The sequence below is a fragment of the Rhodococcus sp. YH1 genome, assembly GCF_009939605.1.
Taxonomy (GTDB): domain Bacteria; phylum Actinomycetota; class Actinomycetes; order Mycobacteriales; family Mycobacteriaceae; genus Rhodococcus; species Rhodococcus aetherivorans.
The window spans coordinates 1-49,773 of record NZ_WVTE01000220.1 but is presented as its reverse complement, the minus strand read 5'-3'; the positions used below and the strand labels follow the sequence as shown (position 1 = coordinate 49,773).

46 protein-coding genes and 1 pseudogene are annotated in these 49,773 nt (G+C 71.8%); 21 read left to right on the top strand and 26 right to left on the bottom strand.

Features of this window, described 5'->3' with window-relative positions; genetic code table 11:
• Positions 1-1,500 (top strand): molybdopterin dinucleotide binding domain-containing protein (locus tag AIIKEEIJ_RS17845; RefSeq protein WP_161996272.1); only part of this gene is annotated, 1,500 nt, incomplete at its 5' end.
• A gap of 7 nt (positions 1,501-1,507) precedes the next feature.
• Here the strand turns inward: AIIKEEIJ_RS17845 and AIIKEEIJ_RS17840 are convergent.
• Positions 1,508-2,494, bottom strand: coding sequence for a GlxA family transcriptional regulator (locus tag AIIKEEIJ_RS17840; protein ID WP_185713297.1), 987 nt, complete (start codon positions 2,492-2,494; stop codon positions 1,508-1,510).
• 153 nt (positions 2,495-2,647) lie between these two features.
• On the opposite strand from AIIKEEIJ_RS17840, the gene AIIKEEIJ_RS17835 reads away from it, so the two are divergent.
• Positions 2,648-3,226 (top strand): hypothetical protein, encoded by a 579-nt coding sequence (locus tag AIIKEEIJ_RS17835; RefSeq protein WP_050036131.1) that lies wholly within the window; start codon positions 2,648-2,650, stop codon positions 3,224-3,226.
• A gap of 16 nt (positions 3,227-3,242) precedes the next feature.
• Here the strand turns inward: AIIKEEIJ_RS17835 and AIIKEEIJ_RS17830 are convergent, their stop codons facing one another.
• Entirely contained in the window at positions 3,243-5,561 is a 2,319-nt protein-coding gene (locus AIIKEEIJ_RS17830; protein WP_161996271.1) for an FHA domain-containing protein, read from the bottom strand.
• A gap of 287 nt (positions 5,562-5,848) precedes the next feature.
• Here AIIKEEIJ_RS17830 and AIIKEEIJ_RS17825 point away from each other — a divergent pair, with 287 nt between their 5' ends.
• The 6 genes from AIIKEEIJ_RS17825 (at position 5,849) to AIIKEEIJ_RS17805 (ending at position 12,661) form a co-directional block, all read left to right on the top strand.
• The gene (locus AIIKEEIJ_RS17825) at positions 5,849-7,516 is read left to right on the top strand and encodes an AMP-binding protein (RefSeq protein WP_161996270.1); all 1,668 of its coding nucleotides are present in this window, start codon (positions 5,849-5,851) and stop codon (positions 7,514-7,516) included.
• A gap of 101 nt (positions 7,517-7,617) precedes the next feature.
• Positions 7,618-8,919 carry an MFS transporter gene (locus AIIKEEIJ_RS17820; protein WP_029546660.1) on the top strand — a complete coding sequence of 434 codons (1,302 nt, stop codon included), beginning with the start codon at positions 7,618-7,620 and terminating at the stop codon, positions 8,917-8,919.
• A gap of 181 nt (positions 8,920-9,100) precedes the next feature.
• Positions 9,101-11,686 carry an HAD-IC family P-type ATPase gene (locus tag AIIKEEIJ_RS17815; RefSeq protein WP_161996269.1) on the top strand — a complete coding sequence of 862 codons (2,586 nt, stop codon included), beginning with the start codon at positions 9,101-9,103 and terminating at the stop codon, positions 11,684-11,686.
• Positions 11,687-11,755: 69 nt separating this feature from the next.
• The gene (locus AIIKEEIJ_RS33690) at positions 11,756-11,887 is read left to right on the top strand and encodes a hypothetical protein (protein WP_274387010.1); all 132 of its coding nucleotides are present in this window, start codon (positions 11,756-11,758) and stop codon (positions 11,885-11,887) included.
• A 16-nt stretch (positions 11,888-11,903) separates the two neighbouring features.
• Positions 11,904-12,134: a hypothetical protein gene (locus AIIKEEIJ_RS17810; protein ID WP_029546658.1), complete on the top strand. Its 231-nt coding sequence runs from the start codon at positions 11,904-11,906 to the stop codon at positions 12,132-12,134.
• A 35-nt stretch (positions 12,135-12,169) separates the two neighbouring features.
• Positions 12,170-12,661 (top strand): TspO/MBR family protein, encoded by a 492-nt coding sequence (locus AIIKEEIJ_RS17805; protein WP_006943512.1) that lies wholly within the window; start codon positions 12,170-12,172, stop codon positions 12,659-12,661.
• A 13-nt stretch (positions 12,662-12,674) separates the two neighbouring features.
• On the opposite strand, the gene AIIKEEIJ_RS17800 is transcribed toward AIIKEEIJ_RS17805, so the two are convergent.
• The 4 genes from AIIKEEIJ_RS17800 to AIIKEEIJ_RS17785 form a co-directional block, all read right to left on the bottom strand.
• Positions 12,675-13,844, bottom strand: coding sequence for a globin domain-containing protein (locus tag AIIKEEIJ_RS17800; protein ID WP_043796911.1), 1,170 nt, complete (start codon positions 13,842-13,844; stop codon positions 12,675-12,677).
• Positions 13,845-14,244: 400 nt separating this feature from the next.
• Positions 14,245-14,736, bottom strand: coding sequence for a DUF6069 family protein (locus AIIKEEIJ_RS17795; RefSeq protein WP_082120296.1), 492 nt, complete (start codon positions 14,734-14,736; stop codon positions 14,245-14,247).
• 45 nt (positions 14,737-14,781) lie between these two features.
• Positions 14,782-15,228, bottom strand: a complete 447-nt coding sequence (locus AIIKEEIJ_RS17790) for a hypothetical protein (protein WP_202917192.1) — start codon at positions 15,226-15,228, stop codon at positions 14,782-14,784.
• The gene (locus tag AIIKEEIJ_RS17785; protein ID WP_161996268.1) at positions 15,180-15,530 is read right to left on the bottom strand and encodes a sigma factor-like helix-turn-helix DNA-binding protein; all 351 of its coding nucleotides are present in this window, start codon (positions 15,528-15,530) and stop codon (positions 15,180-15,182) included. Before AIIKEEIJ_RS17785 ends, AIIKEEIJ_RS17790 begins: the two co-directional genes overlap by 49 nt.
• Positions 15,531-15,668: 138 nt before the next feature.
• On the opposite strand from AIIKEEIJ_RS17785, the gene AIIKEEIJ_RS17780 reads away from it, so the two are divergent.
• Complete coding sequence (locus tag AIIKEEIJ_RS17780; protein ID WP_006932499.1) at positions 15,669-16,652, top strand: DUF389 domain-containing protein; 984 nt, start codon at positions 15,669-15,671, stop codon at positions 16,650-16,652.
• 9 nt (positions 16,653-16,661) lie between these two features.
• Here the strand turns inward: AIIKEEIJ_RS17780 and AIIKEEIJ_RS17775 are convergent, their stop codons facing one another.
• Both AIIKEEIJ_RS17775 and AIIKEEIJ_RS17770 read right to left on the bottom strand, forming a co-directional pair.
• Entirely contained in the window at positions 16,662-17,501 is an 840-nt protein-coding gene (locus tag AIIKEEIJ_RS17775) for an alpha/beta fold hydrolase (RefSeq protein ID WP_161996267.1), read from the bottom strand.
• Positions 17,502-17,548: 47 nt separating this feature from the next.
• Positions 17,549-18,229 carry a methyltransferase domain-containing protein gene (locus tag AIIKEEIJ_RS17770; RefSeq protein ID WP_161996266.1) on the bottom strand — a complete coding sequence of 227 codons (681 nt, stop codon included), beginning with the start codon at positions 18,227-18,229 and terminating at the stop codon, positions 17,549-17,551.
• A 257-nt stretch (positions 18,230-18,486) separates the two neighbouring features.
• On the opposite strand from AIIKEEIJ_RS17770, the pseudogene AIIKEEIJ_RS34345 reads away from it, so the two are divergent.
• The 3 genes and pseudogenes from AIIKEEIJ_RS34345 to AIIKEEIJ_RS17760 all read left to right on the top strand — a co-directional run.
• Positions 18,487-18,618 (top strand): annotated as a pseudogene (locus AIIKEEIJ_RS34345) (oxygenase MpaB family protein); the annotation flags it as partial.
• Between the two features lie 74 nt (positions 18,619-18,692).
• Positions 18,693-19,838, top strand: a complete 1,146-nt coding sequence (locus tag AIIKEEIJ_RS17765) for a CE1758 family FMN-dependent luciferase-like monooxygenase (RefSeq protein ID WP_161996265.1) — start codon at positions 18,693-18,695, stop codon at positions 19,836-19,838.
• A complete protein-coding gene (locus AIIKEEIJ_RS17760; protein ID WP_161996264.1) occupies positions 19,835-20,500 on the top strand; it encodes a CE1759 family FMN reductase in 666 nt (221 codons plus the stop codon). The genes AIIKEEIJ_RS17765 and AIIKEEIJ_RS17760 overlap by 4 nt, the downstream gene beginning before the upstream one ends.
• A 65-nt stretch (positions 20,501-20,565) precedes the next feature.
• On the opposite strand, the gene AIIKEEIJ_RS17755 is transcribed toward AIIKEEIJ_RS17760, so the two are convergent.
• Positions 20,566-21,213, bottom strand: coding sequence for a maleylpyruvate isomerase family mycothiol-dependent enzyme (locus AIIKEEIJ_RS17755; protein WP_161996263.1), 648 nt, complete (start codon positions 21,211-21,213; stop codon positions 20,566-20,568).
• 241 nt (positions 21,214-21,454) lie between these two features.
• On the opposite strand from AIIKEEIJ_RS17755, the gene AIIKEEIJ_RS17750 reads away from it, so the two are divergent.
• Entirely contained in the window at positions 21,455-21,901 is a 447-nt protein-coding gene (locus AIIKEEIJ_RS17750; RefSeq protein WP_080688420.1) for a MarR family winged helix-turn-helix transcriptional regulator, read from the top strand.
• A gap of 46 nt (positions 21,902-21,947) precedes the next feature.
• Here the strand turns inward: AIIKEEIJ_RS17750 and AIIKEEIJ_RS17745 are convergent, their stop codons facing one another.
• The 5 genes from AIIKEEIJ_RS17745 to AIIKEEIJ_RS17725 form a co-directional block, all read right to left on the bottom strand.
• Positions 21,948-23,351 carry an FAD-binding protein gene (locus tag AIIKEEIJ_RS17745; protein ID WP_161996262.1) on the bottom strand — a complete coding sequence of 468 codons (1,404 nt, stop codon included), beginning with the start codon at positions 23,349-23,351 and terminating at the stop codon, positions 21,948-21,950.
• On the bottom strand, positions 23,348-23,989 hold the full coding sequence (locus AIIKEEIJ_RS17740) for a hypothetical protein (RefSeq protein WP_161996261.1): 642 nt from the start codon (positions 23,987-23,989) through the stop codon (positions 23,348-23,350). Before AIIKEEIJ_RS17740 ends, AIIKEEIJ_RS17745 begins: the two co-directional genes overlap by 4 nt.
• Before the next feature lie 52 nt (positions 23,990-24,041).
• Positions 24,042-25,868 carry a glycoside hydrolase family 15 protein gene (locus tag AIIKEEIJ_RS17735; protein ID WP_238406456.1) on the bottom strand — a complete coding sequence of 609 codons (1,827 nt, stop codon included), beginning with the start codon at positions 25,866-25,868 and terminating at the stop codon, positions 24,042-24,044.
• A 13-nt stretch (positions 25,869-25,881) separates the two neighbouring features.
• Complete coding sequence (locus AIIKEEIJ_RS17730) at positions 25,882-26,358, bottom strand: hypothetical protein (RefSeq protein ID WP_006944153.1); 477 nt, start codon at positions 26,356-26,358, stop codon at positions 25,882-25,884.
• A gap of 81 nt (positions 26,359-26,439) precedes the next feature.
• A complete protein-coding gene (locus tag AIIKEEIJ_RS17725; protein WP_161996259.1) occupies positions 26,440-26,889 on the bottom strand; it encodes a hypothetical protein in 450 nt (149 codons plus the stop codon).
• Positions 26,890-26,981: 92 nt separating this feature from the next.
• On the opposite strand from AIIKEEIJ_RS17725, the gene AIIKEEIJ_RS17720 reads away from it, so the two are divergent.
• The gene (locus tag AIIKEEIJ_RS17720) at positions 26,982-27,710 is read left to right on the top strand and encodes a helix-turn-helix transcriptional regulator (RefSeq protein ID WP_050036124.1); all 729 of its coding nucleotides are present in this window, start codon (positions 26,982-26,984) and stop codon (positions 27,708-27,710) included.
• Between the two features lie 19 nt (positions 27,711-27,729).
• Here AIIKEEIJ_RS17720 and AIIKEEIJ_RS17715 read toward each other — a convergent pair whose 3' ends face one another.
• The gene (locus tag AIIKEEIJ_RS17715; protein WP_044476362.1) at positions 27,730-28,632 is read right to left on the bottom strand and encodes an LLM class F420-dependent oxidoreductase; all 903 of its coding nucleotides are present in this window, start codon (positions 28,630-28,632) and stop codon (positions 27,730-27,732) included.
• Between the two features lie 155 nt (positions 28,633-28,787).
• Here AIIKEEIJ_RS17715 and uraD point away from each other — a divergent pair, with 155 nt between their 5' ends.
• From uraD to pucL, 3 genes are read left to right on the top strand one after another with little or no spacing between them, the layout of a single operon-like run.
• On the top strand, positions 28,788-29,309 hold the full coding sequence (gene uraD / locus AIIKEEIJ_RS17710) for a 2-oxo-4-hydroxy-4-carboxy-5-ureidoimidazoline decarboxylase (protein WP_161996258.1): 522 nt from the start codon (positions 28,788-28,790) through the stop codon (positions 29,307-29,309).
• Entirely contained in the window at positions 29,306-29,632 is a 327-nt protein-coding gene (gene uraH, locus AIIKEEIJ_RS17705) for a hydroxyisourate hydrolase (protein ID WP_006944145.1), read from the top strand. The genes uraD and uraH overlap by 4 nt, the downstream gene beginning before the upstream one ends.
• Positions 29,633-29,636: 4 nt before the next feature.
• Positions 29,637-30,551: a factor-independent urate hydroxylase gene (gene pucL / locus AIIKEEIJ_RS17700; RefSeq protein WP_161996257.1), complete on the top strand. Its 915-nt coding sequence runs from the start codon at positions 29,637-29,639 to the stop codon at positions 30,549-30,551.
• Positions 30,552-30,561: 10 nt separating this feature from the next.
• On the opposite strand, the gene AIIKEEIJ_RS17695 is transcribed toward pucL, so the two are convergent.
• Complete coding sequence (locus AIIKEEIJ_RS17695) at positions 30,562-32,034, bottom strand: helix-turn-helix domain-containing protein (protein WP_161996256.1); 1,473 nt, start codon at positions 32,032-32,034, stop codon at positions 30,562-30,564.
• A 142-nt stretch (positions 32,035-32,176) separates the two neighbouring features.
• On the opposite strand from AIIKEEIJ_RS17695, the gene AIIKEEIJ_RS17690 reads away from it, so the two are divergent.
• The 3 genes from AIIKEEIJ_RS17690 to AIIKEEIJ_RS17680 are packed head-to-tail and all read left to right on the top strand — an operon-like array spanning position 32,177 to position 37,072.
• Entirely contained in the window at positions 32,177-33,547 is a 1,371-nt protein-coding gene (locus AIIKEEIJ_RS17690) for an 8-oxoguanine deaminase (RefSeq protein ID WP_029546638.1), read from the top strand.
• 4 nt (positions 33,548-33,551) lie between these two features.
• Complete coding sequence (locus tag AIIKEEIJ_RS17685; protein WP_161996255.1) at positions 33,552-34,361, top strand: FAD binding domain-containing protein; 810 nt, start codon at positions 33,552-33,554, stop codon at positions 34,359-34,361.
• Positions 34,358-37,072 (top strand): molybdopterin cofactor-binding domain-containing protein, encoded by a 2,715-nt coding sequence (locus tag AIIKEEIJ_RS17680; protein ID WP_161996254.1) that lies wholly within the window; start codon positions 34,358-34,360, stop codon positions 37,070-37,072. The genes AIIKEEIJ_RS17685 and AIIKEEIJ_RS17680 overlap by 4 nt, the downstream gene beginning before the upstream one ends.
• A 109-nt stretch (positions 37,073-37,181) precedes the next feature.
• Here the strand turns inward: AIIKEEIJ_RS17680 and AIIKEEIJ_RS17675 are convergent, their stop codons facing one another.
• The 4 genes from AIIKEEIJ_RS17675 to AIIKEEIJ_RS17660 are packed head-to-tail and all read right to left on the bottom strand — an operon-like array spanning position 37,182 to position 41,624.
• Positions 37,182-37,859: an SRPBCC family protein gene (locus AIIKEEIJ_RS17675; RefSeq protein ID WP_006944129.1), complete on the bottom strand. Its 678-nt coding sequence runs from the start codon at positions 37,857-37,859 to the stop codon at positions 37,182-37,184.
• A gap of 20 nt (positions 37,860-37,879) precedes the next feature.
• Positions 37,880-38,737, bottom strand: a complete 858-nt coding sequence (locus AIIKEEIJ_RS17670; RefSeq protein ID WP_043796811.1) for an FAD binding domain-containing protein — start codon at positions 38,735-38,737, stop codon at positions 37,880-37,882.
• Positions 38,734-41,121, bottom strand: a complete 2,388-nt coding sequence (locus AIIKEEIJ_RS17665; protein ID WP_006944122.1) for a xanthine dehydrogenase family protein molybdopterin-binding subunit — start codon at positions 41,119-41,121, stop codon at positions 38,734-38,736. The genes AIIKEEIJ_RS17670 and AIIKEEIJ_RS17665 overlap by 4 nt, the downstream gene beginning before the upstream one ends.
• Complete coding sequence (locus tag AIIKEEIJ_RS17660; protein WP_006944121.1) at positions 41,118-41,624, bottom strand: (2Fe-2S)-binding protein; 507 nt, start codon at positions 41,622-41,624, stop codon at positions 41,118-41,120. Before AIIKEEIJ_RS17660 ends, AIIKEEIJ_RS17665 begins: the two co-directional genes overlap by 4 nt.
• 215 nt (positions 41,625-41,839) lie before the next feature.
• Between AIIKEEIJ_RS17660 and AIIKEEIJ_RS17655 the strand changes: the two genes are divergently transcribed.
• Entirely contained in the window at positions 41,840-43,306 is a 1,467-nt protein-coding gene (locus AIIKEEIJ_RS17655; protein WP_161996253.1) for an ornithine decarboxylase, read from the top strand.
• Between the two features lie 22 nt (positions 43,307-43,328).
• Here the strand turns inward: AIIKEEIJ_RS17655 and AIIKEEIJ_RS17650 are convergent, their stop codons facing one another.
• The 6 genes from AIIKEEIJ_RS17650 to AIIKEEIJ_RS17625 form a co-directional block, all read right to left on the bottom strand.
• Entirely contained in the window at positions 43,329-44,468 is a 1,140-nt protein-coding gene (locus AIIKEEIJ_RS17650) for an XdhC family protein (RefSeq protein WP_161996252.1), read from the bottom strand.
• Positions 44,461-45,576, bottom strand: a complete 1,116-nt coding sequence (locus AIIKEEIJ_RS17645; RefSeq protein ID WP_161996251.1) for a vWA domain-containing protein — start codon at positions 45,574-45,576, stop codon at positions 44,461-44,463. Before AIIKEEIJ_RS17645 ends, AIIKEEIJ_RS17650 begins: the two co-directional genes overlap by 8 nt.
• Before the next feature lie 8 nt (positions 45,577-45,584).
• On the bottom strand, positions 45,585-46,475 hold the full coding sequence (locus AIIKEEIJ_RS17640; protein ID WP_161996250.1) for an AAA family ATPase: 891 nt from the start codon (positions 46,473-46,475) through the stop codon (positions 45,585-45,587).
• A gap of 9 nt (positions 46,476-46,484) precedes the next feature.
• Positions 46,485-47,255: an alpha/beta fold hydrolase gene (locus AIIKEEIJ_RS17635; RefSeq protein ID WP_006944115.1), complete on the bottom strand. Its 771-nt coding sequence runs from the start codon at positions 47,253-47,255 to the stop codon at positions 46,485-46,487.
• The gene (locus tag AIIKEEIJ_RS17630) at positions 47,252-48,352 is read right to left on the bottom strand and encodes an isopenicillin N synthase family dioxygenase (RefSeq protein WP_373566453.1); all 1,101 of its coding nucleotides are present in this window, start codon (positions 48,350-48,352) and stop codon (positions 47,252-47,254) included. Before AIIKEEIJ_RS17630 ends, AIIKEEIJ_RS17635 begins: the two co-directional genes overlap by 4 nt.
• The coding region (locus AIIKEEIJ_RS17625) for a nucleobase:cation symporter-2 family protein (RefSeq protein ID WP_238406455.1) at positions 48,288-49,773 on the bottom strand (1,486 nt) is incomplete at its 5' end. The genes AIIKEEIJ_RS17625 and AIIKEEIJ_RS17630, both read right to left, overlap by 65 nt.

The window sequence follows — 49,773 nt, the reverse complement described above, 5'->3', positions numbered from 1 at the left end:
CTGAACGGCGACCTCGCGCTGCTGCAGGCGTTCGGTTCGCTGCTCGTGGAATGGGACGCGCTCGACCACGAGTTCATCGAACGGCACACCCACGGTTTCGAGCAGTGGCGCCACCACGTCGCCGGCGTCGACTGGGACGTCGTCACCACCGCCACGGGGCTGTCGCAGGAGCAGATCACCGAGGCGGCGACGCTGCTGCGCGACTCGCGCGCAACGGTGTTCTGCTGGGCGATGGGCCTGACCCAGCACCGCAACGCGGTGGCCACCATCAAGGAGGTCACCAACCTGGCCCTCGCGCAGGGCAACGTCGGCAAGCGGGGCGCGGGTCTGTTCCCCGTGCGCGGGCATTCGAACGTGCAGGGCGACCGCACCATGGGTATCTGGGAGCGGCCGCCGGCCCACTTCCTCGATGCGCTGCAACGGGAGTTCGGCTTCGATCCGCCGCGCGAGAACGGCTTCGACACCGTCGACTCCATCCGGGCCCTGCGCGACGGCCGGGCCCGCTTCTTCATGGGGCTCGGGGGCAACTTCGTGCAGGCCGCGCCGGACACCCACGTCACCGCGGCGGCGATGCGCAGGGCCCGGATGACGGTGCAGGTCTCCACCAAGATCAACCGATCGCATCTCGTGTGCGGCGAGACGGCGCTGATCCTGCCGGCCAAGGGCCGCACCGAGCAGGACGTGCAGGCGTCGGGCCCGCAGTTCGTGACGGTCGAGGACTCCACGTGCTCGGTCCACGCGTCCCGCGGACCGTTGCCGCCGGCGAGCGCGCACCTGAAGTCCGAGGTCGAGATCGTCTCCCGGATCGCCGAGGCCACGCTGGGGGACCGGTACGGCCTCGACTGGAAGGCGATGCGCGACGACTACGGCGTCGTCCGCGGCCTGATCTCGCGGGTGGTGCCCGGGTGCGAGAGCTACGACGTGAACGTGCGGCGGCCGGGCGGCTTCGTCCTGCCGCATCCGCCGCGCGATTCGCGCTCCTTCCACACCGCCTCCGGGCGGGCCGAGTTCGCGGTCTCCCCGATCGACGTGCTGCAGGTGCCCGCGGGGCACGTGATCCTGCAGACCCTGCGGAGCCACGACCAGTTCAACACCACCGTCTACGGGCTGAGCGACCGGTACCGCGGCATCGAGGGCGGGCGGCGGGTGATCTTCCTGCACCGCGACGACATCGCCGCCCTCGGCTTCGACGACGGCGACCTGGTCGACCTGTTCACCCGGTGGGACGGCGACGAGCGGGTCCGGTGCGCGCGGTCGTTCCGGATTGTCGAGTACGACACGCCGCGCGGCTCGGCGGCCGCCTACTATCCCGAGACCAACGAGCTGGTACCGCTGGATTCGACTGCACGCCAGAGCAATTGCCCTACCTCGAAATCCGTCGTGGTGTCCCTGGCGCGCGCGGGCGAGCGCAGCGGCGAGTGCCCGGAGGACTCGCACCAGGGCCGCCTCGGGTCGGACTGGTCGCACAAGACCTGCCCGGACCCCGAGTACCTGTCCTGAGACCCGCTCAGCCGACCCCGGTGTGCCGGGCCGCGGTACGCGAGTGACCGGCGCGGAACGCCGCCGGTGACGCCCCGTAGCGACGGGTGAACGCCTGCCGCAGCGTCTCGGCCGTGCCGAAGCCGCAGCGCGCCGCGACCGCCGTGACCGGTAGCGACGTGGTGGTGAGCAGGACGGCGGCGGACTCGAGCCGAACCCGGCGGACGTAGCGGGCGGGTGTGTCGTGCAGGTGGTGCAGGAACATCCGGGTGAGGTGCCGTTCGCTCATCCCGGCGAGCGCGGCGAGCGCGGCGGCCGACAGATCGCCGTCGAGGTGGGTGGTGATGTGGTCGACGAGGCGCCGCATCCCGCGGTCCTTCGGTTCGGGGGCCGTGGTGAACATGCTCATCTGCGCCTGGTTGCCCGGCCGCTGCAGGTAGGTGACGAGGGCCCGGGAGACCCGGCGGGCCATGTCGGGGCCGTGGTCCTCCTCGACGAACGCGAGGGCGAGGTCCAGGGCGCTGGTCACGCCGGCGGCGGTGGCGACGTGCCCGTCGCGCACGAAGATCGGCAACGGATCCACCTGCACCTGCGGATACCGCGCGGCGAGCCGATCGGCGAACGCCCAGTGGGTGGTGGCGCGACGGCCGTCGAGCAGACCGGCGGCCGCGAGGACGGAGGCGCCCGTGCACACGGACGCCACCCGGCGGCTGTCCCGCGCCAGGCGGCGCACGTGGCCGACGAACCGGGCGTCGTCTGCCATGTCGATGTGCCCGAAGCCACCGGAGACCACGAGGGTGTCGAGCGTTCCGACGAGCCGCTCGAGCCGTCGCTGTCCGGCCAGCACGAGCCCGGTGTCGCAGGTGATCGCGGCCCCGCCGGGGGTGGCCAGCTCGACCCGGTACGCCGGGACCGCGCCGAACCGGTTCGCCGCCGCGAACGTGGTCGTCACGCAGGCGATGTCGAGCAGCTCCGCCCGGTCGTAGCCGACGACCACCACGAGTCGTTCGTCCACACCGTCGACCGTAACCGGGGCCGGGCCCGGACGCGACGTGTCCGGCGGACAGGGATCCCAAATTTCCGGACCTGTCCGGCGCCCGGGTCTCGCCCGGCCGGCCCCGGCCGCCGATCGTGGAGGCATCCCCCACCACTGCCCCCGGGAGACCTCATGGACACCACGACGGCCGTGAGCACGGCCCGCCCCGCATCGCGCCGCTCGGCCGGGCCGGCCTTCCTGGCGCAGCGCTGGCCGACGGTGGCGGCTCTTGCGTTCGCTCTGATCGGCACGCCCGCCGAGGCGAGCGTCGAGATCCTCACCGAGATGATGATGCTGCTGCCGTTCCTGTATCTCGTCACGGCCGTGCTCGACCGCCCGCGTGCGGTATGGGTGGTGTTCCCGGCCTCCTACACGGCGTGGTTCGTAGTGCGGGCGCTGGACGTCGTGCCGTCGACGGTGCTGATCGGCGCCGCGGCGGCGGTCGTGGTCGTCGTGGGCGCGGTGCGCGGCCGGCTGCGCGACCGCCGTTTCCTCGTCCAGGCGGCCGGCATGGTCGCCTTCGGGGCGCTCGGCCTGGTCGCGCTCGCCGTCGATCCGGACGTCGCCCGGTACATCGTCGCGGCCGGATGGTTCCTGCACGGCGTGTGGGATCTCGTCCACCATCGGCTCCGGGTCACCGTGGACCGTTCCTTCGCCGAGTTCTGCGCCGTCCTCGACATCGCGGTCGCCGTCGCGCTCGTCCTCGTGTGAGACATCGGCATCGCGCTCACCGGGCGCGCAGCCGCAACCGGGTGTAGGTGAACGTGGCGTAGACGATGCCGAGGAGGAGCAGCATCCCGGCGGAGAGCAGCCACCACGACGGGGCGTGCTGCCACAGCACGTCGGCCTCGGCGGTCGGGTCCTTGGCACGCAGGTCGACGGTCGAGGCGGTCGCGGCATAGCCCCAGCGCGACGGCGACAGCCACGACAGCTGGGCGAGCACGGCGCGCCCGGTGATGGGAATCAGGCCGCCGCTGAGCACGAGTTGCACCATGACCGTCACGACGAGCAGCGGCATCACCTGTTCGCCGGACCGGGCGACGGCCGACAGGGCCAGGCCAACCACCACGCAGGCGCACGTGGTCAGCGCGATGTCGACGACGAGTTCGACGCTGCCGGAGGGGATCACGCTGCCGGGCCCGGGGGTGCCCTTGCCGACGAGGACGACGAGGACCAGCACGAGCGACTGCACGATCGCGGCGGCGCAGAACACCACGATCTTCGCGATCAGGTACGCCGAGGGCGCGAGCCCGGCGGCGCGTTCGCGGTGGTAGATCATCCGTTCGCCGACGAGGTCCCGGACGGTGAGCGACGAGCCCATGAAGCAGGCGCCGAGGATCAGCAGGATGAGGATGAACGCCAGCTCGCCGGGCTCCGCCCCCGGGCTCGGTGGGCCGAATCCGTCGCTGCCGGGCACCAGGATCGACAGCCCGCCGAGGATGAACGGCAGCAGCGACAGGAAGACGAGGTAGCCGCGGTCGGCACGGATCAGCCGCATCTGCCGCCGGGCGACGGTGCTCAGCTGTCGGCGGCGGGAGGTGTGGGCGGGGCGGCCCAGCGGCCCGGGGGCGGCGGCGGGGGGATGGTCGACGGCCGCGCTGCGGGCGAGGTGCTCGGCGTGCACCGCGTCGGGTTCGGCCGCGACGCGGGCGAAGATCTCCGCCCAGTCGGTGCTGCCGAGGGCGGCGCCGACCTCGCCGGGCGGCCCGACGTAGGCGGTCTTGCCGCCGGGGGCGAGCAGCAGCACCTGGTCGCACAGTTCGAGGTAGGACAGCGAGTGCGTGATGACGAGGACGACCCGGCCGGAGTCGGCGAGGCGGCGCAGCGTGGTCATGATCTGCCGGTCGAGCGCCGGGTCGAGGCCGGAGGTGGGTTCGTCGAGGATCAGCAGCGACGGCCCGGTGAGCAGTTCGAGGGCGACCGACGCGCGCTTGCGCTGGCCCCCGGAAAGGCGGTCGACGCGGGTGCCGGCGTGCTCGGTGAGCTGTAGCTCGGCGAGCACCCGGGCGATCACCTCGTCGCGGTCGGCGCGGGTGGTGTCCGGCGGCAGCCGCAGTTCGGCGGCGTAGCCGAGGGCCTCGCGGACGGTGAGTTGCCGGTGGAGCACGTCGTCCTGGGGGACGAGACCGATCCGGGAGCGCAGGGCCTGGTATTCGGCGTGCACGCTGTGGCCGTCGAACTCCACGACCCCGTCGGTGGGGTTGCCGGTGCCGGACACGATCTTGGCCACGGTGGATTTGCCGGCGCCGGAGGGGCCGATGACGGCAGTGAGCGTGCCGGGCGGCGCGGCCAGGGTGACGTCGTGGAGCAGTCGACGATTCCCGTCGATGGTCAGCCCGACGGCGCGGACCCGCAGGCCACCGGTCGCGGGAGCCGCCACCTTCTCCCGGGGGACGAGGGTGCCGTCCCGGACGACGAGGTCGGTGTTGCCGATCGTCACGACGTCGCCCTCGGTGAGGGCGGCGCGGGTGATCCGGGTGCCGGCGACGAAGGTGCCGTTGACGCTGCCGAGGTCCTCGATCTCGAGTCCGGACGGTCCGGTGCGCAGGGCCGCGTGCTGCCGGGAGGCCAGGACGTCGGGGACGACGACGGCGTTGTCGGCGGCGCGGCCGATCGACACGTCGCCGGGCCGGGGCGCGGGACGGGGCCGGCGCAGCGGTCCGCGGGTGTCGCCGGCGCGGACCGCGGTCAGCTGGTCGAGCAGCCCCCATCTGCGTTCGCGGGTCGCCTCGGGTTCGGCGACGGAGATCCGGAGGTCGGGTCCCTCGGCCCGGTCGCCGAGCCGGGCGACGACGGTCCCGGTGACCCGGACCCGCTCCACCCGGCGGCCGTCGACGAAAAGCCCGTTCTTGCTGCCGGAGTCGACGAGATACCACCCGTCGTCCCAGTGCAGGAACGCGTGTTCGCGGGAGACCACCGGGTCGTCGAGGGTGACGTCCATCGATCGGTCGCGGCCGATGCGCACCGTCGCGCCGGGGCCGTAGCCGGCGCGCCCGTCGTCCCATTCGAGCAGGACCTGCGCGTGCCGGGTCTCCAGGTCGTCCATCGTCTCGGCCTTCCGTCAGACGTGTCCGCTCGCACCGACGTGCGGTCCTCGACCGCCCACCGACGATTCCCGACCGCTCGTCGCATCGTGCGCCGGGAGCCGGTCGATCTCCGATTCTCCCACTCCGGGAATGCCCAGGCCAGGCCGTCGACGCGGACGGCGCGAGTGTGGTGTGCCCGATTTGACAGGCGCTTGTGTGGCCCAGGACACTACTAACAGACCGCTTACCGACCGAGCGATCGGTCGTGGTGGGGAAGGTTTCGCAGTCGAGTGGAAGGAACTGCGTCGTGACGTCCGAGAAGCGCCCCTGGACCGCGCTCTACCCGAACGGGCTCGATCCCGAGCCGCCGGTGCCGTTCGTCTCCCTGGTGGACGCGTGGCGCGCCCGCGTGGATGCCAACCCGGACGGCAAGGCCATCGCCTACTTCGACGGTGTGCTGACCGCCCGCGAGACCGACGAGCTCTCCGACGCCCTCGCCGTCGCCCTCGCCGCCCGTGGGGTCCAGCGCGGCGACCGGGTGGGCATCTACCTGCAGAACATCCCCCAGTACGCGCTGACCCTGCTCGCGTTGTGGAAGCTCGGGGCCGCGGCGCTCGTGCTCAACCCCATGTACCGGCGGGCCGAACTGCGCCGCCTCGTCGACGACGCCGAGATCGTCGGCATCGTGTGCGCCGACACCGCCGTCGCGGAGACCGCGGACACCGTCCGCGACAGCTCCGTGCGGTGGATCCTCAGCACCAGTGACCTGGACTTCCAGACCCGCGACGACGCCCGGGTCTTCCCGTCGACGGACCGCGCCGTGGCCGCGCCCGACGGTGACCTCGTCGAGCTGATCGAACAACACCGGGGCCGGCGGCCGCCCCACGTCGAGATCACCGGCGACGACGTCGCGTTGCTCGCCTACACCTCGGGCACCACCGGTCCGCCGAAGGGCGCGATGAACACCCACGCCAACGTGCTGGCCGTGGCCACCACCTTCGGTTCCTTCGTCGGCCTGGCCGCCGGCGACGCGGTGTTCGCCGTCGCCCCGCTGTTCCACATCACCGGCGCCGTCATCAACGCCACGCTGGCGCTGGTGCACGACACCGCCCTGGTCTTCGCGAACCGCTTCAACGCCGAGGTCGCGCTCGAGGCCCTCGTCGAGCACGGGGTCACGTTCACGATCGGCTCGATCACGGTGTTCAACGCCCTGTACGAAACCCCCGGCGCCGAGGCCCGCCACTTCGCCTCGATCAAGACCCTCTACTCCGGCGGCGCGCCGATCCCGCCCGCGACCGTGGAGAAGTTCGAAGCGAAGTTCGGCAAGTACATCCACAACGCCTACGGCATGACCGAGACCTCCTCCGGCGTGATCGCGGTACCGCCCGGGCGGCGGGCACCCGTCGACCCCGCCAGCGGCACCCTCGCGATCGGCGTCCCGCTGCCCCTGCTCGACGCGCGTGTCGTCGACGCGGACGGCGCCGACGTCGAACCCGGCAAGCAGGGTGAACTGGAACTGTCCGGCCCGCAGGTGATCTCCGGGTACTGGCGCAACCCCGAGGCGTCCGCCGCCACCCTGCCGGGCGGGCGGCTGCGCACCGGCGACGGTGCGATCATCGACCGGCACGGCTGGGTCTACCTGGTGGACCGCCTGAAGGACCAGATCAACGTCTCCGGATACAAGGTGTGGCCCCGCGAGGTCGAGGACGCCCTGTACGAGCATCCCGCCGTCCACGAGGCCGCCGTCGTCGGCCAGCCCGACGACTACCAGGGCGAATCCGTGGTGGCGTACGTGTCGCTCGAACGCGACGCCCACGCCACCGAGCGCGAGCTCGTGGACTTCGTCCGCGACCGCCTCGCCGCCTACAAGCGGCCCCGCCGGGTCCACATCGTCGAGAACCTCCCCAAGACCCAGACCGGCAAGATCCGGCGCAGCGACCTGCGCGACCGCACGATCCCCACCCCGACCGCCTGACGGTCCGTCCCCTCCGGCGTGACCGAATGTCACACGGGTTCGGTCACATCGAACCCATGTGACATTCGGCCACCGCTCCCGCGAACGAAAAGAGATACGACGTGAACACCGACGTCCGGAACACCCGGGGTGCGGTCGACACCGCGCCCACCCTGGCATCGAAGAAGAAATCGCTGTTCGCCAGCGCGGTCGGCAACGTGCTCGAGTGGTACGAGTGGAGCGCCTACGCGGTCTTCGCACCGTTCATCGCCGCGGTGATGTTCAACAACTCCGATCCGATCTCCGCGCTGCTGTCCACGCTCGCGGTCTTCGCCGTCGGCTTCCTCATGCGCCCCCTCGGCGGCATCGTGTTCGGCCGCATCGCCGACCGGCGGGGCCGCAAGTTCGTCCTCGTCACCACGATGCTCATGATGGCGACGGGCAGCCTCGTCATCGGCATCATGCCCACCTACGAGTCCATCGGGGCGTGGGCGTCGCTGATCCTGCTCGCCGCGCGGATCATGCAGGGCTTCGCCCACGGCGGCGAATCGGCCACCGCCTACTCGTACGTCGGTGAGATCGCCCCGCCGCACCGTCGCGGGATGTGGGGCAGCGTCGCCTTCATCGCGATCTTCGGTGGCTCGGTCCTCGCCTACAGCATCGGTGGCGCCGTCACCTCGTCGCTCTCCGAAACCGCCGTCGCCGAATGGGGCTGGCGCATCCCGTTCCTCATCGGCGCCTGCCTGGCCCTGGTCGCCCTGTACCTGCGTCGCAGCATGGACGAGAGCGACGTGTTCGACGCCCACCAGGAGCAGGACGAGCAGCCGCGCATCCCGCGGAAGACCGTCGTCCGCGCGATCCTGCTGATGATCGGCATGACCTCCGGCATCACCGCCGCCCACTACACCTGGACGTCGTACGTCGCCACCTACGCCATCACCCAGCAGGGGATGGACCCCGACGTCGCCTACTGGATGTCGGTGATCGCCCAATCGATCGCGCTCGTCTCCCTGCCCTTCTGGGGCATGCTGTCCGACCGCATCGGCCGCCGCCCGATGCTGTTCGCGTTCGCCGCACTGATGCTCGTACTGCAGCTGCCGCTGACGATGATGATCTCCTCGGCCGGATGGACCCTGCTCGTCGCGACGACCGTCGCGCTGCTCGTCGTGTCCGTCCCCGCGTCGGTGCTGTCGGCGACGCTGTCGGAGAGCTTCCCCACCCGGCTGCGGACCCAGGCGATCGGCTTCGCGTACTCGTTCTCCGTCGCGGTGTTCGGCGGAACCGCCCCGTACCTGAATCAGCTCCTGATCGGCCGCGGCATCGGATGGGCGTTCAGCGTGTACATCATGGTGCTGTGCGTGCTGACCGGCATCGCCTGCGTCTTCATGAAGGAGACCAAGGGCATCCGCCTCGAACACGCCTGACGGACGATCGGCTGCGCCCCGCCGGCACGGAACCGGCGGGGCGCAGCCGTGTCCCGTGACGTCCCGCGGCCCGGACCGGATGCCGTTACGCTGGGGCTGCCGCAGCGGCGGGACCGGTCCCGGCGTGCTGTACCCGCTCCTCGTCGCGGTGACACGTCGATCCCGTGGGCGAGGAGGCGGTGTGCAGGCAGATTCCGGTGCGCGGCTGCTCGACAGCGACGGGCTCACCGGCCGGGAGGCCGCCGCGCGGCTCCGCCGGGACGGGCCGAACCAGCTTCCGGCCGCGCGACGGGTGCCGTGGTGGCGCAGGCTGATCGCGCAGCTCACGCACTTCTTCGCGCTGCTGTTGTGGTTCGCTTCGGCCCTCGCGTTCGTCGCGGGCATGCCGGAGCTGGGCATCGCCGTGATCGTGGTGATCGTCGTCAACGGCATCTTCGCCTTCGTGCAGCAGGAGCGCGCCGAGAAGGCCGCCGAACGCCTGGGGGAGCTGCTGCCCACCACCATCGTCGTGCGGCGCGACGGGGCGCTGCGCACCGTCGACGCCCGCGACCTGGTGGTCGGCGACGTCGTCGTGCTCACCGGCGGCGACCGGGTCCCGGCCGATCTGACCCTCGCGGTCGCGGGCCGCTGCACCTTCGACGAATCCACCCTCACCGGGGAGAGCGAACCGGTGCTCCGCACGGCCGGCGCGGCCGTGTTCGCCGGAACATTCGTCGCCGAGGGCGAATCCGAAGGGATCGTCACGGCGACGGGTGCGAACACCCGCCTCGCCGGTATCGCGGCCCTGACCACTTCGGTGCGACGTCCACCCGGCCCGCTCGATCTGGAGATCCAGCGCATCGTCCGGACGCTCGCCTTCGGTTCCGTCGGCGTCGGCGCGGTGTTCTTCGCCGTGTCTCTCCTGGTGGGGATCTCCTGGCAGGACGCCTTCCTCTTCGCGGTGGGCATCACCGTCGCCCTCGTGCCCGAGGGACTGCTGCCCACCGTGACGCTGTCGCTGGCGATGGGGGCGCAGCGCATGGCCCGCGACAACGCGCTGGTGCGCAACCTCGAGGCCGTCGAGACCCTCGGTTCGACGACGTTCATCTGCACCGACAAGACGGGCACGCTCACCCAGAACCAGATGAACGTCGTCGAGGCGTGGACCCCGGCCGGGACCGTCGCGGTGCGCGGGGAGGGGTATGCGCCCACCGGTGAGGTGACCGGCCCGGAGCCGGCGGTGGCGGCGGCCGCGAGCGCCGGTCTCGCCGGTGCGGCCGCCTCGAAGGGTGGGATCACCCTCGACGACGACGAGTGGCGGGCGGTCGGTGACCCGATGGAGGCGGCGATCGCCGCGTTCGCGGCCCGTCTCGCCGGCCCGGGCGCACAGCCGGGGCCGGTCACCCGCCGGTTCGTGTTCGACCCCCGGCGCCGCCGCGAATCGGTGATCGTGGGCGGGCAGCTGCTCCTCAAGGGCGCCCCGGACGCGGTGCTTCCGCGCTGCGCCGACCCGGGCGAACTCGTCGACCGGGCGGAGGAGGCGCTCGCGGACATGGCGTCGCGGGGCCTGCGGGTGCTCGCCGTCGCCCGCCGGACCCTGACCGATCCCGGCGTGGAGACCGACCCGGACCTCGCCGAACGCGACCTCGAACTCCTCGGCCTGCTCGGCATGGAGGATCCGCCGCGGACCGCCGTCCCGGCCGCGTTGCGGGCCGCCCGCGGCGCCGGCATCAAGGTCGCGATGCTCACCGGCGACCATCCCGAGACCGCGCGCGCCATCGCCCGCGAGATCGGGCTGCTCGGGCCCGCGGGCCGGGTGGTGCAGGGCAAGGACCTGCCCGAGGACGATCAGCTGCTCGGTGCCCTGCTCGACCGGGACGGCATCGTGATCAGCCGCGTCTCGCCCGAACAGAAGCTGCGCGTGGCCAAGGCCCTGCAGGACCGCGGCCACGTGGTGGCGATGACCGGTGACGGCGTCAACGACGGACCGGCCCTGCGGCAGGCCGACATCGGGGTGGCGATGGGTGAGGGCGGCACGGACGTTGCGCGCGAGGCCGCCGATCTGGTGCTGCTCGACGACGACTTCGCGACCATCCTCACCGCGGTGGAACAGGGCCGTGCCACCTACGCCAACATCCGCCGCTTCCTCAGCTATCACCTGACCTCCAACGTGGCCGAACTGACGCCCTTCGCGCTGTGGGGCCTGTCGGGCGGACAGTTCCCGCTCGCCCTGGGGGTGCTGCAGATCCTGTGCATCGACATCGGCACCGATCTGCTGCCGGCGCTCGCCCTCGGTGGCGAGCCCCCGAGCCGGGACACGCTGAAACGCCCGCCGGAACGCCGCCACCTCGTCGACGGAACCCTGTTGGTCCGGGTGTTCGGTGTGCTCGGGCCGACCGAGGCGATCGTCGAGATGAGCGCGTTCCTCGTGGCGCTGCTCGTCGCGGGCTGGCGCCCCGGGGGCGAATTTCCCACCGGGACGGCACTTCTCGCTGCCTCCGGTGCCGCGTTCACCGCCGTCGTCCTCGGTCAGGTGGGCACCGCGTTCGCCTGTCGCAGCGCGACCCGGCCGCCGTGGCAGCTCGGGTGGGGCTCGAACCGGCTGCTGCTGTGGGCCGTGCTCGCCGAACTCGTCGCCCTCGTCGTCTTCCTCGGCGTCGGCCCGGTCGCCGACGTTCTCGGGCACGCGGTTCCGCCGCTCGAGGCGTTGGGGGTCGCGCTTCTGGGCATCCCCGCGGTCCTCGTGGTCGACTCCGTGTACAAGCGGGTGCGCCGTCGCCGGCAGTGAGCCGCCGGGGCGTTCGGGGTGCGGGCATCCCGCCGCACGCGCACGATGGGACCGAAGGGGAGGAGCCGCATGGATGTCGTCACAGTTGGGGCTCTGCACAAGCACTACGGAGACGTGCGGGCCGTCGACGTCGTTGACGTGCCGAACCTGGGGTTGCGCCGCCGCGGCACCGGGTATCCCCGGAACACCGCTCGCCGATGATCGGAAGTGACCCGCCATGATCGTCCCCGGCCTGACCGCACCGGACCCGGACACGGAGCCGGGCTCGCCCGAGCCTGCCCCGCCGATCCCGCCGACGCCCACGCCGCCGCCGCCGTTCCCACCGGAGCCGAACCCGGTGCCGACCCCACCGGAGCCGCAGCCGCCGTTCCCGCCGGAGCCGGATCCCGAGCCCTCGCCGCCGCATCCGCAGCGGCCCTTCCCCCAGATCCACGACCTCGCGATGTGACGACCTCGCCGACGGCGGGAGTAAGGAGAGCAGGTATGTCGAGCATGTTCGGCCGCACTTTGCTCGGAACGACCGCGGCGACCGCCGCGACGGCGGTGGTGGGATCGATCGCCTCCCGGGACGTGGACACACGCTGGTACCGGCGACTGCGCAAGCCGTCGTTCCAGCCGCCGAGTGCGGTCTTCCCCGTCGTGTGGACGGCGCTGTACGGCGACATCGCGGTGAGTTCCGCGGTGGCCATCGACGAGCTCGAATCGGAGGCGCGGGTCGACGAGGCCACCTACTACCGGGCCGCCCTCGCGGTGAACCTGGCACTCAACGCGTCCTGGTCGTGGGTGTTCTTCAAGGCGCATCGGCTCGTGCCGGCGACGGTGGTCGCCGGGGCGCTCGCGGTGAGCAGCGCCGACCTGGCGCGCCGCGCCGCCCTCGCGAAGCCGGCTGCGGGGGCCGCGCTCGGCCCGTACGCGGTGTGGTGCGCGTTCGCCACGGTCCTCAGCGGCCGGATCGCGCGGCTCAACCGGTCCTGACCGAGCGCGGTCGTCAGTACAGCGGGTCGTGGCGGATGCGGTCCGCGGGCACGCCGGTGGCCTGCAGCCGGAACTTGGTCGCCTGGATCATGGCGGGGGACCCGGCGATCTGCACGTCGTGCCCCGACCAGTCCCCGGCCTCGGCGACGCACCGGCTCACCGGGCCCTCCAGGAGGGACAGCCCGGCCGGCGGATCGGTGGGGCCGGTGAACCACCACGGGTCGGTCGGCGACTCGGTCACGGGCACGACCGTCAGCCACGGGTTGGTGCGGGCGAGGTGCCACAGGGTCGGCAGGTCGTAGAGGTCGCACGGGTAGCGCCCGGCGTAGAACACGGTGACCGCCCGCGTGGCGGGACGCCGGGCGAGGGCCATGAGCTGGGCCCGCATGGGGGCGATCGCGGTACCCGACGCGATCATCAGCAGCGGGCGCGGCCGACCGGGGCCGGGCCGCATCGTCTCCGCCCCCAGGGCGCCGATCGGTGAGCCGAGCACCCACGTCTCGCCGACGCGGGCGTGGCTCACGATGTACGGGCTCACCCAGCCGCCGGAGACGCGACGGACATGGAACTCGACGGCGCCGTCCGCGTCCGGCGGCGTCGCCGGTGACAGGTAACGCCACATGCGCGGCCGCCCCGGAACCTGCACGCTCACGTACTGTCCCGGCTCGTACGCCATCGGCTGGTCGAGCCGCAGGCGCACGACGGCGACGTCGTCGAGCGGTCTGCGGTGCTCCACGACGGTGCCCACCCAGGCGGCGGGGCCGGTTTCGGCGGCCGCGGCCTCGGTCATCGTGGTGGCGACGAGGTGCAGCGCGTGGTGCCATGCGTCGTCGAGCTCGGTGGTCCAGTCGTCGCCGGCGGCCTGCGCCACCGCATCGATCAGGGCCTCGGTGAGCGCCTTGTACTGCCACAGCTCGATGCCGTACTTGCGGTGGTCGCGGCCGAGCTGCTCGAGGAACGGGACGACGGTCTCGGGTCGGCTCAGCCGGTCCACCACGTGGACGACGGCGTGCAGGATGCGTTCGCGTTGCTCGCCCATGGCGGCGGGAAAGTACTGCCGGGTCTCGGGATGACGCGCGAACAGGTTGGCGTAGAACGCTTTCGACAGGGTTTGCAGGCCGTCCGGGCGGGCGGACACGGCCTCGACGTTACTGCGGATCAGCGCACACAGTCTCGGGTCCACAATGTCCGCCACCTCCGCGATCCTGTCCGTGTGCGGCGCGGCGCATGCCGGACGCGTCGCACCGGGGAGCGACTCTAGGGCGGAATACTGCTTGTCGCGAATCGCCCTGTGCCCGGAACGGTCGGCCGGGGAACAGATCTCGGGACGTACGTCCCGGGCGGTCGGGTACTTCGGTCCTGTGGACGAAGCATGTGGACGAAATGCCGGCGCCGCGTGTGCGACCGGCACCACCTGCAGGCGGTGCCCGCATCGCCGCGAAGGTGCCTGGGGAGGAACGGAAGACGCGTCGGTCTCCGTGCCGTAGGTCACCGTCGCCGGAGGGTGCGGCGGCGGCCCGAAGGTCCCGCGACAATCGGGACCTTCGGGCCGGTTCCCCGGGACGGTTGCGTCGCCCCGGTGGTTACCGCTGGGCTGCAATGCGGTTGCGCATCGCCTCGAGCCCCGCGACGACGACAAGTGCGATCACCACGTGCATCAGCGACAGCGTGATCGTGCTCGGGGTGTCGAAGTCGGCGACGATCGTCGACGCGATGGTGCCGAGCGCGGCCACCGCGCCGACGACCTCGGCGACGCGGATGATGCCGAACCAGCGCAGGCTGAGCAGCGCCGCGAGACCCATGCCCACGGTGAGCGGGACGACGGTCATGACGAGAACGCCGCCCGGGGCGGCGCTTTCGACGGTGTCGCCGTTGGTCACCTCGAACGAGCCGCCGGCGGCGAGGCCGACGAGCCACAGTGCGACGTTGGCGACGAGAGCCACGACGACCGGGACGAGCACCGCCATCGGACGGCTGAGCGAGAAGGCGGGCAGGGTCGACGTGGTGGTGCGGTCGAGAGGCTTGACAACACTCATGGTGTCCTCCGGAAGGGCCGATGAACTGACGTCGCTCATCGTTCAACCTCGAGTCGACTCGAGGTCAAGTCCGTTCCGCACGAGCTATGCCGCGGCCACCGCGCACCAGTCCACGGTGACCGAACGGGCACCGGAATGCGCGAGCATGGAACGCACGGGGCCGCCCAGGCACAGCTGCCGGTCGAGCTCCCGCTGCTCCGCATCCGGGTCGCGGGCGTCGGGGGCGCCCACGAGGATCTCCGCCGGCTCGGTGCTGCGCGCACCCTCCACCAGCAGTCGCTCCTCGTCGACCACCCGCACGGGCACGTCGTCCGATCCGGCCACGTCGCCGACCAGCAGGGCCACGTAGTCGGCGTCGTCGTCGGCGTCGTGATAGGCCAGCAGCCGGCCGCGGACGGTGCCCGAGGCGACCCGGTGATCGAGAGTCAGCCCGGACTGCGTGGGTGTTCCCGCCGCGACGGCACGCAGGCAGTGCGGCAACGTCACCCGTCGTGAGGTCCAGCTGAAGAAGGCCCCACACCCCGTGTCCATGGCACTCGCTCCTCCTCGGTACGTCCGGGCGAGGTGGTCCCCGGTTCTGTGATCAGTGTGCGCCGGGGGTCCGACATGTTCCGGGAGTGGCCGAGCTGCTGCCGGAGCAGGTTCAGGGCGTGGTGCTGGGCGAGCCGGACGGAGGTGGCATCGGTGTTCAGGGCACGGGCCGTGTCGGTGATCGACAGGCCACACGCGATGCGCAGGTGCAGCACGGCACGGTAGCGGTGCGGGAGGGCAGCGATCAGCGTCGAGGGTCGTGTCGCCGCCTTGTCCGTCGTCACCGCCTCGTCCGTCGTCACCGCGTGCGTCCTCCTCCGTCCGGTGCGGGACATCGTGTCGCGACCGGTGTCCCGGACGGAAGGGACCGGTGTCCCGATCCTGTGGGCGCGCGGCATCTGCTGTGATGCACTCGCGGAACGACGCACCAGGAGGCTTTCGTGAGACCCACCACCGAGGACATCGAGCGGATGACCTCCACCCTGTTCCTGTCCGAGGACGCCCGGCCCCGTTCCCGGCGCGCGACGTTCTGGACCCTGCTCGTGCTGGCCGCGGTCATCGCCTCGGCGGGCGTCGTCGCGGACTCGACCGCCACCGTCATCGGCGCCATGATCGTGGCGCCGCTGATGACGCCGATCGTCGGGACCGCGCTGGCCGTCGTCCTCAACGACCACCGCAACCTGATCGCCTCCGCGCTGCTCGTCGTGGCAGGATCGGCCGCGGTGGTCGCGACCGGATTCGCGGTGGGCCTGCTCGATCCGCTGGACGTGCTCGCGCAGAACAACAGCCAGGTGGCGGGACGGGTCGCGCCGCGGATGATCGACCTCGTCGCCGCCTTGGCCACCGGTGCGGTCGGGGCCTTCGCGCTGGTGCGCCGCGATGTGTCCGACACCCTGCCCGGGGTGGCGATCGCGATCTCGCTCGTGCCGCCGCTCGCGGTGGTCGGCCTGACCCTCGAGTCCGGCGCGCCGCGGCAGGCCGGTGGGGCCCTGTTGCTGTTCGCCACCAACGTCGCCGCCATCGTCGCCACCGGCACCCTGGTCTTTCTGCTGGCGGGGGTGCGCGGGGCGGCGCACCGCGCCGGCCGTACGGTCGGGGACCTGCGCGGCCTCAGCGTGCTCACGGTCGTCGCCGCGGTCGTGCTCGTCGCGGTCCCCCTGGGGGTGTCCAGCACGCGAGTGATCCGGCAGGAGACGCTGAAGGCCGACGTCGCCCCCGTCGCGGAGCAGTGGGCGCAGGAGCAGGGCTGGGTGATCACCGACATCGGATTCCGCGAGTCCGTGCTGTGGATCGAGGCGCTCGGGCCGCCGCCCGAGGCGGATCCGGCGACCCTGCGCGACGCCCTGAACGAGGCCGGGCTGCGCGACGTCGACGTGGAGGTCACCCTCGTGATCGGCGGAACGCGGCGCCTGCCCGGCGGGTAGGGGCGGCGCTCAGCACACGACCGGCCGCGCCCCGGCCGGGTCCAGCGCGGCCAGCACCAGCTGCTCGGCGACCGGATCGTAGGGGATCGAGACGTGGTCGGCGGTGTTCGCGGGGCACACGTCCTGCAGCAGGATGTTCTGCGCGCCGGGCCCGGTGAGGAACGACGCCGTGTAGGGGATGATCACCTGGTCGTATCTGGTGGCGACGACCGTGTGGGAGACGCCCTCGACGGTGTCGCTGCCGGCGTTGAGCTCGGCGAGCACGGCATCCTGCGCGACCGACGGCGGCCCGAGCGAAGGGTAGTTCGCCGGCGCCAGCCCGACGATGCGGCTGGTCTTGTCTGCCCCGCCGAGGAACCGCACGTACCACCGGGGGACGGCGCCGCCCTTGGAGTGACCGACGATGCTCACTCGCTCGGCGCCGGTTTCGGCCAGGACGGTGTCGACGAACGCCGCCAGTTCGCCGGCGGCGTCCGGGATCGGCCCGCGCGCCTTGAACGGCTCGCCCGGCGGTGCGCCGTAGTCGAGTGCGAACACGCAGTACCCCTCGGCCTTCAGCGCCGGTGCCAATCCGGCCCAGTTGGCGTAGGAGTTCTCGAGGAAGCCGTGGACGAGCACCACCGGTTCGGGGTGCGCCGGTGTGGGCACGCAGTCGACATCGTTCGTCCCGGCCGGGACGACGCCGGGATGCGCCAGCGAGTAGGCGAGCGCGGCGCCGAAGGTGCTCTGCGGCGGGCCGGTCGTAGCCTCCGCGGCACGCTGTTCGGCGCCCGCCGTGGGTGCGGCGGTCGCGATGCTGCACGCCGCGATCAGCCCTAGGAGGGCGAGCCTGCCGACCATGTCGCCCATCCTCGCGTCCGGCGGGTGTCCGGGGGCGCGAAATGCGCGAAAGGGCGTCATCCCGCGGGCGTGGGCCGGACCTTCTGCTGCGTGACGCGCCACAGTCGCCGCGGCAGGCCGCCTTCCTCGAAGGCTTCCACCTGCGGTTCGGTGAATCCCTGGGCCAGACGCTCGACGAGTGCCCGATCGAAGAAGTGGACGACGAACCCGCCGTGCTCGGTCAGATTGTCGCCACGGTCCGTCCCGGTGGCGAAGTGGGCGTCGCCGGTGTGCCGCACGGTGTAGACGTGCCAGCCGCCCGGGCGCAGCACCCGATGCACTTCGGTGCCGAGTGCGTCGATCTCCTCGGTGGTGAGGGCCATGTTGAAGAGCATGTGGCTGTAGACGGCGTCGACGGACGCGTCGGCGACGGGCAGGGGTTCACGCACGTCGTGCACGCGGGTCGTGAGCCGGTCGGCCACGCCGGCCTCGGCCGCGACGCGCCGGAGTTCGCCGAGGCCCTCGGGCGCGTAGTCGAGCGCGGTCACCGACAACCCGGCCGGGAGGAAGGCCAGCGTGTCCCGGCCCTGGCCGGCGCCGAGTTCGAGGACCTCACGCACCTGCTCGCGGTCGAACAGCTCGAGGGCGCGCCGGGCAGGCTCGCTCGGTGCGGGCCCGTACATCGTCGGGTTGTCGCGATAGGTGCGCTGCCAGTGTCCGCGCTGGGCGTCCAGGGCGCCGCGGTCGACATGTTCCATGCCGTGCCTTCCTCGTGACTTCCGGCCGTGGACGGCCGGCCTGTGCGGTCGGGCGCGCCGGCGTCGATGCCGATCGACACATGGTGCCTCGGCTGCCTCCGAGGGCGGGCCCGAATCGTGGACCCGGCAGACGGTCCCGTTCGCGTCCCGCTCCGTAGCGAGCACCCGGCGACGCTCGATCGAATGGTCTGCAGGCCGTTGAGGTGGGGTCGATGTGCAGCGTAAAGTGAGTACGATCGTTGTCAGATGGAGGGTGTATGCGGACGATCCGTACCGTCGGTGATCTTGTCTCGCCTCTGGGGGGATCGATCAACGCGGCGAATGTCATCATGCAACTGGCCGTGCCCGGAGTGGGGCAGGGAGTGATCGAGAGCGCGGTGCACTCCGGCCGGGGTGGCCGGAATATCGCCCGCACCGCACCGGTTCGTATAGTTGAGTAATCAACTATTGACGGAGGCTCATCGTGCAGTTCGGCATCTTCACCATCGGCGACGTGACCCGCGACCCCACCACGGGCCGCGTACCCACCGAGCACGAACGCATCGTCGCGATGACGGAGATCGCGCTGAAGGCCGAGGAGGTCGGGCTCGACGTCTTCGCGAGCGGCGAGCACCACAATCCGCCCTTCGTCCCGTCGTCGCCCACCACCATGCTCGGCTGGATCGCCGCCAGGACCGAGAAACTGATCCTCTCCACGGCCACGACGCTGATCACGACGAACGATCCGCTGAAGATCGCCGAGGACTTTGCGATGCTGCAGCACCTCTCGGGCGGCCGCGTCGACCTCATGATGGGCCGCGGCAACACCGGCCCGGTCTACCCGTGGTTCGGCAAGGACATCCGCCAGGGCATCCCGCTCGCGATCGAGAACTACCACCTGCTGCGCCGCCTGTGGCGGGAGAAGGCCCTCGATTGGGAAGGCAAGTTCCGCACCCCGCTGCGCGGCTACACCTCGACCCCCTGGCCGCTCGACGACACCCCGCCGTTCGTGTGGCACGGCTCGATCCGCTCGCCGGAGATCGCCGAGCAGGCCGCGTTCTACGGCGACGGCTTCTTCCACAACAACATCTTCTGGAACCGGGAACACATCCAGCAGATGATCAGCCTCTACCGCACCCGGTTCGAGCAGTACGGCCACGGCGCCGCCGACCAGGCGATCGTCGGCCTCGGCGGCCAGGTGTTCATGGCGGAGACCGAGGAGAAGGCCAAGCGCGTCTTCCGGCCGTACTTCGACTACGCCCCCGTCTACGGTCACGGACCGTCGCTCGAGGACTTCTCCGCGACGACCCCGCTGACCGTCGGCACCCCCGAGCAGGTGATCGAGCGCACCCTGGGCTTCGCCGACTACGCGGGCGACTACCAGCGGCAGCTGTTCCTTATGGACCACGCCGGTCTGCCCCTCGACGTGGTGCTCGAGCAGATCGAGATCCTCGGCCGCGAGGTCGTGCCCGTGCTGCGCACCGAGTTCGAACGACGCCGCCCGGCGCACGTGCCGTCGGAGCCCCCGACGCACGCCTCGCTCGTCGCCGCGGGTCCGGATTCCCCGCACCGCCTCGTGGTTCCCGCAAAGGTGGATCTGTCCGCCGCCGAGGAGGCCGACGCCCGATGAGCCGCCGCATCGTCGTCGTCACCGCCGGGCTCTCGCAACCGTCGTCGTCGCGTCTGCTGGCGGACCGGATCGCCGCCGCCGTCACCGCAGCGGTCGGCGCGCGGGGTGAGTCCACAGATGTCGAGGTGATCGAACTCCGCGATCTCGCAACCGATCTCGCGACCACGGTCGCCACCGGCGGCCTGCCGGCCCCGGCCGTCGCGCGGGCGCGTGAGCAGGTGTCGCACGCCGACGGTCTGATCGCCGTCACTCCGGTGTTCACCGCAAGTTACAGCGGCCTGTTCAAGATGTTCTTCGACGTGCTCGACACCGACGCGCTGAACGGCATGCCCACGATCGTCGCCGCGACCGCGGGCTCGGCCCGGCACTCGATGGTGCTCGACTTCGCGATGCGTCCACTGCTGACGTTCCTGCGCGCGGTGGTCGTCCCCACGGGCGTGTTCGCCGCGACCGAGGACTTCGGCGCCGGGGAGGCCGGCGCCGCCCTCGGCAGCCGGATCCGGCGGGCGGCCGAGGAACTCGCAGCGCTCGTCGTCGGTGAACGGACCGGTGTGGACGGCTTCACGCCCGCGTCCTCCCCGGCGCGGCCGCGCTCGTCGGGGAACTCGCTGCGCGCCCCCGGCACGCCGTTCCAGGACCTGCTGCGCGCCCACATGGGTTGAGAACTCGTCGTACCGCGGGGTGGCGCGGAGCGGGCCGGGCGGGCCGTGCCGCATCCGAAACCTGATCACCCGGCCGGCAACCGCGCGCGCAACTCGTCCGCGCCCGGCCCGGACACCAGGGGCAGCGCCACGCGGCGGCCGGTGAGCAGCAACAGGATCGCGGAGATCGGCCCCCGGATCTCCGGCCCCTCCCCGGCCGACCATTCGACGTCCGTGGCGGTGAGCCGGTACCCGCGCAGCGGAAGGGAGCGGAAGACCCGGGCCTTGCCCCTGCCGCCGAAGGACCACACGCGGGTGGCCGCCGCGGCCGCCGCGGTCACCGGCATCTCGAGGTCGCGGTGCAGCGGGATCGCGATGTCCTGGCCGTGCACGAGGATGTCGCTCAGGGGCTCGAGGCTGGTCAGCCCCACGTTGCGGCGGCGGGAACCGATCGTCGCGCGCAGGTCCGCGATCAACCGGTCGGTCGGCAGGGCCGCCCGTCGGCGGGCGGCGGCGCAGATCATCGAGTTCAGCGGGCCGGGATGACGCAGAACCATCCGGACGCAGTCCCCGACGGTCAGCTGCTGCAGGGTCAGGTGGGCCGCGACGTCGCGTACCGTCCAGCCGTCGCACAGCGACGGCTGTGCCCATTCGTCGTCGGACAGCTGCTCGAGCAGGCCGGCCGTGCGTCGTCGCTCGCTGTCGATCGCGGCCCACACCTCGTCGTCGTTCATCGCAGGAGCCTTCCGTCTCAGCGGAACACCGGTGGCCGGGTCCTGGTGCGTTCGAGCTCGAAGACGTCCGCGAAGCCTGACAGCACTCGCGCCCTCGAAGACGCGCACGGCGTCGTGGCCGCGGGGAATCGAGTCCCCGGCGATCGGTTCGCCGGTCATATCGCACCTCCCGGACGGGCACAATCAGTACGATGTTGGTACCAATATAGTTCGATGATCGGACTATCGGCAAGGGAGGATGATGGCCGAGGACCTCAGTGCCGCCGTGCTGATGTTCATCGCCCAGCGCTCGGCGGAGAACCGCATTCTCGCGGCGCTGCGGCGCGCCGGCTACGACGACATCACGCTCGCCCAGGCGCGGGTGGCCGCCCGGATCGGACCCGGTGGGACCCGGCTGACAGTTCTCGCCGAACAGGCCCAGGTGGCCAAGCAGACAGCCAGCTTCCTCGTCGACCAGCTCGAGCGGGCCGGCTACGTCGAACGCACGGTCGACCCCACCGACGCCCGCGCGCGACTCGTGCGGATCGCTCCGCGCGGCGCCGAGGCCGGCCACGTCGCCCGGGCCGAGGAGGCGCGGATCGAGGCCGAGTGGACCGAGCATCTCGGTGCGCGCCGGATGAAGCAGCTGCGCGAGGCGCTCACCCTGCTCCGTGAGATCACCGATCCGTACCGGCCGTCGGGGGAGTAGTCGCCCGGTCACGTCCCACCGGACGTGGGGCGGTCATCCGTCGGTGTCACGCGCGCCGTACATCGGGAACGATGTTGGCGTTCCGATGAAAGACGTTGTGCGGATCGTACTTCGCCTTGATCTCGGCCAGTCGGGCATATTTGGTGGGGCCGTAGGCGGCGCGCACCCGGTCCTGTTCGAACTCGGCCATGGAGTTGACGTACGCGCCGATGCCGACCGAATACGGGCGCAGGGCCTCCCAGACGGACCGCACCCAGGCCCGCTCCGGTGGCAGCAGACCGGGATCGGGACAGACGCCGACAATGAAGACGGCGAAGCGTGGCGTCCGTCCGCCGCCGAAAGCGGTATCGTCCTCCCTCGTTTCGCAGTACGCCTCGTCCAGCCGGTAGAACAACAGGAGCGACAGGGGCGAGTTCTTCTGCGGCACGACATCGACGACTGTCGCGATCAGATCGTCGGAGAGATCTTCGACGTAGCAACCCTTGTCGTAGCAGTAGAAGCCCCACGCGTTGCCCTCGTCGAGCAGCTGCTGCACGTCGACGTAGGGCATCGGCGTGACGAACTCGAACAGCGGTGGCAGAGCGCGCCGAATCCGCGCCAGCGCGTCCTCGTGCGTCTGCGGTGCTCCGAAACCGGTGACGAGGAAGGCATAGCCGGGCTGGAGGTGGTATTGCTCGGGCACGAACGGGGCGGGTGGGGCGTTCACGCCGGCGATCACGATGTTCAGCTCGCGGGGCAGCGTATCGATGACCTCCCGGGCGAGCCGCAACACCTCGGTGCCTTGATCCAGGCCCCAGAACAGGAGCCCGAACTGCACGACGGGGCCGGCCTCGTGCAGGCGGAACTCGAACTCCGTCACCACCCCGAAGTTGCCGCCGCCGCCCCGGATCGCCCAGAACAGGTCCGGATTCTCGTCCTCGGCGGCACGCAGGATCCGGCCGTCGGCAGTGACGACCTCGGCCGACTCGAGGTTGTCGATGCTCAATCCGGCCTGCCGGGTGAGCCAGCCCATTCCTCCGCCCAGCGTCAGTCCCGCGACACCCGTGTGACTGATCAGACCGGCCGGGACGGCGAGCCCGTGGGCCTGCGTGGCGGCATCGAGGTCACGCAACAGGGCGCCCCCGCCGACCCGTACTCGCCTGCTCTCCGGGTCGACGACGACGTGATCCATCGATCCGAGGTCGATCACCAGGCCGTCGTCGACGACCGAGGCGCCCGCGGTGCTGTGCGCACCCGCGCGCACGGCCATCTCCATTCCGTGCTCGGTCGCGTAGGCGATCGCCGCCTTCACGTCGGCGGTGCTCCGGCATCGTGCGATCGCGGCCGGGCGGCGGTCGATGTCGGCGTTCCACACCGTGCGCGCTTCGTCGTAGTCCGCGTCGCCGGGTCCGAGAACCGGGCCCTCCATCGCGGCCCGCAGCATGCCGAGGTCGCCGGTCGTACGAGTCATGTGTCCTCCAGACGTTGCCGGGAGCAGGCGGGATCGTCTCCGGCGAGGCGTTCGGCGCGTTCCCGGATGCCGAGCAGCATCCTGCGCATCATCGGAAAATCGGCCAGTTCCATCAGCGCGACGGTGAGCGGAAGCGACGGCGTGGGCCGGTAGGAGGCCTTCAATCGGCTCACGAGCCGCGTCCGTCGCCCGTCGTCGATGGGATCGAGGCGCCACGACCACGTCGCATCCGGCTTCGCCCAGACGAGGCAGCGCCCCGGATCGAAGGAGTGCACCCGGAAGGACGTCGCCGCCGTGGCCGGACTCGCCATCGGCGCCGCCACGTCGCCGACCTCGATGCACTGCAGGCGCGGATCGATCGTCGTCGCGCTGGGCCGCCCCAGATTGTCGAGACGGTCGTAGGAGTAGAAGCCGGCCCGGTTGTAGCCGACCTGGACGATCCACGGCCACACGCACTCGGCCGGCGCCTCGATCGTGAGGGCACGGGTCGCAGTGAACGTCGCCGAGGAGAGGATGTCGTCTCCGGGCATCGCACCGGCGTGCTCGGCGGTCGTCGCTCCCCACCGCAGGTGCCACCGGCGGTAGAAGGCGAATGCGCTCACCGCTGTCGCGACGCCTGCGATCGTGAGGATCGCCATGAGGAAACTGTTCCACACCGGAGCCGGGGAGAGAAGGTCCCGGAGGCCCCGCTCATCCGCTTCCCCCGTGAGCCCGGAGGGCGAGGGCGGCCTGTACCACCGCGGCATGGGCGAGCGCCTGCGGGTAATTGCCGAGGTAGGCGCCGGTGCCCGGGTCCACCTCTTCCGGGAGCAGGCCGAGGGGGCCGGCGCGCCGCAGCAGCGTTTCGAACAGTTCCCCGGCTTCGGTCCGCCGGCCGGTGAAGGCCAGCGCCTGGACCAGCCAGAAGGAGCACGGCAGGAACGCGCCCTCGACGCCGGGCAGCCCGTCCTGTCCGGGGGGATATCGGTAGAGCAGAGGGCCTCCGGCCGACAGCTCGCTGCGGATCGCGTCGATCGTGCCACGCACCCGGTGCGAGTCCGGATCCTCCATGCCCAGGACGGGGAGCACCAGCAGGGCGGCATCGATGTCACGCGACCCGTAGGTGCGGGTGTACCGATTTCCGATCCGGTCGAAGCCGCGGGCGAGCACCTCGTCGGCGAGGTCGTCTCGCGCCGCGAGCCAGCGCCGGCGACGACGGCTGGACAGGCGGTGGGTCTCGGCGATGCGCAGGGCCCGGTCGAGGGCCAGCCAGGCCATCATCTTGGAGTGCACGTGGTGGTCGGCGTCGCCCCGGATCTCCCAGATGCCGGCGTCCGGGTCACGCCACCGTGCGCAGACGTGATCGGCGAATCCCCTTACCATGCGCCAGGTTTCCGAATTCAGCGGCCGACCGGAGCGGACGAACGTCCATGCGGCGTCGACGACCCAGCCGTAGCCGTCGAGCTGATGCTGATCGGCCGCGTCGTTGCCGAGCCGCACGGGTACGCTGCCCGCGAAGCCCGGCCATCCCGGCAGGGTGCGTTCGGCGGGGGCGTGCCGGCCGTCGAGGGTGAACAGGACCGGCAGGCGGGGCCGCTGCAGGCGGCTGGCGTGCAGGAGCCATCCGAGGAACCCGCGTGCCTCGTCGACCTTGCCCGCGCCCAGGAAGGCTGCGACGCCGATGCTGGCGTCGCGCGGCCAGGCGTAGCGGTAGTCCCAGTTCCGGACCCCGCCGGGCCACTCGGGTAACGACGTCGTCGGGGCGGCGATCGGCGCCCCTGACGGGGAATACGTGAGCAGCCGCAGCGTCAGCAGGCTTCGCACGACGGCCTCACGACAGGGCAGATCGTGAGCGATCTCCGCCGTCCACGCCCGCCAGCGTGCCTCGTCCTCGGTCACGAGCTCCCAGGCCGCGGCGGGAGGGAGGTGGATCAGCGGCTCGCGGTGGGCCACAGTCAGGACGACGGTGACCGGATGCCGCGGGGTCACGAGGATCGAGGTCGGCCGGCCCGGCGGGATCGGGGTGCCGGAGTCGCAGGCCAGGGACAGGGCGAGCGAGCCCCACTCGCACACGAGGTCGGGACCGCGCCGCACCTTCGGGGGGCGGTGGCGTTCACCGAGCCTCGGATCGAATTCGACGACGGCGCGCGCAGTTTCGCCCTCGACGGAGAGGCGACGCACGAGGACGGTCGCCGGGAGCAGCCGTCCGGCCACCTCCGCGATCATCGCCTCGCTCAGGGTGAGCCGGGTGTTGCCGAGGTCCCAGGTGGTTTCCAGCGTTGCGGTGTGCGTGCGGTAGCGGCGCCGGACGACGGTGGCATGCCCCTCGGGCCCGAGCCGGAACCGCCCCGCCGGCGCTCCGCCGACGAGTCGGCCGAAGACGGGATCTCCGTCGAAGCGGGGCACGCAGAGCCAGTCGAGCGATCCGTCGCCGGAGACCAGGGCCGCGGTGCGGGTGTCGCCCAGCAGGCCGTAGTCCCCGATCCGGGTCTGCGTGCCCGCCCTGTCCTCGATGCCACTCTCGTCGAAATCGGTCATCCTGAAAGTCATTTCAGCGCACCTGGAGAAGAAGGCCGAGTGCGGTGCCGTAGACGAGATGGGCGGCGACGGCGACGGCGGGGGTCTGCGCACCGTAGTTCAGGCCGAGCAGGCCGGGTGGTTCGAGGACCGCGGTGCTCCGCGGCCCGGCTCGATGGGAGGCCATGCGCGGATGCACGCCCGGCAGTAGTGGCAGCAGGACCGTCAAGGCGACCGCGACGTGCAGCAGGCCGAGCAGCATGCCGAGCCACCACGTCGCCCGGTGGAGCAGCGCGAAGGTGGCGGCGTAGCCGAGTGCGAAGGCCTGGCCGATCGCGAGGTGGATGAAGAATCCGACCACCCGGGCACGATCCGGGTCGGCGGTGACGACGGTGCCGAGCACGAGCGGCAGATCCAGGCGGCTGTAACCGGCCAGTTGGGCGGCGATCATGACTGCGGTCAGGGCGGTGGTGGCCACCGATCCGAAGAGCGCCCATCCGGCCCAGTCCATGGCGGAGTCACCTTTCGGTGGGGAGGTCGCTGCCGCCGGTCCACGGTCGCCGTCGGACGTCCGTGAACCGGTGGCTCGGTTTCACGATGTGCCCGGGGTGGGTCCGCGGCGAGTCACCGGGGCGGTGGCCAGCCGGGCCAGGGCGAGGGCGGCAACCGCCAATCCGAAGTCGCGCAGCGCGATGTCGAGGTAGCCGCCGAGGGTGACCAGGTCGACGATGATGCCGAGCAGCCATGCGGCCACGACGTAGCCGCCGATGGCGGGTCTGATCGCGACGACGATGCCGGCGAGGATCTCGACCACGCCGACCGCGAGCATGGCTTGGTGGGCGGTGCCCGGGACGAGGTCGTCGATCCAGGGTGCGAGGTAGCGCTCCCAGTCGGTGAGTAGGTTCGCGAACTTGTCGAGACCGAAGGCGATCGGGGCCACCGTGAACACGGTCCGGAGAAGGACGAATCCCTGGCGGGCGCCGGCGTTCGTGCCGGCCGGGGTGGAGTGGAGCGTGGTGGGGGAGGTGGGCGTGTGGCTCATCGAAGTCTCCTGACTTCTAAGAGAGAGTAGATTTGATTTTAGAGGTGTGACGTAGATTACGTCAAGAAGTTTCTCTTTTAGAAGGGGGAATCGTGCAGGACGAGTTCGCCGAACAGGCGTCGGGGATCGGTGCGCTGGCAGACCCGGCTCGAAGGTCCCTCTACCGCTACGTCGCCGCACAAGCGGACGCGGTCGGGCGCGAGCAGGCTGCGGCCGCGGTAGGCCTGCCGCTGCACGCAGCGAGGTTCCACCTCGACCGGCTCGTGGAGGAGGGCCTGCTCGAGACGGAGTACCGCAGGCTCTCGGGGCGGACGGGCCCGGGCGCAGGACGGCCGTCGAAGCTCTATCGGCGCTCGTCGCGCGAGCTGTCGATCTCCCTGCCCGAGCGGCGCTACGACCTCGCCGGGGAGGTTCTGGCGGCCGCGATCGAGCGGTCGATGCGCGACTCGGTGCCCATCGCGGAGGCGGTGCGGACCGCTGCCGTCGAGCACGGCCGGCGTATTGCCGCGAATGCGGCCACCCCGGCCGTGCCCGCCGGAACGGTGCCCGCTCCTATGGACGCGGGAGGTACCGACCTCGAACGTATGGCGCGGCTGCTCGCCCGGCACGGCTACGAGCCGCGCCTGTCCGGCGACGGGCAGATGCGGTTGGCGAACTGCCCGTTCGACCGGCTGGCGAACGAGCACCGTGAACTGGTCTGCGGGATGAACCTCGCCCTGCTCGACGGGGTCGTCGCCGGACTCGGGACCGACCGGCTCTGCGCGGAACTCGCCCCGGAACCGGGGTTCTGCTGCGTCCGGATCCGGGGCGTCGAGCGGTGAGTCGTCGCGGTTCCGGGCCTCAGAGCCCGAGCGCCGCGGCGACCTCCCGCAGGGCCGGAACCGGGTCGTCCCGCATCGGCAGGGCCTGGACCGCGACGTGGTCCGCCCCGGCGTCGAGGTGCTCCCGCAGACGCGACGCGATGTATTCCGCGTCGCCGTGCGCGACGAGCGCGTCGACGACCCGGTCGGTGCCGTCGTTGTCGAGTTCCTCGGCGGTGAAGCCGGTGCGTTCCAGATTCGCACGGTAGTTGCGCAGCTTCAGATACGGGTTGGCCACGGCCTTGCGGCCGATGGTGCGGGCCGTGGCGACGTCGGTGGACAGCACGATCTTCTGCTCGGGGGCGAGCACGGCGCCCGGGCCGAGAACGGTGCGCGCCTCGCGGGTGTGCTCGGGGGTGGTGAGGTAGGGGTGGGCTCCGGCGGCCCGGTCCGCGGACAGCTTCAGCACCTTCGGTCCCAGCGCGGCGAGGACCCGCCGCGCCTCGGGCACGCCCTCGCGGTCGAGCACGTCCAGGTACTCGACCAGTGCCGCGTAGGGCTTGCGGTACGTCTCACCGTGCGCCTCGGGGTGGCCGACGCCGACACCGAGCAGGAAGCGGCCGGGATGGCGTTCCTCGAGCCGGTGGTAGGAGGCCGCGATCTCGTCGGCGGGGGCGGTCCAGATGTTGACGATGCCGGTGGCCACGACGATGTTCTCGGTGGCGTCGAGGAGGCGTTCGGCCACCTCGAGGTCGGCGGGCGGCGAACCGCCGATCCAGATGGTGCCGTAGCCGAGCTTCTCGATCTCGGCTCCGGTCTCCGGTGGGAGGCCGGTCGCGTGCCGCCAGACGCCGAAGCGGCCGAGCGGGGGAGTCTGCGTCGTGTTCTCTGCCTTCGTCGAATCCGTCACGCCGGGTCCAACCTCCGTCGCCGCCGGTTTCATTCCGGGCGGTCTATCGGTGGCGGTCGGCCCGGACCGCGACCCTGGATGATCGTCCAAACCCCTCCGCCGGACCGCGGCCGACTTTGTAGCTGCGGGCACCCCGGGAGCCGCCCCGCCTGCGCGAGGGTGGAGACACCGGAACGAAGGAGGCTCCCGTGCCGTACACCGTCGCCGAGTTCGACGCCCTGCCGGAACCCGAGGCCGTCGCGCTGCTGACGACCTGCTGCGCCGGCGCGACCTGGGCCGCCCGGGTGGCCGCCGGACGCCCGTACGGCGACCGTCCGGCCCTGCTCGACGCCGTGTCCGTCGCGATCGCGGGTCTCGACGACCACGGCCGGGCCGAGGCCCTGGCCGGGCATCCGCGCATCGGGGAACGTTCGGAGAGCGCGTCGTCGCAGCGGGAGCAGTCGGCCGTCGCCACCGCCGACGCCCGGATCCTTGCCGCCCTCGCCGTCGGCAACCGTGCCTACGAGGACAGGTTCGGGCACGTGTACCTCGTGCGCGCGGCCGGGCGGTCCGCCGCCGAGCTGCTCGACATCCTCCACCGCCGCCTCGGCAACGATCCCGCCACCGAGGTCGCGGAGGTGCGCTCCGCCCTGGCCGACATCACCCGGCTCCGGCTCGAACGTCTCGTGCTCGACGAGGCCGACGTCGCGTCCCGTGGGGGCGGGCGATGAGCACCCTCAGTACGCACGTGCTCGACGCCACCACCGGGACTCCGGCAGCCGGAGTGCACGTCGCCCTGGCCGGCGCGGACGGCAGCGTCCTCGGGACGGGACGCACCGACGACGACGGCCGGATCCGCGCACTGACCGACGAGCCCCTGCCGCCCGGCACCTACACCCTCACCTTCGGCACCGGCGACTGGTTCGCCGAGCGCGACATCGTCCCCTTCTATCCGGAGGTCGTCGTCACCTTCCGGATCTCTGTGGCCGGCAATCACTTCCACGTGCCGCTGTTGCTGTCCCCGTTCGCCTACTCCACCTACCGCGGGAGCTGACCCCATGACCGAACTGACCGGCAAGATCGTCCTCGGACCGCACCAGTACGGCAAGGCCGAGAACCGCGTGGTGCGGATCCATCGCGACACCCCGCGGCACGAGATCCGCGACATGAACGTCTCGTCCTGCCTGCGCGGCGACTTCGGCGCCGCGCACCTCGAGGGCGACCAGGGCACCGTCCTGCCCACCGACACCCAGAAGCAGACGATCTACGCCTACGCCAAGGGCGTCGAGTTCGTCGAGACCTACGCCCTCGCCCTCGCGCGGCACTTCGTCGACGACGTCGAACCCGTCCACTCGGCTCGCATCGAGATCGAGGAATACGCCTGGGAGCGCGTCGCCGTCGACGGTGTGGGGCACGACCACACCTGGACCCGGAAGGGCTCCGAGGTACGCACCGCCGCGGTGACCGTCCAGGGTTCCGGCCGGGCGCGCCGGGAATGGGTGATCGGCGGGCTGAAGGACCTCGTCGTACTCAAGTCCACCGGTTCCGAGTTCGCCGGGTTCCTCACCGATCCGTACACGGTCCTCGAGCCGACTCGCGACCGGGTGATGGCGACGAGCCTCGTCGCGAAGTGGCGGTTCACCACGACCGACGTCGACTGGGACGCCACCTACGCCGGGATCAAGGCGACCATGCTCGAGCGGTTCGCGAACCTTCAGTCGAAAGCATTGCAGCAGACTCTTTTCGAGATGGGACGCGCCGTGCTCGAGAAGTACCCGTTCGTCGCCGAGATCCGGCTGTCGGCCCCCAACAAGCATCACTTCGTCTACGACCTCGAGCGGTTCGGCGTGGCCAACGACAACGAGGTCTTCCACGCCGACGACCGGCCCTACGGTCTCATCCAGGCGACGGTGCAGCGCGAGGACGCCCCCGACGCCGGGATCGCCTGGGACGCCTACACCGGCGCCGTCTGACGGGCCGCTCTCATGCCAGGGCGCGCACGGCGAGGTACACATCGAGCCGGTCGCCGATGCGTCCGAGGTCGCGGCCGGTGAGTGCCTCGACGCGGCCGATCCGGTAGCGGACCGTGTTCAGGTGCACGTGCAGTCGGTCCGCCGTGCGGCGCCAGGAGCCGTCGCAGTCGAGGAACGCCTCGAGGGTGGCGAGCAGCCCGGCGTCGGTGCGCCGGTCGTGCTCGAGCACGGGCCCGAGGATGCGCCCGGCGAACGCGCGGCGCAACTGATCGGGAACGGCGGTGAACAACCCGAGCGCGGAATCGAGCTCGGCCGCCCGCACGCACACCGTCCCCGCGTCGCCGCGCGCCGCGGCGACGGCGGCGGCCGCGGAGCGCACCGCGCCGTCAACGGATTCGCCTGTGCCGCAGGCACTGACACCGACGAGTAGGCGAGTCCGGGCCAGCGCGGGAGCGAGGCGCCCCAGGCGCCGCCGCAGCGCGGCAACCACCTCGGACTCGTCGCCGTCGACCAGCGCGACGACGCGCCCGGCGACGTCGACGGTGGTGACGGCGCCGGACAACGCGTCCTGCACGGCGGCCCGCATCGCGGCGCGCTGCTCCGGGGTGCCGGCCGGGGCACGGTCGACCACCACGGCGACCGGTGATCTGCCGCAGTCGATGTCGCCCCCGGGGGGCGTCCGGTCCGCGGCCTCCCACCCGAGCCGGCGGCGTTCCTCCCGCCGCACCCGGTCGAGGGCCGCCACCGCGGCGAGTTCGCCGAAGGCGTCGAGGCACTCCGCGTCCGGGGTGCCGGCGTGCCGGACCACGAGGTACCACGAGCCGATCCGGTCGGCGAGCCCCGAACCGACGGGCAGCACCGTGTATCCCCCCGCCACCTCGGCGGGCAGGCGATCGGCGGTCAGCGCGGTCCTGGTGAGGGCGTCGACATCCTCGTCGGGCAGGGGATCGGCGCCGGCGACGGGCATCCCGGTGGCGGTGAGCAGCCACGCCGACACCCCGAACTCCCGGGCGGTCCGGTCCGTGAGTTCGTCGAGGCTGCACCCGTCGGCGACCGCGGTGAGCAGCCGTCGCTGCCGGGCCAGGCCGGTCTGCAACCGGTCCATCCGCGCCCCGGCCATCCGGCCGGTCATGTACTCGATGACCCGGCTGAACGGCACCTCCTCGGGCACCGAGAGCAGCGGTATCCCGTGCCGGACGCAGGCCTCGACCACGTCGGACGGCACCTGCCCGTGCAGCGCCTCCCCGGCGGCGAGGGCGGAGACCCCGGCGCGGGCGAGCAGCGTGACGAACAGGTCCGCGTCCGCCGCGGTGCGCCGCCAGACGAGGCCGGTGAACACCAACGATCCCGCGCTCACGTAGCGGGTGGGATCGGGCATGTCGGTCGTGCACGCCCGCAGCACCGGCCGGGTGAGCGCATCGGAGTCGCCGTGCAGCAGGCGGATTCCGAGCTCCGGTGCGTCGAGGACATCCTGTAGCAGCACGGCGTTCACCTCCGGGTGACGGGTTTGGACGATCGCACAATACGAAGCCGATATTTCGGTTCCGTTTCGTGTGTGCCGACCGGGATGTTGCGGTTTCCGGGGCGTTGACTGGGAGCGGCGACGAGCGTGAGGAGCAACGCCGATGCAGCCGAACACCACCCGGCCGATCGTGATCCAGGGCGCGCACGTGGTGACGATGGACGCCGGACGGGCCGAGTACCGGCGCGGGCACGTCGTCGTCGAGGGCAACCGGATCGTCGCCGTGGGCGCCGGCGAGCCGCGCGGCTACGCCGACGCCACCCTCGTGGACGGCACCGGCTGTGTGCTGACGCCCGGCCTGGTGAACACCCACCACCACCTGTACCAGTGGATCACCCGAGGCCTCGCCGTCGACCACACCCTCTTCGAGTGGCTGACGACGCTGTACCCCGTCTGGGGCGGGATCGACGCCGACGCCGTGCACGTCGCGGCGAAGGGCGCCCTCGCCCACCTCGTCCGCACCGGCTGCACCACCAGCACCGACCACCACTACGTGGTCCCGCGCGACGGCGGCGACGTCTTCGGTGCGGAGATCGCCGCGGCCGCGGACGTCGGCGTCCGGTTCCACCCGTGCCGCGGATCCATGGACCTCGGCGCGAGCGCGGGCGGCCTGCCGCCGGACCACGTCGTCGAGGACCTCGACACCATCCTCGTCGAGAGCCAACGGGCCGTGGAGAGGTGGCACGATCCGTCGTTCGGGTCCATGCTGCGGATCGCGCTCGCACCGTGCTCGCCGTTCTCGGTGAGCACGGAGTTGCTGAAGCAGTCCGCGGTGCTCGCCCGCGATCTGGGGGTTCGGCTGCACACCCACCTCGCGGAGACCCTCGACGAGCAGGACTTCTGTATGGAGCGGTTCGGCTGCAATCCGGTGCAGTACATGGAGTCGCTCGACTGGACGGGCCCCGACGTCTGGTACGCGCATGCCGTGCACCTGGACGACCGCGACATCGGGGTGCTCGCCGCCTCGGGCACGGGCGCGGCGCACTGCCCGACGTCCAACGCCCGCCTCGGTGCCGGCATCGCCCGCGCCGCCGACCTGTACGCGGCGGGGGTACCGCTCGGTCTCGGGGTCGACGGGGCGGCGAGCAACGAGTCGTGCTGCATGCTCGAGGAGGCCCACCACGCCGCGCTGTTCGCCCGGGCCCGCAGCGGGCCGCGCGCGATGACGGTCCGGCAGAGCCTGGAACTGGCGACCGTCGGCGGGGCGCGGGTCCTCGGCCGGGAGAACGAGATCGGCTCCCTGGAGGTCGGCAAGCTCGCCGACCTCGCGCTGTGGCGGATCGACACGCTCGCCCATGCGGGCATCACCGATCCCGTCGCCGCGCTCGTGCTCGGCTCCCCGCCGCCGCTCGAGCTGCTGCTGATCGACGGTCGCGAGGTGGTGCGCCGCGACGAGGTGCGCACCGTCGACGAGACGTCGGTGGCCGCGGAGGTTGCCGCCGCGCACGACGCCCTGGTGGCGAAGGCGGGGTGAGCGCATGGACCTGCACACCGTGACCGCATACGACATAGCCCGTACCCGAGAGGATCTCGTCGCCGATGCTGCTACGGCGTTCGTCGGCGGCGGGACGTGGCTGTTCTCCGAGCCGCAGCCGCACCTGCGCCGGCTGCTGGACCTGTCCGGGCTGCGCTGGCCCGCGCTGACCGTCACCGACGCCGGTCTCGAGATCGCGGCCACCTGCACCGTGGAACGCCTCGCCGCGCTGTCGGGCACCGAAACATGGCCGAGCGCAGCGTTGTTCCATCAGTGCGCGGCGGCACTGCTCGCCTCGTGGAAGATCTGGAAGCGCGCCACCGTCGGCGGCAATGTCTGCCTCGCGTTCCCGGCGGGGGCGATGATCTCGCTGTCGACGGCGCTCGACGCCACCGCCCTGATCTGGGCGCCGGACGGCGCGGAGCGCCGGATTCCGGTGCAGCAGTTCGTTACCGGAAACGGCACGAATCTGCTCGGGCCGGGCGAGGTGCTGCGCAGCGTGCACGTCCCCGCAGCCGCGCTGGCGTCGCGCACCGCGTTCCGCAAGATCGCGCTCGCCCCACTCGGCCGCTCCGGCGCGGTGGTGATCGGCCGCGTCGGCCCCGACGGCGCCTTCACGCTGTCGGTGACCGCCGCGACCGTGCGGCCCTACGTGTTCCGATTCCCCGAGCCACCCACGCCCGGCGAACTCGCCGACGCGCTGCGTACCGGTGTGCCGGCCGACGCGTACTTCACCGACGCACACGGCGCCGCCGACTGGCGCCGCGCCGTCACCGCCGTCCTGGCCGACGAGATCCGGGAGGAACTGTCGTGAGGTTCACCGTCAACGGCCGCGAACTCGACGCCGACCCCCGGCCGGGACAGTGCCTGCGCACGCTGCTGCGCGAGCACGCCCACTTCGAGGTCAAGAAGGGCTGCGACGCCGGCGACTGCGGCGCCTGCTCGGTCCTCGTCGACGGAGAGGCGGTGCACTCGTGCGTCTTTCCCGCCGTGCGTGCCGAGGGCCACTCCGTGACTACCGTCGCCGGCCTCGGCACCGGTGACGATCTGCATCCGCTGCAGCAGCGGTTCGTCGACGCCGCCGGGTTCCAGTGCGGATTCTGCACGGCCGGAATGATCGTCACCGCCGCCACCCTGACCGACGACGATCTGACGGACCTGCCGAACCGGCTCAAGGGGAACCTGTGCCGGTGCACCGGCTACCGGTCCGTCGACGACGCGCTGCGCGGCGTCACCAACGTGGAGGCGCCTGCGCCCGGGCCCTCCTGCGGGCGGTCCCTGCGTGCCCCGGCCGCCGCGCGGGTGGTGACCGGCGCCGAGCCCTACACCTTCGACACCACCGTCGCCGGTGCGCTGCACGTCGCCGTGCTCGGCAGCCCGCACGCCCACGCACGGATCGTCTCGATCGACACCACCGCCGCCGAGGCACTGCCCGGCGTGCACGCGGTGCTCTGTCACCGCGACGCCCCGGCCGTCGCGTACTCCACGGCCCGCCACGAACACCGGGACGACGACCCCGACGACACCGTGCTGTTCGACCGGATCCTGCGCCACTACGGGCAGCGGGTCGCGGCCGTCGTCGCCGAGACCCCGGCGCTCGCGCAGGAGGGATGTCGCCTGCTCGCCGTCGAATACGAGGTGCTGCCGTACGTCCTGGACCCGGACGAGGCGCGCCGGCCCGGCGCTCCGCTGCTGCACGCGGACAAGGGACCCGAGAACCGCATCGCCGATCCGTCGCGCAACCTCGTCGCCGAACTGCACGGCGAGGTCGGTGACGTCGACGCCGGCGTTGCCGCGGCCGCCGCCGTCGTGCGCGGCCGATGGCAGACGCAGCGCGTGCAGCACACCCACCTCGAGACCCACGGCGCCATCGGGTGGATCGACGGCAGCGGTGATCTCGCGACCGGGGGCCGCCTGGTGATCCGCAGTTCCACGCAGGTGCCGTTCCTCGTCCGCGACGAGCTGTGCCACATCTTCGGTCTCGACCGCGATCGGGTACGGGTGTTCGCCGCGCGCGTCGGCGGCGGCTTCGGCGCCAAACAGGAGATGCTCGCCGAGGACGTCGTCGCGGCGGCCGTCCTGCGCACCGGACGCCCGGTGCAGTGGGAGTTCACCCGCACCGATCAGCTCACCGTCGCGCCGTGCCGGCATCCGATGCGCGTGGACGTTACGGTCGCGGCCGGCGCCGACGGCGTCCTCACCGCCCTGGCGATCGATGTGCTCTCCGACGCGGGCGCCTACGGAAACCATTCGGCGGGAGTGATGTTCCACGGATGCGGCGAATCTGTCGAGGTGTACCGGTGCCCGAACAAGCGGGTCGACGCCCAGGCCGTGTACACCAACAACCGTCCCTCCGGCGCGTTCCGCGGTTACGGGCTGGGGCAGATCGTCTTCGCAATCGAGTCGGCGATGGACGAGCTCGCCGTCGAACTCGGCATGGACCCGTACGAGTTGCGGCGGCGCAACGTCGTCGTGCCCGGCGACGACCTGGTGGGCGCGCACCCGGAGGGCGGCGATCTGATCTTCGGCAGCTACGGGCTGGACCAGTGCCTGGACCTGGTGCAGGACGCGATGCGCCGAGGCGGTGCCGGGGAACCGGCCGGGCCGCAGTGGCGCGTCGGTGAGGGCATGGCCCTGGCGATGATCGCGTCGAACCCGCCGGGCGGGCACGTCGCCGACACGTCCGTCGAACTGCTGCGCGACGGCACCTATCTCGCGCGGGTCGGCACCGCCGAGTTCGGCAACGGCACCACCACCGTGCACACCCAGGTCGCCGCCACCGAGCTGGCCACCCACCCCGACCGCATCCGGATCCGCCAGTCCGACACCGACGTCACCACCCACGACACCGGTGCGTACGGATCGTCGGGGACGGTCGTCGCCGCCAAGGCCCTGCTCGCCGCCGCGCGGGAACTGCGCCGGCGGATGGTCAAACTCGCCGGACAGATCACCGGCACCGACCCCGACGACGCGGTGCCCGAGGCGGACGGGGTGCGTGCGGGCGGCCGCCTCGTCAGCCCCGGCGAACTGCTCGACGCGGCCGGCGGCACGCTGCGGGCCGAGGGCAGCCACGGCGGCCTGCCCCGCTCGTTGTCGTTCAACGTGCAGGCCTTCCGCGTCGCCGTCGACGTGCGCACCGGCGAGCTGCGGATCCTGCAGTCGGTGCAGGCCGCCGACGCCGGCGTCGTGGTCAACCCCGAGCAGTGCCGCGGCCAGGTGGAGGGCGGCGCCGCCCAGGCGATCGGGGTCGCGCTGTACGAGGAACTCGTCACCGACGACACCGGCCGCGTCGTCACCGATGCGCTGCGGAACTACCACATTCCGCAGTACGCCGACCTGCCCCGCACCGAGGTGTATTTCGCCGACACCTACGACGCGCTCGGCCCGATGGGCGCGAAGTCGATGAGCGAGGCGCCCTTCAACCCGGTGGCGCCCGCGCTGGCGAACGCGGTGCGCCGCGCGATCGGGGTCCGGCCGCACGAGCTGCCGCTCTCCCGCGACCGGATCTGGCGGCTGCTGCAGTGATCGGGGCCGGTTCCGTCGGCCCGCCCGTGCCGAGCGAATGTATCGCTCACTCGATCAGGCCGACGGAACGATACATTCGCTCGAGGAGGGGAGGGGCGAACAGGCGGTCTCAGGGGTGGCGGCGCCGCAGCAGCAGGTAGACGATCAGGGCCACCAGCGCCGACACGGCCACTGCCGGGCCGACGCGCTTGAGCACGGACCCGCGGGCGTACTGCATCAGGTCCAGCGGCGCGGCCTCGGTGGGCTGTGGTGCCGCCGTCACCGGCACGGCCGGGGTCACCTCCGGGGCCCCGCCCGCCGGGGGTGGGGGCGCGGCGGCCTCCGGCGTCGGCACCGGGGCGGGCGGGCCACCGAGCTTGTCCGCCAGGCACGCCGTGAACTGCTCGATGATCTTGCCGCCGACGTCGGAGATCATGCCCCGCCCGAACTGGGCGGGCTTGCCGGTGATGGACAGGTCGGTCACGACGGTGCCCTCGGTGCGGTCGCCGTCGCCGACGAGGGTGATCGTGAACGTCGCGTTCACGGTGCCGTTGCCGCGCGAGTCCTTCGCGGCGGCCTCCATGACCGCGCGGCGGGCCTGCTCGTCGGTCTCGACGAACTCCCCGGTGCCCTTGTACAGCAGCTGTACCGGTCCCATCTTGATCTTCACCGTGCCGGTGAAGGTGTTGCCGTCGACGCCGGTGAGGGTGGCGCCGGGCATGCAGGGTGCCACCTTCTCGGGGTCGAGCAGTGCCGTCCACACCTCGTCGATGGGTGCCGGCACGGACATGTGGTGTTCGAGTTGCATGGTTCGTCTCCAGTGTGTGCTCAGGCGACGTCCGCTGCCGTCGCCACGGCACGGCGCGTGAGCACCCGCGCGAGCTGGCGGCGGTAGTCGGCGTCGGCGTTGCCGTCGCTCATGGGTGAGGTGCCCTCGGTGGCCTGCTCGGCGGCGGCGCGGACGGTGTCCGCCGTCGCGGGCTGCCCGACGAGGGCCTGCTCGACGGCGTGCGCCCGCACGGGCACGGCCGCCATGTTCGTCAGCGCCACCCGGGCCTGACGGATCGTGCCGCCGTCCGTCTGCACGGTGGCGGCGACCGCGACGATCGACCAGGCGTGGGCCACCCGGTTGAACTTCTCGTACCGCGCCGCCCATCCCGTGAGCTTGGGGATCCGCACCTCGACGAGGATCTCCTCGGGCTGCAGGGTGGTGGTGAAGTAGTCGTCGAAGAACTCCGCGACGGGGATGCTGCGCCGCCCCGACGGTCCGGCCGCGACGAGGGTGGCCTCGAGGGCGAGCACCGGCGCGCCGAGATCCCCGGCCGGATCGGCGTGGGCCAGGGCCCCGCCGAGGGTGCCGCGGTGCCGGATCTGCGGGTCGGCCACCGTGCTCGTGGCTTCGGCGAGCAGCCGCGCGTGTTCACGCACGAGCGGATCGTGGATCACGTCGTGGTGGGTGGTCATCGCGCCGATCACGAGGTCGCCGCCGTCCTCGCGCACCCCCCGCAGGTCGGGGACGCGCCCGAGGTCGACGAGCGTGGTGGGGGCGGCCAACCGCAGCCGCAGCACCGGCATCAGGCTCTGCCCGCCGGCGATGATCTTGGCGTCCTCCCCGGCCGCGGCCAGCGCGGCGACGGCCTCGTCGATGGTGGTGGGCGCGACGTAGTCGAACGTCGACGGAATCATCGGGCGCCTCCCTGAGCCGATTGCCGAGCTGATTCGACGGCGTGCCACACCCGCATCGGGGTGCACGGCATCTCGATGTCCCGCACGCCGAGGTGGCGCACGGCGTCGAGGACGGCGTTGACCACCGCCGGCGTGGAGGCGATCGTGCCGGACTCGCCGACCCCCTTGACGCCCAGCGGGTTTCCGGTGGCGGGGGTCTCGGTGCGGTCGGTGGTGAACGTCGGCAGGTCCGCGGCCGACGGCAGCAGGTACTCGGCGAACGAACCGCTGAGCAGGGTGCCGGACTCGTCGTGGACGGCCTCCTCGTACAGGGCCTGCGCGATGCCCTGGGCGAGGCCGCCGTGCACCTGCCCCTCCACGATGAGCGGGTTCACGACGTGCCCGACGTCGTCGACGCACACGTACGAGCGGATGCGCACCTGCCCGGTCTCGGTGTCCACCTCGGCGGCGCACAGGTGCGTGCCGTGCGGGAACGAAAAGTTGTCCGGGTCGTAGGTGGCCTCGGAATCCAGGTTCGGCTCGATGCCTTCGGGCAGGTCGGCCGCGGTGAACACCGCGAGCGCGATGTCGCTCATGCCCACGGCCTTCTCGGTACCCCGGACCCGGAACCGGCCCTCGGCGAACTCGAGGTCGTCCTCCGAGCACTCCATCATGTGCGCCGCGATCGGGCGGGCCTTCGCGATCACCTTCTCCGCGGCCTTGACCACGGCCATACCGCCGACGGCGAGGGACCGGGATCCATAGGTGTCCAACCCCTTCGGCGAGGTCTGCGTGTCGCCGTGCAGCACCTCGATGTCCTCGAACGGCACTCCGAGCCGGTCGGCGACGATCTGGCTCCACGCCGTCTCGTGGCCCTGCCCGTGCGACGACGAACCGGTGACCACCTCCACCCGGCCGGTGGGCAGCATGCGGATCGCGGCGTGCTCCCAGCCGCCCGCCCCGTAGTTGAGCGAGCCGAGTACCCGCGACGGCGCCAGGCCGCACATCTCGGTGAAGGTCGACACCCCGATGCCGAGCTGGACCGGGTCCTGCCGGCGGCGGCGTTCCTCCTGCTCGCGGCGCAACTCGTCGTACCGGAACAGATCGCGGGCCTTCGCGGTGGCCGCCTCGTAGTTGCCCGAGTCGTACGTCAGGCCCGCGACGGTGTCGAACGGGAACTCCTCGTGCCGGATCCAGTTCTTGGCGCGCAGCTCGAGCGGATCCATCGACAGCTCGGCGGCGAGCTCGTCCATGATCCGTTCGATCCCGAACGTCGCCTCCGGCCGGCCCGCCCCGCGGTAGGCGTCGGTGGGCACCTTGTTGGTGAACACGTTGGTGCACGAGAAGTGGTAGGCGCCGAACTTGTAGATGCCGTTGAACATGAACGCGCCCAGGATCGGTACGCCCGGGGTGACGAGCCTCAGGTAGGCGCCCATGTCGGCGAGCAGCTCGACCTTCAGGCCGACGACGGTGCCGTCGCGGCGCGCGGCGAGGGTGAGCTTCTGGATCTGGTCGCGGCCGTGATGCGCCGCGACCATCGACTCGCTGCGGGTCTCGGTGTACTTGACCGGTTTCCCGAGCCGGCGCGCGACGAGCAGTGCGAGCAGTTCCTCCGGGGTCACCTGCAGCTTGCCGCCGAAACCACCGCCGACGTCCGGTGCGATCACCCGCAGCTTGTGCTCGGGGACGCCCAGCGTCATCGCCAGCATGATCTTGAGGATGTGCGGGATCTGCGTGGCCGACCACACGGTGATCTGCGGCCCGGTCGGGTCGACGACGACGGAGCGCGGTTCCATGAACGCCGGGATGAGCCGCTGCTGCCGGAACGTGCGCTCGACGACGACCTCGGCGTCGCGGATGGCCTGCTCGACGTCGCCGCCGGTGCCGGCCTCGGCGGAGTCGAACGTCCAGGTGGCGCTGACGTTGGTGCCGAGGTCCGGGTGCACGAGGTCGGCGCCGTCGCGGGCGGCGGTCGCCAGGTCGAGGACCACGGGCAGCTCATCGTAGTCCACGTCGATCGCCTCGAGGGCGTCGTGGGCCTCGTAGGCGCTGCGCGCGACGACGAGGGCGACGGCCTCCCCGGCGAAGTTGACCGTGTCGACGGCCAGGGACGGCGCGGGCGGGATCTTCATATCGGGGGTGATCACCCACGCGCACGGCAGGCTGCCCTGCTCCGGCGAGGCGTCCGCGCCGGTGAGCACCGCCACCACGCCGGGTCTCTGCCGTGCTTCCGACGTGTCGATCGAGGTGATGCGGGCGTGGGCGAACGGGCTGCGCAGGATCGCCATGTGCAGCATCCCGGGGAGGACGAGGTTGTCGGTCCAGCGGGTGCGCCCGGTGACGAGGTGCTCGTCCTCCTTGCGCCGCCGCGACTGGCCGATCTCGGGTTCGACGGTGCTGGTCATCGCCCGCCTCCTGCCGTCGTGTTGTCCGTCTGCAGTTCGGCGGCCCGGGCCTTCTGCGCCGCGTCCAGCGCCGCCCGCACGATGTTCTGATAGCCGGTGCAGCGGCACAGGTTGCCCTCGAGACCCAGCCGCACCTCGTGCTCGTCGGGATCGGGGTTCTCCTCGAGCAGGTCGATCGTCGACATGATCATGCCGGGCGTGCAGTAGCCGCACTGCAGTGCGTGGTTGTCGTGGAATGCCTGCTGGACGGGGTGCAGCACGCCGTCGCGGGACAGGCCTTCGACGGTCGTGACCTCCGCACCGTCGGCCTGCACGGCGAGCACCGAGCAGGATTTGACGCTGCGGCCGTCGAGGTGCACGGTGCAGGCACCGCAGTTGCTGGTGTCGCAGCCCACCACGGTGCCGACCTTGCCGAGCCGGTCGCGCAGATAGTGCACGAGCAGCAGCCTCGGTTCCACCTCGTCCGTGTAGGTCGTCCCGTCGACGGTGACAGTGATGCGCATCGGGCCTCCAATGCCGGGAACATCCGGGATCCAAGATCGTCGAGAAGTGTTCACTGACACTGTGCTCCAACGATGACCACCGAATACGCCGATTCGCCGAATCGGTGGCGGAACAACCTCGTTCCCGCGTGGGTGGCGGCGGGACGGGGGATCCGACTCGCGAAGCCGACCCGCGGCAGGGCATTTTCGGTCCGCGTGCGGGGTACCCCCCGGGCATGGATCAGTCCGAAACTCCCCTGCTGGATGCACTGGATCAGTACCACCGGCTCGACCGTTACGGCTTCTCCCCGCCCGGCCACCGCCAAGGACGCGGTGCCGACCCGCGGGTGAAGAAGGTCCTCGGGCTCGACACGTTCCGCTCGGACGTGCTCGCCTCGGGCGGCCTCGACGACCGGAAGTCGGGCAACGGCTACCTGTCGCGGGCCGAGCAGCTCATGGCCGAGGCGGTCGGAGCGGAGCAGGCGTTCTTCTCCACCTGCGGCAGCTCCCTGTCGGTGAAGGCCGCGATGATGGCGGTGGCGGGCAACGATCCGGGGGGACTGCTCGTCGGCCGGGACTCGCACAAGTCGATCGTCGCCGGGCTGATCTTCAGCGGCGTCACGCCCCGCTGGATCACCCCCCGATGGGACGAGGAGATGCACTTCTCCCATCCGCCGTCGCCGGACCAGGTGCGCGCGACGTGGGAGAAGTACCCGGATGCGGCCGGCGCGCTGATCGTCAGCCCGAGCCCCTACGGCACGTGCGCGGACCTCGAGGGCATCGCGAAGGTCTGCCACGAGCGGGGCAAGCCCCTCATCGTCGACGAGGCGTGGGGCGCGCACCTGCCGTTCCACGACGACCTGCCCACCTGGGCCATGGACGCCGGCGCCGACATCTGCGTGGTCAGCGTCCACAAGATGGGTGCCGGATTCGAGCAAGGATCGGTGTACCACCTACAAGGCGACCTGGTGGACGGGGCGCACCTGTCGGCCTGTGCCGACCTGCTGATGACCACGAGCCCGAACGTGATGATCTACTCGGCCATCGACGGGTGGCGCCGGCAGATGGTCGAGCACGGCGCCGAGTTGCTCGGTGACGCACTGCAGCTGGCTCGGCGTACCCGCGACCGGATCGCCGCGATCGACGGGCCGACCGTCCTCGAGGACCGGTTGCTCGGCGAGGAGGCCTCGCACGATCTCGATCGGCTGCAGATCCTCCTGGACGTGAGCGAACTCGGCGTCTCCGGCTATCAGTGCAGCGACTGGCTGCGCGAGCACTGCCGGCTCGACCTCGGCATGACCGATCACCGGCGCATCCTGGCCACCCTCTCCATGGCGGACGACGAGGGCACCACGGACCGGCTCGTCGCGGCGCTCGAGTCGCTGTCGCAGGCCGCGGAGTCGTTCGATCCGCCGCCGAAGATGTATCTGCCGAGCCCCGGCGAGCTGCAGCTCGACTCGGTGATGTCGCCGCGCGACGCGTTCTTCGGCAGGGCCGAGATGGTCGGCGCGGGCCGGGCCGCCGGGCGCATCGCGGCCGAGCAGATCACCCCCTATCCGCCGGGCATTCCCGCCGTCGTGCCGGGTGAGCGGCTCGACGACGCCGTCGTCGACTACCTGCGCAGCGGCGTGAACGCCGGGATGGTGATTCCCGACGCGACCGACACCTCGCTCGAGAAGTTCCGGGTCGTCGCCGAGGGCTGAGTGCGGCCGCCCCGGGCAGCTCCTACTGCCCGGGAACCGCGCTGTCCTCGTGGGCGTGGATCGGGCCCTCGGTGCGGGCGAGGTGCTCACCCCGGCCACCCCATTTCAGCGCGATGATCTCCGCCGCGATCGACACCGCGGTCTCCTCCGGAGTGCGCGCCCCCAGATCCAGGCCGATCGGGGAGCACAGCCGCGCCAGCTCGTCCTCCGTCATCCCCGCTTCGCGCAGGCGCGCCAACCGGTCCTCGTGCGTCCGCCGCGACCCCATGGCACCGACGTACGCCAGGTCGAGCCGCAATGCCACCTCGAGCAGCGGCACGTCGAACTTCGGGTCGTGGGTGAGCACCGTGACGACCGTGCGCGAGTCGACGCGCCCCGCGGCCGCCTCGGCGGCGAGGTAGCGGTGCGGCCAGTCCACGACCACCTCGTCGGCGGCCGGGAACCGGGCGGCGGTGGTGAACACGCCCCGCGCGTCGCACACCGTCACGCGGTAGCCGAGGAACGCGCCGAGCTGTGCCATGGCGGCCGCGAAGTCGATGGCGCCGAACACCAGCAACCGCGGCGGCGGCTGGAACGAGTGGACGAACACCGACATGCCCTCGCCGCGGCGCTGCCCGTCCGGCCCGTAGTGCAGCGTCGCGGTCCGGCCCGCGGCGAGCAGACCCCGCGTGTCGTCGGCGACGGCGTCGTCCGCCCGCGCCGACCCCAGCGCCCCGTGCGCGCGATTCGGCCACACCGCCATGCGCCGACCAACCCACGCCGGATCGGGATGCTCGGTGACGGTGGCGACCGCGACGGGTTCCCCGGCCCGCACCGACGCGACGACCTCGCCCAGCTCGGGGAATCCGGCGACGTCCACCCGTTCGACGAACACGTCGATGATGCCGCCGCAGGTGAGCCCGACGGCGAAGGCGTCGTCGTCGGACACGCCGTACCGCTGCAACACGGGCACACCGTCCTCGATCACCTGCTGGGCGAGCTCGTACACGGCGCCCTCCACGCAACCGCCGGAGACGCTGCCGGTCACGGTGCCGTCGCCGGCGACGAGCATCGCCGCGCCCGGTGCGCGCGGCGCGGAACGGAACGTCGAGACCACGGTTCCCAAGGCGACGGTGTCGCCGGCCCGGTAGCGACGGTCGAGTTCGTCGAGAACCTCACGCACGGTGGACCTCCTCCAGCAGTTCCTGCAGCGTCGCGAGGCTGTGCCCGGCGAGCAGACGGTCGAGATGCGGCAGGGCGGCCGCGATGCCGGACTGCACCGGCTCGTACCCGGCCGCCCCGGCGTGCGGGTTGACCCACAGCACGGCGCGGGCGAGGCGGCGCAGCTGGGCGAGCTGCTCGGCGAGCAGGCCGGGATCGCCGCGTTCCCAGCCGTCCGAGAAGATCACCACGACGGCACCGCGCGCGAGCCCACGACGGCCCCACCGGTCCAGGAACGCCCGCAGGGTCTCGCCGAGCCGGGTGCCGCCCGCCCAGTCGGGGACTGCCCGGCCCGCCGCGGCGAGGGCGAGTTCCGGGTCGCGGGCCCGCAGCGCGCGCGACAGCCGCGTCAGGCGTGTGCCGAGGGAGAACACCTCGGTGTGGGCGGGATCGGCGCGGGTCACCACGTGCGCGAACCGCAGCAGTGCGTCCGCGTAGGGGCTCATCGATCCGGAGACGTCGAGCAGCAGTACCACCCGGCGCGCACGGGTCGCCTTGCCGTGCCGGCTGGGCCGGACGGGCTCGCCCCCGGCCGCGAGCATCCGGCGCACCGTGCGGCGCGGGTCGATGCGGCCCCGGCGCGACGGGCGCAGCCGCATCGCCGGGCGGGTGGGCGGTCGCGGATGCAGCGTGGCGATCAGCTCGGCGAGGTGCGCCCGCTCGGCGTCGGACAGTTCCGCGATGTCGCGCCGGCGGAGCACGTCGGCGTCGTCCGCGGCGACCCGCAGTTCCGGACCCTCCCCGGCGGTCTCGTCACCCCCCGCGGATGTGAGTCCGGCGATGCGGGCCCGACGCGGGGTGCGGGTCTGCGGCGACGTCACGCCGGGTGCCGTTCCCCCGAACCAGCTTTCGAACGCGAGGTCGTAGCGGGGGATGTCGTCGGGGTCGTGGCACAGGGTGGCACGTCCGGTCCAGTACACCTGCCGGCGGTCGCCGAGGTCGATCTCGCGCAGGGCGCGCACGTAGGCCTCGGCGGCGTCCGAGGCGACGGGCAGGCCGGCCGCGGCGAGGGCGCGGGTGAACCCGGCGATCCCGACGAGGGGACCTCCGACGTCCGCGGCCGTCGTCATCGCGGGCCTCACCCCGTCAGGAGCCGGTCGAGCCCGGTGCGGACCACCCGGTCGAGGTCCTCCCGGTACTTGAGGACGGCGCCCAGCGTCGCGGCCGCGGTCGTCGCGTCGAGCATGTCGCGGTCGAGTTCGCGCAGCGCTCGGGCCCAGTCCAGCGACTCGGCGACGCCGGGCGGCTTGAGCAGATCCATCCCGCGCATGGTCTGCACCGCGTGGGCGACCTGCTCCGCGAGGTGTTCGGCGATGCCCGGGATGCGGCGGCGCAGGATCTCCACCTCCCGCGCGAGGTCGGGATGTTCGAGCCAGTGGTACAGGCAGCGGCGTTTGAGGGCGTCGTGCACCTCGCGGGTGCGGTTGGAGGTGAGCACCACCAGCGGCGGCGTCTGCGCCCGCACCTGCCCGAGCTCGGGGATGGTGACGGCGTTCTCGTCCAGCACCTGCAGCAGGAACGCCTCGAACTCGTCGTCGGCCCGGTCGATCTCGTCGACGAGCAGCACGCACGGCGCGTCGGTGAGCGCCTGCAGCAGGGGCCGCGCCAGCAGGAACCGCTCGGTGTACAGCGAGCGTTCCGCCTCCTCGGCCTCCAGGTGGCCGCCGCTCGCGGCCTCGAGGGTGCGCAGGTGCAGCAACTGCCGGGGGAAGTCCCAGTCGTAGAGGGCCTGGGACGCATCGATGCCCTCGTGGCACTGCAACCGGATCAGCGGCAGGGCCAGCGCGTCGGCGAGGGCAATGGCCAGCGATGTCTTGCCGGTGCCGGGTTCCCCCTCGCAGAACAGCGGGCGGCCCATGCGCAGCGCCAGGAAGGCGACCGTTGCGAGGCCGTCGTCGGCGAGATAGCCCGTCGTGTCCAGCGCCCGCGCCAGCTCCTCCGGTGAGCCGATCGCCGCCGATGCCGTCATGCTGCGAGCCTATGGCAGCGCCGCTGCCGTGGCGTCCTTTCGGAGCTCCGGAAGTCCGGAAAGGCACCATTGCCGAATGCCGTCCACCAGCTCGTCGCGGGCCGACAGCTGCGGCGCGTGATCGGTGTCCAGCGTGATCACCCGGGCCCCGGGCACGAGCCGCTGCATCTCGCGCTGGGCGACCAGCGGGACGGTGCGGTCGAGGGTGGCCTCGACGTACAGCCGGGGCACGGTCCCGAACCGCTCCGGTGTCCAGGCCGGCGCCATGAGGCGGGCCGTCTCGAGCTGCGGGACGAGCCGGCGCGCGGCGGCGACGGCGTCGGCCGGGGCGGCTTCGTGGAAGAACACCGCCGCCCCCGCTTCCGGGGGCACCACGGTGCCCCGTCCGTCGGCCGTGGGCCGCAGCCACCGCGAGATCCCGACCGGTGGTGCGAGACCGAGGGCGTCGCACAGCTGCCCGAACCCGGTGCCCGACGGCAGCATCATGCCCGCGACGTACACCACCCCGGCGATACGGTCGGGGAGCTGCTCCGCCACCTGGGTGACGACGATGCCGCCGCCCGAGTGCCCGACGAGGAACACCGGGCCGTCGAGCGTGGTGACGTGCGCGGCGACGTGGCCGGCGACGTCGTCGAGGGTGACGTCGGTCGCGCCCCACGTGCCGGCGCCCGGCAGATCCAGCGCGTGCGGAGTGAACCCCGCGGCGCGCAGCGGACCCAGCACGGTGTCCCACACCCAGGCCCCTGCCCAGGCCCCGTGCACCAGCACGACGTGTGTCACGGCAGGTCCCGCCCCGCGGCGGCGAGCACGCGGGCCGCCTCACGGACGGCGGCGGTGTTGGCCCGGCCCTGCCGCGACCCGGCCAGCTTGGCTCTGATGTGCTCGCGCACGGTGATGGGCTCGTAGCACTCGTCGCCGGCGAACTCGGGGAGCGTGGCGATCACCGCGTCGACGTTGCCGTCGTGGAAGAACGCGGCCGAGCGGCGGCGCACGATGGTGCCGTCGACGATCGGCGGCTTGACGCGGTGCAGTGTCGACATCCAGCGGTCGCCCGTCAGCCGCGCCGTCAGATCTCCGAGGTTGACGAGCAGGCCGCCCTCGATCGGGGCGACGTCGTGCCAGACGCCGTCACCGCCGAGCACCTGTAGTCCGGCGACGCGGTCGGCCCACAGCACGGTCACCAGACCGAAGTCGGTGTGCTCTCCCATGCCGGTGAGTTCGCCGTCGAGCCGGACGGTGCCTTCGGGCAGGGCGTAGTTGTTCATCCGCAGCACGTCGATGGAGTGGTCGGTGAGCGCGTCGAAGAAGTCCGGCTCCCGGCCCAGCGCGTCGGCGAAGATGCGGGTGAGGGTGCGGGCCACCCGCGCGGCGTGCGCCCGGTAATTCTGCACCGCCGCCCGGAATCCGGGCACGTCCGGCCACACGTTGAGACCGTAGTCCTCCTCCGGCAGCGACACTTCGGGGAACGAGCGTGCCTCGGTGCCGATGTTGAACGCCTCGAAGAAGTCGTTCATCCGCCCGGCGGATTCCACCCCGAGGCTCAGGCTCAGCGACTCGCTCTTCGGCGGACTGTAGCCGCGGTTGGCGCCGGCGACGCGGTAGCGGTTCTTCGTCTCGAGCGGGAGGGCGAAGAAATCGTCGAGGGCGGTGGTGAAGTCGTCGAGGATCGTCCCGGGGATGCCGTGACCGAGGATCTGCACGAATCCGACGCGGCTGCAGGCCTCGTCCATCTGTTCGGCGATCCGGAGTCGGTCGGAGTCCCCGCCGCCGGTCACATACGGACCGATGTCGATCGTCGGGACCTCGAAGGGCTCACGCGTGGGCAGGGACAACGGATTCTCCTGTGATCTGGTCGCTTTCGGTTCCGGGGGTGCCATCGGCGGATCGCCGGGCCGCGGCGCCGAGCCTGGTGTGGTTGAACAGCAGGTTGAGCGAGAACGCGGTGATCGCCGCGAGGGTGATGCCACTGCCGAGCAGGATCTGCGCGGCGGACGGGAACTTGTCGAACATGCCTTCCGCGAGTTCGGGGACGAGGCCGATGCCCACGGCGACCGCGGCGATGGTGGTGTTGATCCGGTCGGAGAGGTCCACCTTGCGCAGGGTGTTGATGCCGACGACGGCGACGGTGGCGAACAGGATCAGGCCCACCCCGCCGACGACGGGCTTGGGCAGTGCGGCGACGACCGAGCCGACCTTGGGCAGCGCACCCAGCACGACGAGGATGACGCCGCTGGTGGCGGTGACGTAGCGGCTGTAGACGCGGGTGGTGGCGACGGCACCGACATTCTGCGTGAACACCGTGTCGACGAACGCGTTGAAGATGCCGCCGAAGATGCCGGACAGGCCGTCGCCGGCGAGGCCGCGGGCGATGTCGGATTTGGTGACGGGCTTGCCGGTGATCTCGCTGACGGCGAGCATGCTCGCCGTCGACTCGGCGAACACGACGGCCATCACGATGCTCATGGCGACGACGGCGGTGATCGGGAATTCGGGCCCACCGAAGTGGAAGGGAGTGGGCACACCGAGCCACGCGGAACCGGAGACACCGCCGAGGTCGATCAGGCCCATCGGCAGCGCGGCGACGGTGCCCACGAGCAGGGCGATCAGCACGCCGAGCTGCGTCCAGATCCCGCGGCCGAGGCAGATGAATCCGATGGCGACGGCCATGACCGCCACGGCGAGAGCGATGTTCGCGGGATCGGCGAACGTGGGCGCGGTAGGGTCGGTGCCGACGATGAGCCCACCGGCGACACCGATGAGGGAGATGCCGACGACGGTGAGCACGGCGCCGGTCACGAGCGGTGGGAAGAACTTGATCACCTTCGCGAACGGCCACGCCAAGGCCAGACCGACGATGCCACCGACGAGCATCGACCCGTACACCGCCTGCAGGCCGTATTCCTCGGCGATGAGGATCATCGGGGTCAGCCCGGCGAAGGTGGCGCCGCAGACGATGGGCAGCCGGACGCCGGCGAGTTTGCCGACGCCGAGGCTCTGGATGATCGTGATCAGGCCGGCGATCAGCAGGTCGGCGTTGATGAGCATCGCGACGGTCTCGCGGTCGAGACCCACGGCGGCGCCGAAGACCAGTGGGACGGTGATGCATCCGGTGTACATGATCAGGACGTGCTGGATGCCGAACGCCAACTGCCGCCCGAAGGGCAGTCGGGTCACGTCGACGACCGCGACACCCACCTTCGTCGGCGTACCGGCCTCGGGTCCGGTGATGCTCATGAGCCCACCGACGGCCTGCACGAGCAGGTCGTAGCCCGGCAGTGCCGCTCCGTCCCCGCTCCCG

Bases quoted from the DNA above. Each gene is read 5' to 3' on its own strand.
- AIIKEEIJ_RS17835 (WP_050036131.1), top strand. From the start codon at position 2,648: ATGGACACCACGACGGCCGTGAGCACGGCCCGCCCCGCATCGCGCCGC.
- AIIKEEIJ_RS17830 (WP_161996271.1), bottom strand. From the start codon at position 5,561: ATGGACGACCTGGAGACCCGGCACGCGCAGGTCCTGCTCGAATGGGAC.
- AIIKEEIJ_RS33690 (WP_274387010.1), top strand. From the start codon at position 11,756: ATGGATGTCGTCACAGTTGGGGCTCTGCACAAGCACTACGGAGACGTG.
- AIIKEEIJ_RS17810 (WP_029546658.1), top strand. From the start codon at position 11,904: ATGATCGTCCCCGGCCTGACCGCACCGGACCCGGACACGGAGCCGGGC.
- AIIKEEIJ_RS17805 (WP_006943512.1), top strand. From the start codon at position 12,170: ATGTCGAGCATGTTCGGCCGCACTTTGCTCGGAACGACCGCGGCGACC.
- AIIKEEIJ_RS17795 (WP_082120296.1), bottom strand. From the start codon at position 14,736: ATGAGCGACGTCAGTTCATCGGCCCTTCCGGAGGACACCATGAGTGTT.
- AIIKEEIJ_RS17790 (WP_202917192.1), bottom strand. From the start codon at position 15,228: ATGGACACGGGGTGTGGGGCCTTCTTCAGCTGGACCTCACGACGGGTG.
- AIIKEEIJ_RS17775 (WP_161996267.1), bottom strand. From the start codon at position 17,501: ATGGGCGACATGGTCGGCAGGCTCGCCCTCCTAGGGCTGATCGCGGCG.
- AIIKEEIJ_RS17770 (WP_161996266.1), bottom strand. From the start codon at position 18,229: ATGGAACATGTCGACCGCGGCGCCCTGGACGCCCAGCGCGGACACTGG.
- AIIKEEIJ_RS17760 (WP_161996264.1), top strand. From the start codon at position 19,835: ATGAGCCGCCGCATCGTCGTCGTCACCGCCGGGCTCTCGCAACCGTCG.
- AIIKEEIJ_RS17755 (WP_161996263.1), bottom strand. From the start codon at position 21,213: ATGAACGACGACGAGGTGTGGGCCGCGATCGACAGCGAGCGACGACGC.
- AIIKEEIJ_RS17750 (WP_080688420.1), top strand. From the start codon at position 21,455: ATGGCCGAGGACCTCAGTGCCGCCGTGCTGATGTTCATCGCCCAGCGC.
- AIIKEEIJ_RS17745 (WP_161996262.1), bottom strand. From the start codon at position 23,351: ATGACTCGTACGACCGGCGACCTCGGCATGCTGCGGGCCGCGATGGAG.
- AIIKEEIJ_RS17740 (WP_161996261.1), bottom strand. From the start codon at position 23,989: ATGGCGATCCTCACGATCGCAGGCGTCGCGACAGCGGTGAGCGCATTC.
- AIIKEEIJ_RS17735 (WP_238406456.1), bottom strand. From the start codon at position 25,868: ATGACCGATTTCGACGAGAGTGGCATCGAGGACAGGGCGGGCACGCAG.
- AIIKEEIJ_RS17730 (WP_006944153.1), bottom strand. From the start codon at position 26,358: ATGGACTGGGCCGGATGGGCGCTCTTCGGATCGGTGGCCACCACCGCC.
- AIIKEEIJ_RS17725 (WP_161996259.1), bottom strand. From the start codon at position 26,889: ATGAGCCACACGCCCACCTCCCCCACCACGCTCCACTCCACCCCGGCC.
- AIIKEEIJ_RS17715 (WP_044476362.1), bottom strand. From the start codon at position 28,632: ATGAAACCGGCGGCGACGGAGGTTGGACCCGGCGTGACGGATTCGACG.
- uraH (WP_006944145.1), top strand. From the start codon at position 29,306: ATGAGCACCCTCAGTACGCACGTGCTCGACGCCACCACCGGGACTCCG.
- pucL (WP_161996257.1), top strand. From the start codon at position 29,637: ATGACCGAACTGACCGGCAAGATCGTCCTCGGACCGCACCAGTACGGC.
- AIIKEEIJ_RS17690 (WP_029546638.1), top strand. From the start codon at position 32,177: ATGCAGCCGAACACCACCCGGCCGATCGTGATCCAGGGCGCGCACGTG.
- AIIKEEIJ_RS17685 (WP_161996255.1), top strand. From the start codon at position 33,552: ATGGACCTGCACACCGTGACCGCATACGACATAGCCCGTACCCGAGAG.
- AIIKEEIJ_RS17675 (WP_006944129.1), bottom strand. From the start codon at position 37,859: ATGCAACTCGAACACCACATGTCCGTGCCGGCACCCATCGACGAGGTG.
- AIIKEEIJ_RS17670 (WP_043796811.1), bottom strand. From the start codon at position 38,737: ATGATTCCGTCGACGTTCGACTACGTCGCGCCCACCACCATCGACGAG.
- AIIKEEIJ_RS17665 (WP_006944122.1), bottom strand. From the start codon at position 41,121: ATGACCAGCACCGTCGAACCCGAGATCGGCCAGTCGCGGCGGCGCAAG.
- AIIKEEIJ_RS17660 (WP_006944121.1), bottom strand. From the start codon at position 41,624: ATGCGCATCACTGTCACCGTCGACGGGACGACCTACACGGACGAGGTG.
- AIIKEEIJ_RS17655 (WP_161996253.1), top strand. From the start codon at position 41,840: ATGGATCAGTCCGAAACTCCCCTGCTGGATGCACTGGATCAGTACCAC.
- AIIKEEIJ_RS17645 (WP_161996251.1), bottom strand. From the start codon at position 45,576: ATGACGACGGCCGCGGACGTCGGAGGTCCCCTCGTCGGGATCGCCGGG.
- AIIKEEIJ_RS17640 (WP_161996250.1), bottom strand. From the start codon at position 46,475: ATGACGGCATCGGCGGCGATCGGCTCACCGGAGGAGCTGGCGCGGGCG.
- AIIKEEIJ_RS17630 (WP_373566453.1), bottom strand. From the start codon at position 48,352: ATGGCACCCCCGGAACCGAAAGCGACCAGATCACAGGAGAATCCGTTG.